Origin of the sequence: Bradyrhizobium sp. 157 (assembly GCF_023073815.1) — a bacterium.
Lineage (GTDB): Bacteria > Pseudomonadota > Alphaproteobacteria > Rhizobiales > Xanthobacteraceae > Bradyrhizobium.
In genome coordinates this window covers 1-56,277 of sequence record NZ_JADPKF010000032.1, presented here as the reverse complement: position 1 = coordinate 56,277, position 56,277 = coordinate 1, and the positions used below count along the sequence as shown (strand labels likewise).

At 63.1% G+C, this 56,277-nt stretch carries 50 protein-coding genes, 1 tRNA gene and 1 pseudogene; 31 read left to right on the top strand and 21 right to left on the bottom strand.

Annotated elements, in window-relative coordinates; genetic code table 11:
• Nucleotides 1-453: 453 nt before the first annotated feature.
• A complete protein-coding gene (locus IVA95_RS07005; RefSeq protein ID WP_247509843.1) occupies nt 454-2,271 on the top strand; it encodes a carbamoyltransferase C-terminal domain-containing protein in 1,818 nt (605 codons plus the stop codon).
• A gap of 29 nt (nt 2,272-2,300) precedes the next feature.
• Here the strand turns inward: IVA95_RS07005 and IVA95_RS07000 are convergent, their stop codons facing one another.
• Nucleotides 2,301-3,446 (bottom strand): OpgC domain-containing protein, encoded by a 1,146-nt coding sequence (locus tag IVA95_RS07000; RefSeq protein ID WP_247509842.1) that lies wholly within the window; start codon nt 3,444-3,446, stop codon nt 2,301-2,303.
• Nucleotides 3,447-3,668: 222 nt separating this feature from the next.
• On the opposite strand from IVA95_RS07000, the gene IVA95_RS06995 reads away from it, so the two are divergent.
• Complete coding sequence (locus IVA95_RS06995; RefSeq protein WP_247509841.1) at nt 3,669-3,974, top strand: ETC complex I subunit; 306 nt, start codon at nt 3,669-3,671, stop codon at nt 3,972-3,974.
• 55 nt (nt 3,975-4,029) lie between these two features.
• Here the strand turns inward: IVA95_RS06995 and IVA95_RS06990 are convergent, their stop codons facing one another.
• Together IVA95_RS06990 and IVA95_RS06985 are read right to left on the bottom strand one after the other, a co-directional pair.
• A complete protein-coding gene (locus IVA95_RS06990) occupies nt 4,030-4,527 on the bottom strand; it encodes an Lrp/AsnC family transcriptional regulator (protein WP_247509840.1) in 498 nt (165 codons plus the stop codon).
• Nucleotides 4,528-4,537: 10 nt separating this feature from the next.
• A complete protein-coding gene (locus IVA95_RS06985) occupies nt 4,538-5,203 on the bottom strand; it encodes a TetR/AcrR family transcriptional regulator (protein WP_247509839.1) in 666 nt (221 codons plus the stop codon).
• Nucleotides 5,204-5,385: 182 nt separating this feature from the next.
• Here IVA95_RS06985 and IVA95_RS06980 point away from each other — a divergent pair, with 182 nt between their 5' ends.
• From IVA95_RS06980 to IVA95_RS06965, 4 genes are all read left to right on the top strand, one after another.
• Nucleotides 5,386-6,558 carry an isovaleryl-CoA dehydrogenase gene (locus tag IVA95_RS06980; RefSeq protein WP_247509838.1) on the top strand — a complete coding sequence of 391 codons (1,173 nt, stop codon included), beginning with the start codon at nt 5,386-5,388 and terminating at the stop codon, nt 6,556-6,558.
• Nucleotides 6,559-6,671: 113 nt separating this feature from the next.
• On the top strand, nt 6,672-8,276 hold the full coding sequence (locus IVA95_RS06975; protein ID WP_247509837.1) for a carboxyl transferase domain-containing protein: 1,605 nt from the start codon (nt 6,672-6,674) through the stop codon (nt 8,274-8,276).
• Nucleotides 8,277-8,278: 2 nt separating this feature from the next.
• A complete protein-coding gene (locus tag IVA95_RS06970; protein ID WP_247509836.1) occupies nt 8,279-10,288 on the top strand; it encodes an acetyl/propionyl/methylcrotonyl-CoA carboxylase subunit alpha in 2,010 nt (669 codons plus the stop codon).
• Nucleotides 10,285-11,193 carry a hydroxymethylglutaryl-CoA lyase gene (locus IVA95_RS06965; protein WP_247509835.1) on the top strand — a complete coding sequence of 303 codons (909 nt, stop codon included), beginning with the start codon at nt 10,285-10,287 and terminating at the stop codon, nt 11,191-11,193. The genes IVA95_RS06970 and IVA95_RS06965 overlap by 4 nt, the downstream gene beginning before the upstream one ends.
• A gap of 5 nt (nt 11,194-11,198) precedes the next feature.
• Here the strand turns inward: IVA95_RS06965 and IVA95_RS06960 are convergent, their stop codons facing one another.
• From IVA95_RS06960 to IVA95_RS06945, 4 genes are all read right to left on the bottom strand, one after another.
• Nucleotides 11,199-12,125 (bottom strand): dihydrodipicolinate synthase family protein, encoded by a 927-nt coding sequence (locus IVA95_RS06960; RefSeq protein WP_247509834.1) that lies wholly within the window; start codon nt 12,123-12,125, stop codon nt 11,199-11,201.
• 75 nt (nt 12,126-12,200) lie between these two features.
• Nucleotides 12,201-13,184 carry a TRAP transporter substrate-binding protein gene (locus IVA95_RS06955; RefSeq protein ID WP_247509833.1) on the bottom strand — a complete coding sequence of 328 codons (984 nt, stop codon included), beginning with the start codon at nt 13,182-13,184 and terminating at the stop codon, nt 12,201-12,203.
• Between the two features lie 25 nt (nt 13,185-13,209).
• On the bottom strand, nt 13,210-14,475 hold the full coding sequence (locus tag IVA95_RS06950; protein ID WP_247509832.1) for a TRAP transporter large permease: 1,266 nt from the start codon (nt 14,473-14,475) through the stop codon (nt 13,210-13,212).
• Nucleotides 14,475-15,074 (bottom strand): TRAP transporter small permease, encoded by a 600-nt coding sequence (locus IVA95_RS06945; protein ID WP_247509831.1) that lies wholly within the window; start codon nt 15,072-15,074, stop codon nt 14,475-14,477. Before IVA95_RS06945 ends, IVA95_RS06950 begins: the two co-directional genes overlap by 1 nt.
• 195 nt (nt 15,075-15,269) lie before the next feature.
• Here IVA95_RS06945 and IVA95_RS06940 point away from each other — a divergent pair, with 195 nt between their 5' ends.
• Nucleotides 15,270-15,950, top strand: coding sequence for a GntR family transcriptional regulator (locus IVA95_RS06940; RefSeq protein WP_247509830.1), 681 nt, complete (start codon nt 15,270-15,272; stop codon nt 15,948-15,950).
• Nucleotides 15,951-15,969: 19 nt separating this feature from the next.
• On the opposite strand, the gene dctP is transcribed toward IVA95_RS06940, so the two are convergent.
• Nucleotides 15,970-16,992, bottom strand: coding sequence for a TRAP transporter substrate-binding protein DctP (gene dctP / locus IVA95_RS06935; RefSeq protein WP_247509829.1), 1,023 nt, complete (start codon nt 16,990-16,992; stop codon nt 15,970-15,972).
• Nucleotides 16,993-17,200: 208 nt separating this feature from the next.
• Here dctP and IVA95_RS06930 point away from each other — a divergent pair, with 208 nt between their 5' ends.
• Entirely contained in the window at nt 17,201-17,428 is a 228-nt protein-coding gene (locus IVA95_RS06930) for a pentapeptide MXKDX repeat protein (RefSeq protein ID WP_247509870.1), read from the top strand.
• Nucleotides 17,429-17,606: 178 nt separating this feature from the next.
• On the opposite strand, the gene IVA95_RS06925 is transcribed toward IVA95_RS06930, so the two are convergent.
• Together IVA95_RS06925 and IVA95_RS06920 are read right to left on the bottom strand one after the other, a co-directional pair.
• A complete protein-coding gene (locus IVA95_RS06925; protein ID WP_247509828.1) occupies nt 17,607-17,960 on the bottom strand; it encodes a DUF6481 family protein in 354 nt (117 codons plus the stop codon).
• 341 nt (nt 17,961-18,301) lie between these two features.
• Nucleotides 18,302-18,517, bottom strand: a pseudogene (locus IVA95_RS06920) (hypothetical protein); the annotation flags it as partial.
• A gap of 196 nt (nt 18,518-18,713) precedes the next feature.
• Between IVA95_RS06920 and IVA95_RS06915 the strand changes: the two are divergent.
• From IVA95_RS06915 to IVA95_RS06905, 3 genes are all read left to right on the top strand, one after another.
• Nucleotides 18,714-18,962 carry a hypothetical protein gene (locus IVA95_RS06915; RefSeq protein ID WP_213247216.1) on the top strand — a complete coding sequence of 83 codons (249 nt, stop codon included), beginning with the start codon at nt 18,714-18,716 and terminating at the stop codon, nt 18,960-18,962.
• Nucleotides 18,963-19,007: 45 nt separating this feature from the next.
• The gene (locus IVA95_RS06910) at nt 19,008-19,310 is read left to right on the top strand and encodes a hypothetical protein (RefSeq protein WP_247509827.1); all 303 of its coding nucleotides are present in this window, start codon (nt 19,008-19,010) and stop codon (nt 19,308-19,310) included.
• A 1,328-nt stretch (nt 19,311-20,638) separates the two neighbouring features.
• Nucleotides 20,639-20,938, top strand: coding sequence for an H-NS histone family protein (locus IVA95_RS06905; protein WP_213247746.1), 300 nt, complete (start codon nt 20,639-20,641; stop codon nt 20,936-20,938).
• Nucleotides 20,939-21,137: 199 nt separating this feature from the next.
• Here the strand turns inward: IVA95_RS06905 and IVA95_RS06900 are convergent, their stop codons facing one another.
• Complete coding sequence (locus tag IVA95_RS06900) at nt 21,138-21,437, bottom strand: hypothetical protein (protein WP_247509826.1); 300 nt, start codon at nt 21,435-21,437, stop codon at nt 21,138-21,140.
• Nucleotides 21,438-21,765: 328 nt separating this feature from the next.
• On the opposite strand from IVA95_RS06900, the gene IVA95_RS06895 reads away from it, so the two are divergent.
• Nucleotides 21,766-22,101, top strand: a complete 336-nt coding sequence (locus IVA95_RS06895; protein ID WP_213247210.1) for a hypothetical protein — start codon at nt 21,766-21,768, stop codon at nt 22,099-22,101.
• A 175-nt stretch (nt 22,102-22,276) separates the two neighbouring features.
• On the top strand, nt 22,277-22,552 hold the full coding sequence (locus tag IVA95_RS06890; RefSeq protein ID WP_213247208.1) for a hypothetical protein: 276 nt from the start codon (nt 22,277-22,279) through the stop codon (nt 22,550-22,552).
• Nucleotides 22,553-22,620: 68 nt separating this feature from the next.
• Here the strand turns inward: IVA95_RS06890 and IVA95_RS06885 are convergent, their stop codons facing one another.
• The 3 genes from IVA95_RS06885 to IVA95_RS06875 form a co-directional block, all read right to left on the bottom strand.
• Complete coding sequence (locus IVA95_RS06885; RefSeq protein WP_247509825.1) at nt 22,621-22,905, bottom strand: DUF3551 domain-containing protein; 285 nt, start codon at nt 22,903-22,905, stop codon at nt 22,621-22,623.
• A gap of 249 nt (nt 22,906-23,154) precedes the next feature.
• Nucleotides 23,155-23,412, bottom strand: coding sequence for a hypothetical protein (locus IVA95_RS06880; RefSeq protein WP_065729471.1), 258 nt, complete (start codon nt 23,410-23,412; stop codon nt 23,155-23,157).
• A gap of 114 nt (nt 23,413-23,526) precedes the next feature.
• A tRNA-Arg gene (locus IVA95_RS06875) sits at nt 23,527-23,603 on the bottom strand.
• A 315-nt stretch (nt 23,604-23,918) separates the two neighbouring features.
• On the opposite strand from IVA95_RS06875, the gene IVA95_RS06870 reads away from it, so the two are divergent.
• The 6 genes from IVA95_RS06870 (at nt 23,919) to IVA95_RS06845 (ending at nt 35,213) form a co-directional block, all read left to right on the top strand.
• Entirely contained in the window at nt 23,919-29,132 is a 5,214-nt protein-coding gene (locus tag IVA95_RS06870; protein ID WP_247509824.1) for an alpha-2-macroglobulin, read from the top strand.
• 71 nt (nt 29,133-29,203) lie between these two features.
• On the top strand, nt 29,204-31,393 hold the full coding sequence (pbpC, locus tag IVA95_RS06865; RefSeq protein WP_247509869.1) for a penicillin-binding protein 1C: 2,190 nt from the start codon (nt 29,204-29,206) through the stop codon (nt 31,391-31,393).
• A 77-nt stretch (nt 31,394-31,470) separates the two neighbouring features.
• Nucleotides 31,471-33,213, top strand: coding sequence for a glycosyltransferase family 39 protein (locus IVA95_RS06860; protein WP_247509823.1), 1,743 nt, complete (start codon nt 31,471-31,473; stop codon nt 33,211-33,213).
• Between the two features lies 1 nt (nt 33,214).
• Nucleotides 33,215-34,060 (top strand): phosphatase PAP2 family protein, encoded by an 846-nt coding sequence (locus IVA95_RS06855; RefSeq protein ID WP_247509822.1) that lies wholly within the window; start codon nt 33,215-33,217, stop codon nt 34,058-34,060.
• A 74-nt stretch (nt 34,061-34,134) separates the two neighbouring features.
• Nucleotides 34,135-34,875 (top strand): glycosyltransferase family 2 protein, encoded by a 741-nt coding sequence (locus tag IVA95_RS06850; protein WP_247509868.1) that lies wholly within the window; start codon nt 34,135-34,137, stop codon nt 34,873-34,875.
• The gene (locus IVA95_RS06845; RefSeq protein WP_213247201.1) at nt 34,875-35,213 is read left to right on the top strand and encodes a lipid-A-disaccharide synthase N-terminal domain-containing protein; all 339 of its coding nucleotides are present in this window, start codon (nt 34,875-34,877) and stop codon (nt 35,211-35,213) included. Before IVA95_RS06850 ends, IVA95_RS06845 begins: the two co-directional genes overlap by 1 nt.
• Nucleotides 35,214-35,216: 3 nt before the next feature.
• On the opposite strand, the gene IVA95_RS06840 is transcribed toward IVA95_RS06845, so the two are convergent.
• Nucleotides 35,217-36,902, bottom strand: a complete 1,686-nt coding sequence (locus tag IVA95_RS06840; RefSeq protein ID WP_247509821.1) for a Na/Pi cotransporter family protein — start codon at nt 36,900-36,902, stop codon at nt 35,217-35,219.
• Between the two features lie 261 nt (nt 36,903-37,163).
• Here IVA95_RS06840 and IVA95_RS38980 point away from each other — a divergent pair, with 261 nt between their 5' ends.
• Together IVA95_RS38980 and IVA95_RS06835 are read left to right on the top strand one after the other, a co-directional pair.
• On the top strand, nt 37,164-37,409 hold the full coding sequence (locus tag IVA95_RS38980; protein ID WP_028346170.1) for a PilZ domain-containing protein: 246 nt from the start codon (nt 37,164-37,166) through the stop codon (nt 37,407-37,409).
• A gap of 167 nt (nt 37,410-37,576) precedes the next feature.
• Nucleotides 37,577-38,404 carry a tetratricopeptide repeat protein gene (locus IVA95_RS06835; protein WP_247509820.1) on the top strand — a complete coding sequence of 276 codons (828 nt, stop codon included), beginning with the start codon at nt 37,577-37,579 and terminating at the stop codon, nt 38,402-38,404.
• A 69-nt stretch (nt 38,405-38,473) separates the two neighbouring features.
• Here IVA95_RS06835 and IVA95_RS06830 read toward each other — a convergent pair whose 3' ends face one another.
• From IVA95_RS06830 to IVA95_RS06810, 5 genes are all read right to left on the bottom strand, one after another.
• Entirely contained in the window at nt 38,474-39,754 is a 1,281-nt protein-coding gene (locus tag IVA95_RS06830) for an AAA family ATPase (protein WP_247509819.1), read from the bottom strand.
• Nucleotides 39,751-40,491: a CpaD family pilus assembly protein gene (locus IVA95_RS06825; protein WP_247509818.1), complete on the bottom strand. Its 741-nt coding sequence runs from the start codon at nt 40,489-40,491 to the stop codon at nt 39,751-39,753. The genes IVA95_RS06830 and IVA95_RS06825 overlap by 4 nt, the downstream gene beginning before the upstream one ends.
• 39 nt (nt 40,492-40,530) lie before the next feature.
• Nucleotides 40,531-41,991, bottom strand: coding sequence for a type II and III secretion system protein family protein (locus IVA95_RS06820; protein ID WP_247509817.1), 1,461 nt, complete (start codon nt 41,989-41,991; stop codon nt 40,531-40,533).
• 17 nt (nt 41,992-42,008) lie between these two features.
• Entirely contained in the window at nt 42,009-42,806 is a 798-nt protein-coding gene (gene cpaB / locus IVA95_RS06815; RefSeq protein WP_247509816.1) for a Flp pilus assembly protein CpaB, read from the bottom strand.
• A 276-nt stretch (nt 42,807-43,082) separates the two neighbouring features.
• Nucleotides 43,083-43,745: a GntR family transcriptional regulator gene (locus tag IVA95_RS06810; RefSeq protein WP_247509815.1), complete on the bottom strand. Its 663-nt coding sequence runs from the start codon at nt 43,743-43,745 to the stop codon at nt 43,083-43,085.
• A gap of 123 nt (nt 43,746-43,868) precedes the next feature.
• On the opposite strand from IVA95_RS06810, the gene IVA95_RS06805 reads away from it, so the two are divergent.
• From IVA95_RS06805 to IVA95_RS06780, 6 genes are read left to right on the top strand one after another with little or no spacing between them, the layout of a single operon-like run.
• Nucleotides 43,869-44,669: an enoyl-CoA hydratase/isomerase family protein gene (locus IVA95_RS06805; RefSeq protein WP_247509814.1), complete on the top strand. Its 801-nt coding sequence runs from the start codon at nt 43,869-43,871 to the stop codon at nt 44,667-44,669.
• 8 nt (nt 44,670-44,677) lie between these two features.
• Complete coding sequence (locus IVA95_RS06800) at nt 44,678-45,931, top strand: CoA transferase (RefSeq protein WP_247509813.1); 1,254 nt, start codon at nt 44,678-44,680, stop codon at nt 45,929-45,931.
• 50 nt (nt 45,932-45,981) lie between these two features.
• Complete coding sequence (locus IVA95_RS06795; protein WP_247509812.1) at nt 45,982-46,974, top strand: tripartite tricarboxylate transporter substrate-binding protein; 993 nt, start codon at nt 45,982-45,984, stop codon at nt 46,972-46,974.
• A 10-nt stretch (nt 46,975-46,984) separates the two neighbouring features.
• A complete protein-coding gene (locus IVA95_RS06790; RefSeq protein ID WP_247509811.1) occupies nt 46,985-47,467 on the top strand; it encodes a tripartite tricarboxylate transporter TctB family protein in 483 nt (160 codons plus the stop codon).
• An 11-nt stretch (nt 47,468-47,478) separates the two neighbouring features.
• Nucleotides 47,479-49,005, top strand: a complete 1,527-nt coding sequence (locus IVA95_RS06785; protein ID WP_247509810.1) for a tripartite tricarboxylate transporter permease — start codon at nt 47,479-47,481, stop codon at nt 49,003-49,005.
• A complete protein-coding gene (locus IVA95_RS06780) occupies nt 49,002-50,033 on the top strand; it encodes a 4-hydroxythreonine-4-phosphate dehydrogenase PdxA (RefSeq protein WP_247509809.1) in 1,032 nt (343 codons plus the stop codon). Before IVA95_RS06785 ends, IVA95_RS06780 begins: the two co-directional genes overlap by 4 nt.
• A 9-nt stretch (nt 50,034-50,042) precedes the next feature.
• Here the strand turns inward: IVA95_RS06780 and metC are convergent, their stop codons facing one another.
• Nucleotides 50,043-51,236, bottom strand: coding sequence for a cystathionine beta-lyase (gene metC, locus IVA95_RS06775; protein WP_247509808.1), 1,194 nt, complete (start codon nt 51,234-51,236; stop codon nt 50,043-50,045).
• Between the two features lie 336 nt (nt 51,237-51,572).
• Between metC and IVA95_RS06770 the strand changes: the two genes are divergently transcribed.
• Genes IVA95_RS06770 through IVA95_RS06755 form a run of 4 tightly spaced genes read left to right on the top strand, consistent with a single transcriptional unit; the run spans nt 51,573 to nt 56,087 of the window.
• Nucleotides 51,573-52,589 carry an amino acid ABC transporter substrate-binding protein gene (locus IVA95_RS06770; RefSeq protein WP_247509807.1) on the top strand — a complete coding sequence of 339 codons (1,017 nt, stop codon included), beginning with the start codon at nt 51,573-51,575 and terminating at the stop codon, nt 52,587-52,589.
• Nucleotides 52,590-52,613: 24 nt separating this feature from the next.
• Nucleotides 52,614-53,819, top strand: a complete 1,206-nt coding sequence (locus tag IVA95_RS06765) for an amino acid ABC transporter permease (RefSeq protein ID WP_247509806.1) — start codon at nt 52,614-52,616, stop codon at nt 53,817-53,819.
• Nucleotides 53,816-55,333: an amino acid ABC transporter permease gene (locus tag IVA95_RS06760; protein WP_247509805.1), complete on the top strand. Its 1,518-nt coding sequence runs from the start codon at nt 53,816-53,818 to the stop codon at nt 55,331-55,333. The genes IVA95_RS06765 and IVA95_RS06760 overlap by 4 nt, the downstream gene beginning before the upstream one ends.
• A gap of 10 nt (nt 55,334-55,343) precedes the next feature.
• A complete protein-coding gene (locus IVA95_RS06755; RefSeq protein WP_247509804.1) occupies nt 55,344-56,087 on the top strand; it encodes an amino acid ABC transporter ATP-binding protein in 744 nt (247 codons plus the stop codon).
• The last annotated feature ends 190 nt before the right edge of the window (nt 56,088-56,277 follow it).

Here is a 56,277-nt window from a genome sequence, read left to right as displayed (position 1 = left end):
TGGGCCTGCGCGGACGTGGTTGTCCCGCCCACCAGAATGGCAGAGGTGCTGGCCACGTAGACGAACAACAAAGCCAGCGCTGCAAGGCAGCGGGTCAGGATATTGTAGCGTTTAGCCATTCGAGAATCTCCCGGTCACTTCCAAACATCTGGACTTCGGCACTATCTCACTTAGACGCGCGAGACAGTTCTCAGTTCAGATGCGCTAACACAATATTTTCACAAGGTTCTTTCGAGCTCTTGGGACTTTATTAAGAAGGACAGGTAAGGTCAAGTTACGGCCGGTCTGTCGAGGACTCTTGCGCCATTCATCTATCTGAATGCTGGATGAACACTTAAGATGGTGCACCGCAGAAGTTAGAATTGAAAAAAATCCGCAAGGCCACGCCAGCAACTTGATGTCGACACGATTTCCATTTCTCAGCGCAAGACGATCCCGCCTTCACGAGTACCCATGCCCAAAAAACACACTTATGTCCTTGGTCTGAATACCTACGACCATGATGTCAGCGCCTGCCTGTTGCGCGACGGCGCCATTGCGTTTGCGATCGCCAAGGAGCGGATCACGCGGGCCAAGCACGCCTCGGGCTTCTACAAAGAAGTGATCGATTATTGCCTCGAAGCCGAAGGCATTACGCTCGACGACGTCGATCTGGTGGTGCGCAATTGCTACATCCTGCCGGTCCCGGAAATGGAAGAGCGACTGGTCTATTTCGACGCGCCGGGCTTCCTGCCGGAGTTCGAGCGCGACGAGGCGGCCAAGCATCCGCTGTATCTGAAGCATTCGGACAAGGTGGTCACGATCTCCCATCACCTCGCGCACGCCTACAGCGCGTTCGCGGTGTCGCCGTTCGAGGATGGCGTCGTGATGATCGTCGACGGCGTCGGCAGCTACCGCGCCGACGTCATGGAATCGTTTCCGGCGAGCGATGTCGCCACGCCGCTCGCGCGCGAATCGGAGAGTTACTACAAGTTCAGCGGCACGACACTGGAATGCGTGAAAAAGGTCTGGATGGAGCCGGACCGCGGCTTCCTCAGCGACGAATTCTACACCATGCCCGGGCTCGGCGCGCTCTACAGCCGCGCCTCGACCTACATCTTCGGCGATTGGAATAAGTGCGGCGAGCTGATGGGACTGGCGCCTTATGGCCGCCGCGATCAGGTCAAGCATCTGCTCGAACTCACCGACGACGGCAAGCTGCAGGTGCCGCACTGGACCGCTGCCGACTTCAAGCAACCTTATGTCTTCGACGTCGCTAGCAACTGGGAAAAACACCCGGCGATGCGGCACTGGGAAGACCTGGCCTGGCGCACGCAGGACGACACCGAGAACGTGCTGCTGGCCCGCGCCCGCTGGTTGCGCGAAACCACCGGCGCGAAGAACCTCTGTATGGCCGGCGGCGTTGCACTGAACTGCGTGGCGAACGGCCGGCTTGCCCGCGAAGCCGGCTTCGAGAACGTCTGGATCCAGCCGGCGGCCGGCGATGACGGCATTGCAATCGGCTGCGCCTATTACGGCTGGCTCGAAATCCTGAAGCAACGCCGCAGCTTCGTCATGGATCACGCCTATGTCGGCAGGCGCTACAGCGACCAGGATGCCGCCAAGGAGTTGCAGAAATTTCTGGTGCGGATCCAGGTCGACGCCGTCAGGAGCGACAATGTCTGCCGCGACACCGCCAAACTGCTCGCCGACCAGAAGGTGATCGGCTGGTTTCAGGACCGCTCCGAATTCGGGCCGCGCGCGCTCGGCAACCGCAGCCTGCTGGCCGATCCACGCAAGCCCGAGATGAAGGACATCCTCAACAGCCGCGTGAAGCACCGGCAGGCGTTCCGGCCGTTCGCGCCGATCGTGCTGGCCGAGCGCATGAAGGAAATTTTTGAAGGCGAGGAGGACTCGCCCTTCATGCTGATCGCCAAGCCGGTTCGCCCTGAATGGCGCGACAAGATCCCTGCGATCGTGCATGTCGATGGCACCGCACGCGTCCAGACCGTGCGCGAAGAAACCAATCCGATGCTCTACCGCCTGCTGAAGGAATTCGAGGCCTTGACCGGCGTTCCTGTGCTGATCAACACCTCATTCAACATCAAGGGCGAGCCCATCGTGGAAACGCCGCAGGATGCCGTGAACTGCTTTCTGACCACCGGCGTCGATCATCTCGTCATTCACGACACCATCGTATCGAAGAACGCGATGCACAAGGTGGTCGCGCCGGCGGTCAATATCTACACCGACGTGCGGATGCTGGTGGCATCGACCGCGCAACCGGCCTGAACCGGTGCCGCGGTTCAGCCGAAAGCCGCTCAGGCGGCTTTCGGCGCTGCCGGCTTGAGCGGCTTGTCCTGCCGCTTCGACCAGGAAATGTAATAGGCTACGATGGTCATGATCGCGATGCCGGTCACGCTGACGAAGATCTGCGCGAACAGCGAGCCTGAGCTCATCGACAGTTCGAAGTGCCCGACGAATGACAGGAACACGCCGACGCAGAAAACCGCCAACGACTGCTGACCACAGACGACGAGCGGATCGAAAATCTTCCACTCCAGCCCCGGCCATTCCTTCGGCACGAAGCGGATCACCAGGATCACGATCGCCACGAAGTGCAGGAAGCGGTAGGGCGCGAGGTTGGTCTTGTCGTTGGGATTGAAGGTCGAATACAGCCACTGCGGGAACATGTCGCCGAAAGCCGGAAACTTGCCGGCCATGGTCATGACCAGCGCCAGGATCAGATAGGCCACGCACACATACAGCGTGATCGGCGAGTTGATGATGTGCATGTTCTTGCGGGCGCCACCGAGTGCGCACCACGCGCCGAACACGAACAGCACCTGCCAGGCGAACGGATTGAAGTACCAGGTGCCGACCGGATAGGCGGACAGGTTCCATCCTGTCTGCCGCGACACCAGCCACAGCACGATGGCGGCCGCCAAGGTCCAATTGGGCTGCCGCAGCATGATCCACAAAACCGGCGGGAACAGCCCCATCAGCACGATGTAGAGCGGCAGCACGTCGAGATTGACCGGCTTGAACTTCAGGAACAAGCCCTGTCGCAGCGTTTCGGTCGCATTGTCGACCAGGACGGCGACGTTGAAATCGTTGACCAGCTCCGAGTCGCCAAAGCGCAAGGCGAGGTAGCTGATCGAGGCGATATAGATCACGAACAGGATGATATGGGCGACATAGAGCTGCCAGACCCGCTTGGTCAGCCGCGTAGCGCCGACAATGAATCCGCGTTCGAGCATCATCCGCGCATAGACAAACGAGGCGGTATAGCCGGAAATGAAGACGAACAGGTCGGCGGCGTCGCTAAACCCGTAATTGCGGACGGTGATCCAGTTTACGACGTTATCCGGGATATGATCCAGATAGATCCACCAGTTCGCGACCCCGCGAAACAGGTCGAGCCGGAGGTCGCGTCCTTTGTCTGGCAGCGTAGCGTTGATTTTCATGGGTGCCGCTTCGTGATGCTTTCGGGAAGATCGCGCCGCAAGACCGGGTCCCGGGCGCCGGATAGCCCTGGATTGTCACAGTACGGCATAATGACTATACCGGCACGGAAATGGTACATCCGGGGGTCCGGAATCACCGATCAAATTCCTGAAAGGTGTCTCTATACTATCCCGGCCGTTTCCACCAAACGCTTCCATACCGCTTGAGGACCCGACCATCCAATGACCGCCCGCATTTTCAAGCCTGCCAAGAACGCGATGCAATCGGGAAGGGCCAAGCCCCAGGAATGGCAGCTCGATTACGAGCCCGAGCAGCCGCGGGCGATCGAGCCGCTGATGGGCTGGACCTCGTCCTCCGACATGAAGCAGCAGCTCACCTTGCGCTTCGACACCAAGGAAGACGCGATCGCCTATTGCGAGCGCAAGGGCATCGCCTACCAGGTGATCGAGCCCAAGGATTCGGTTCGCCGGCCCGCCGCTTACGCCGACAATTTCGCCTTCAAGCGCGTCGAGCCCTGGACCCACTAGCGGTCTGGTAGGCCCGCTTTGCAGCCCCCGCGTCGCGAGGCGTTGCCGGCGAGGGCTATTGTGCCGGGTCAGATGCTACCGGATTTGGGAATATGGGCAGTGGCGCATCCTTGGCGACGCCAAGCACCGGGAAGGTTCTGATGTTGCGGACCTCGGGCATCGCTGAAAATTGCAGAAGCTGCTGGTGCATGCCCTCGACGTTTCGCGCCACGCATTTGAGCAGATAATCGGCGTCGCCCGAAATGCGCCAGCTCTGCTGGACCAGCGGTATTGCCGCGATCGATTTTTCGAACGCCTGCAACGTCGCCTGAGCCTGGCTCTGCAACTGAATCAATACGTAGGAAATAACCTCGTAACCAAGGAGCTTTTCGTCAAGCGTGGCTCTGATGGCACTGACATAGCCGCGCTCGCGCAAGGACCGAACGCGCCGCCGGCATGGAGGCTCCGAGAGGCCGACCCTCTCAGCCAACTCATTGTTGCGGATGCGTCCGTCCTTCTGCAACTCGGACAGGATTTTCAGGTCGAATTCGTCGAGGGGCTGACGTTCGGGCATCGGCACCTCGTCAGCTCTCCGGCCTGCCGCGAGCCGTGACATCAGGGGAGGGTGCGCGATTGGTTCGCGCCCGCTCGGACGTCGCGCTGGGAGAGACGCCCGATAGCACCAGCTTCTCATGGGCGGCGACGATCGCCTCCTTGGTGAGCCGGCCGCCGGGCCGGTACCAGGCAGTGAGGCCGGTCAGGAGCGACAGGATCGCAAACGTCGCCACCTGGATGTCAACGACCTCGAACTCGCCTTCCGCGACACCCTCGGTGAGAATTTCTGCAAGCCGCCGCTCATAGGCACCGCGCAGCGCCACGATCTCCTCGTAGTTCTTCGGTTCCAGGCTGCGCAGCTCGGAATTGGCGATGAAGACCTCGCGCTTCCTGGTCATGTGATAGCTGACATGGAACGCGACGAAGGCGCGGAGCTTGTCGATCGGCTGTTGCTTCCCCTGCAGGGCTCGATCGAGCTGGCGCAGCAGCTCGTTGATGTGGTCCCGTACCAGCACGAACAGCAATTCCTGCTTGGTCGAGATGTGATTGTAGAGCGAGCCCGACTGGATCCCGACTTCGGCCGCAAGCTGGCGCAGGCTCATGGCGGCGTAGCCGTGCTCGAAGATCAGGCGCAGCCCGGCTTTGCGGATCGCCTCCATCGTCCTGGGGCCGTGTGAGCCGATCGTCCGCGCCATTGAGCCTCTGAGGGTGGAGAGCGTTCGCCGCCTGGAAACGAGCAAGCAGCCGTATAATACTGGCACGAAAAGATAGTAATTTCAATTGGCTGCAGGGTTCGCTTGAGCCTAAGCAGGCCTCACTTGCGAGGATAGTAAAAAAACGTATGATCGTTTAATTCTAGGACATTCGGGGGAAACCAATGGCCTCAAACAGGGCACTGCTTCTCAACTTCGACCTCGGCGAGACCGCGGACGCGATCCGCGAGACCGTGCATGCGTTTTCGCAGAACGAAATCGCCCCGCGCGCCGCCGAGATCGACCGCAGCAATCAGTTCCCGCGCGATCTTTGGCCCAAGATCGGCGCGCTCGGCCTGCACGGCATCACGGTGGAGGAGGAATATGGCGGCGCCGGCCTCGGTTATCTCGAGCACTGCATCGCGGTGGAGGAGATATCGCGCGCGTCAGCCTCCGTCGGGCTGTCCTACGGCGCGCATTCCAACCTCTGCGTCAACCAGATCCGCCGCAACGGCAACGAGGCGCAGAAACGGAAGTATCTGCCGAAATTGATCTCGGGCGAACATGTCGGCTCGCTCGCGATGTCGGAGCCGGGCGCGGGCTCGGACGTGGTCTCGATGAAGACCCGCGCCGAAAAAAAGGGCGACCGCTTTGTGCTGAACGGCAACAAGATGTGGATCACCAACGGCCCCGTCGCCGATACGCTCGTGGTCTATGCCAAGACCGACGCTACTGCCGGGCCCCGTGGCATCACCGCCTTCCTCATCGAAAAGGGCATGAAGGGATTTTCCACCGCGCAAAAGCTCGACAAGCTCGGCATGCGCGGCTCCGATACCTGCGAGCTGCTGTTCGAGGATTGCGAAGTGCCCGAGGAGAACGTGCTGAGCGAAGTCGGCCGCGGCGTCAACGTGTTGATGTCCGGCCTCGACTATGAGCGCGCGGTGCTGGCGGCCGGCCCGATCGGCATCATGCAGGCCTGCATGGACGTGGTGCTGCCTTACGTGCACGAACGCAAGCAGTTCGGCGAGCCGATCGGCAGCTTCCAGCTCGTGCAGGGCAAGATCGCCGACATGTACACCACGATGAATGCCTCGCGCGCCTATGTCTACGCGGTGGCCAAAGCCTGCGACCGCGGCGAGACCACGCGCGAGGACGCGGCCGGCGCCATCCTCTACGCCGCCGAGAAGGCGACGCAATGCGCGCTCGACGCCATCCAGCTCCTCGGCGGCAACGGCTACATCAACGACTACCCGACCGGACGGCTGTTGCGCGACGCCAAACTCTACGAGATCGGCGCCGGCACCAGCGAAATCCGCCGCATGCTGATCGGACGGGAGCTGTTCGAGAAGACGGCTTGAACTTCACATCGAGGCAAAGATGATACAGGCTGTTATATCTTCCTCGAACGTTACGGTCCGACTGTCCTGAAGCCATTCCAACGGCTCCCTCGCATCCAAAGAAAACGCCGACCATGCCGCTTCATTCCACCATCGATCCGACATCCCAAGAGTTTGCCCGCAATGCCGACGTGATGCGGGGTCTCGTGGCCGAACTGCGCGAGAAGCTCAAGGTAGTCGCCGGCGGGGGCGGCGAGGTGTCGCGCAAGCGGCATACCGCGCGCGGCAAGATGCTGGCACGCGAGCGCGTCGACCTGCTGGTTGATCCCGGCACTGCCTTTCTGGAACTATCGCCGCTCGCCGCGCATGGGCTCTATGGCGGCGATGTCCATTCCGCCAGCATCATCACCGGGGTGGGGCGCATTTCGGGCCGCGAATGCGTGATCGTCGCCAACGACGCCACTATCAAGGGCGGCACCTATTATCCGATGACGGTGAAGAAGCATCTGCGCGCGCAGGATATCGCGCGCCAGAACAATCTGCCCTGCGTCTACATGGTCGATTCCGGCGGCGCCTTCCTGCCGATGCAGGACGAGATCTTTCCGGACGAGCGGCATTTCGGCCGCATCTTCTACAACCAGGCGCAGATGTCCTCGCAGAGCATTCCGCAGATCGCGATCGTAATGGGCTCCTGCACGGCCGGCGGCGCCTATGTGCCGGCGATGTCGGACGAGAGCATCATCGTGCGCAACCAGGGCACCATCTTCCTCGGCGGCCCGCCGCTGGTGAAGGCCGCAACCGGCGAGGTGGTTTCCGCCGAAGAGCTCGGCGGCGCCGATGTGCATTCCCGCCACTCCGGTGTCACCGATCACTACGCCCAGAACGATGCGCATGCGATCGGGATTGCTCGGCGTATCGTCGCCACGCTAAAGCCGCCGACGCGCGCAGTGCTGAACATGCGCGAGCCGCGGGAGCCGCTGTTTTCCGCCGAGGAAATCTATGGCGTGGTCTCCGCCGACGGCAGAAAGCCGTTCGACGTGCACGATATCATTGCGCGGATCGTCGACGGCTCGGAGTTCGACGAATTCAAGAAGCTATACGGCGCGACGCTGATTTGCGGCTTTGCCCATATCTGGGGCTATCCGGTCGGCATCATTGCCAACAATGGCATCCTGTTCAGCGAGAGTTCGCTGAAGGGCGCGCACTTCATCGAATTGTGCTGCCAGCGCAATATTCCGCTGGTGTTTTTGCAGAACATCACCGGCTTCATGGTCGGCAAGAAATACGAGGCCGGTGGCATCGCGCGCGACGGCGCCAAGCTGGTGACGGCGGTGGCGACCGCCGGCGTGCCGAAATTCACTGTCGTGATCGGCGGCTCCTATGGTGCCGGAAATTACGGCATGTCTGGCCGCGCCTACTCTCCGCGCTTCCTCTGGATGTGGCCAAATGCTCGCATCTCCGTCATGGGCGGCGAGCAGGCCTCCATGGTGCTGAGCCAGGTTCGCCGCGACAATATCGAGGCGAAGGGCGAAAGCTGGTCGGCCGACGAAGAGGATAAGTTCCGCGCGCCGATCCGCGCGCAGTATGAAAGCCAGGGCAATCCGTATTACGCCACCGCCCGGCTGTGGGATGACGGCGTGATCGATCCCGCCGACACCCGTCTGGTGTTGGGCCTTGGTCTATCAGCCGCGGCCAACGCGCCGATTGAACCCACGAAGTTTGGCTTGTTCAGGATGTGATGATGGACCGCTCGAAACTTTACCGGCGTTTTCGTACCCTCGTGATCGCCAACCGCGGCGAGATTGCCTGCCGTGTGATCCGCTCCGCGCGTGCCATGGGTCTGCGCACCGTCGCCGTCTATTCCGAGGCCGATCGTGATGCCATGCATGTCGCCATGGCCGACGAGGCCGTGCTGCTGGGGCCGGCGCGGGCGCGCGACAGCTATCTCAGCATGGAACGCGTGATCGAAGCCGCGCGCCAGACCGGCGCCGAGGCGGTGCATCCCGGCTACGGTTTTCTGTCTGAAAATGCCGAATTCGCGCAGGCGTGTCTGAACGCCGGGCTGGTGTTCGTCGGTCCTACCGCCGAGATGATGACGGCGATGGGCTCGAAGTCCGGCTCGAAAGCGCTGATGGAGAAGGCCGGCGTGCCATTGGTGCCCGGCTATCACGGCGAGGCGCAGGACGAGGCGACGCTCACGAAGGCTGCCGAGAAGATCGGCTTCCCGGTGCTGGTGAAGGCTTCGGCCGGCGGCGGCGGGCGCGGCATGCGCGTCGTCAATTCGGCCGGCGAGCTTGCGGCGGCGATCGTCAGCGCCAAGCGCGAAGCCAAGGCGGCGTTCGGCGACGATCGCATGCTGATCGAAAAGTTCGTGCAGAACCCGAGGCATATCGAGGTGCAGATCATCGGCGACAGCCATGGCAATCTGCTCTCGCTCTGGGAGCGCGAATGCACGCTGCAGCGGCGGCACCAGAAGGTGATCGAGGAGGCGCCGTCGCCGACGCTGGACACCAAGCAACGCGAAGCGGTCTGCGCGGCTGCGCGCAAGGCGGCTGCCGCGGTCAATTATGTCGGCGCCGGCACCATCGAATTCGTCTCCGACGGCAAGGAGGTGTTCTTCATCGAAATGAACACCCGCCTGCAGGTCGAGCATCCCGTGACCGAGCTCATCACCGGCGTCGATCTCGTCGAATGGCAGTTGCGGGTGGCGTTCGGCGAAAAGCTGCCGTTGGCGCAGGATGAGATTAAGCTGAAGGGCCACGCCATCGAGGCGCGGGTTTATGCCGAAAATCCGCAGAAGAATTTTATGCCATCAGTCGGTCGGATCAGGACCTGGCGCACGCCCGACGCGGTCGATGGTTTGCGCATCGACGCCGGTTATCGCAGCGGTGATGCAGTGTCGCCTTACTACGACGCCATGCTTGCCAAGGTCATTGCATGGGCTCCGACGCGCCAAGCCGCCATCGAGCGGCTGAACCGCGGGCTGGAAGAGACCGACGTCCGCGGCATCGTCACCAATATTCCGTTCCTGTCCGCGCTGGTGACGCACCCGCAGGTGCGCGCCAATACCATCGACACCGGCTTCATCGAGCGCGAGTTGAAGAAGCTGACGGACTCGACGGGGACGGCAGGGGACCTCGAGCTTTGTGCCGCGGTAGCGGCAATCACTGTCGATGAGCAAAACGCCGCGCGCAAGGAAGCGCGTTCGCCCTGGCAGACGTTTGGCTGGATGCCGGTCGGCCAGCGCAAGCGGGTGTTCTCGTTCCGTCAGGGGCAGGGCGCCGAACACAAGGTGACGCTGCACTATGGCAATAGTCCGTCGAAGCTGACCATCGGCAAGCACGAGTTCGTATTCGCGACCTCGTCTGCTGATGGCGGCAGTTTTGACCTGACGATCGAGGGCATGAAATCGCGTGTCACGGCCGTGATCGAAGGCCACGAGCTTTACCTCCGCACCCGGAACGGCCGCTTCGACCTGCACTGGGTCGATCCGTTCGGCGGCGAGACCGAGGAGTTGGTCGGCGAGGACAAGATCGTGGCGCCGCTGCCGGGGACCGTGGTGGCGCTGCTGGCCGAGGAAGGCGCGACGCTGGAGAAGGGCGCGGCGATCCTGACGCTGGAAGTCATGAAAATGGAGCAGACCCTACGTGCGCCCTTTGCGGGCGTGTTGAAGAAAATCAGGTGCAAGGTCGGCGATATCGTCGGCGAAGGCGTCGAACTCGCCGAAGTCGAACCGGCGGTGGCGTCATGAGCGATGGCGTTCACATTGTCGAGGTCGGCCCGCGCGACGGGCTGCAGAACGAGAAGACCCCGATCAGCGTCGCCGACCGGATCGCCTTCATTGAGGCGTTGATCGGCGCCGGGCTCAAGGCGGTGGAAGTCGGCGCGTTCGTATCATCCAAGGCGATCCCGCAGATGGTCGGCTCGGCCGAGGTGTTGCGCGGCGTCAGCCATCACACGAATTGCGAACTGCCGGTACTGGTGCCGAACGAGAAGGGCTACGAGGCTTCTCAGGCCGGCGGCGCCAAGCTGATCGCGGTATTCGCTGCAGCGTCGGAAAGCTTTTCCCACGCAAATATCAATTGTTCGATCGCGGAGTCGATCGAGCGCTTCAAGCCGGTGCTGGCCCGCGCCAAGGCTGACGGCGTCCGGGTTCGCGGCTATATCTCCACCGTGCTCGGTTGCCCCTACGAGGGCGAGATCAAGCCGCAGGCGGTGGTCGATCTCGCAAAAGTATTGTGGGATCTCGGCTGCTACGAAGTCTCACTCGGCGATACCATCGGCGTCGGCACGCCGCTGAAAGCGCGACAGCTATTGCGGGCGGTCGCCGGCCATGTTCCGATAGCCAATCTGGCGATGCATTTCCACGACACCTACGGCCAGGCACTTGCCAATCTCTACGCCGGGATGGAAGAGGGCTGCCGCGTGATCGATTCCGCCGCCGGCGGGCTCGGCGGCTGTCCCTATGCCCCCGGCGCGACGGGTAACGTCGCGACGGAGGATGTGGTCTACATGCTCGAAGGCATGGGGATTGCGACCGGCGTCGACATGGAAAAGCTGGTGGCGGCAACCAATGTTGTGAGCGGGCTGATCGGCCGGCCGCCGGTCAGCCGCGTCGCGGCGGCGTTGAATGCGAAGAGGCAGGCCGCGAAGTAGCCCGCTTACGCGGCCTTCAGCCCGACATTAGGCAGCACCGGCCGGTTCTTCAGCGCTTTCGCCATCATCGCTTCGACCTCGGCTTTCTCGTGCGGCAGCAGCGCCAGCCGCGGCGGACGGGTCAGCGCGGTGCCGCGGCCCATGATGTGCTCGCAAAGCTTGATGCACTGGACAAGGTCCGGACGGGCATCGAGGTGCAAGAGCGGCATGAACCATTCGTAGAGCGGCATCGCCTCGGCATAACGTCCCGCCTTGGCGAGGCGGAACAAAGTCTCGCCCTCACGCGGGAAGGCGTTCGACATGCCGGAGACCCAGCCAACCGCGCCCATGGCCACGCTCTCGACGATGACGTCGTCGAGGCCGGCAAACAGGACGAAACGGTCACCAACCATGTTGCGGGTGTCGATGAAGCGCCGTGTGTCGCCGGAAGAGTCCTTGAAGCAGACGACGGTCTCGACGTCGGCAAGCGAGGCCAGAATGTCCGGCGTGACGTCGTTCTTGTAGATCGGCGGATTGTTGTAGAGCATGACCGGTAGATCGGTCGCGCTGGCGACCGCGCGGAAATGTGCGGCAGTCTCGTGCGGCTTGGACGAATAGACCAGCGCGGGCATCACCATCACGCCATCGATGCCGACGCGTGCGGCTTCCTTGGCGGTTTCGACCGCAAAGGCCGTCGTGAACTCAGCGATGCCGCACAGCACGGGGACACGGCCGGCGGCGACGGATTTTGCTGCCTCCATGATCGCGACCTTCTCCTTGCGCTCCAGCGAGGTGTTCTCGCCGACGGAACCGCAAACGATCAATCCGGAAACGCCGTCGCGGATGAGGCCGTCCATGACCTTGGCCGTCGCGTCGATATTGAGCGACAGATCATCATTGAATTGCGTGGTGACGGCCGGGAAGACGCCTTCCCAGGAAATGCGTGGGCTCATTGTTTGGCTCCATTGGGGAATTGTGCCGGCGGATTCTTTCGATCCGCCGGGCTTTGGCTTGAACGATGTGTGGGATCAGAGCGTCGCGCCGACTTTGCGCAGCTCGGCAAGGATAGGTGCTTTGGGCAGCCAGATCTTGTCGAACTCGGCAATGACGGCTTCGGTATCGCCCGCCGGGACCTGCCGGATCGGGATCGGCGCGTTCTTGAAGTTCTCGATCAGCTTTGGCTCATTGCCGGCCAATTCATCGATCTGCGCGTCGAGCGTGGACTTGACGGTCTTTGTGATCAGCTCCCGGTCGGCTGCCGGCAGCGATTGCCAGACGCGGCCGGAGACGACCGCTGCCATCGGCATGAAGACAGCATTCATCTGCAGGATGACTTTTGATACCTTGTCGAAGCGCTGGTTCCAGGAGAACTCCAGGTCCGCCTCGAGGCCGTCGACCTGACCGTTCGCCATGGCATCGAACACCTGGGGCGTCGGTATCGGCGTCGGCGCCGCGCCGAGCGACGAATAGAAATCGCGATATACCGGCGTCGGGTTGATGCGCAGCTTCATGCCCTTGATATCGGCGAGCGAGGTCAGGTCCTTCGACGAGAAGATGGCGCGCATGCCGGTGATGCCCCAGCCGAGGCCGATCGTTCCGGTTTCCTGCGGCAGCACTTCGAACAGCTTGATCGCGGCCGGATGACGGACGAATTTGGCGACCGACGGCGTCGAGCGGACGATGTAGGGCGCGTTGATCGCTGCAATATGCGGCACGCGCGAGCCGAGCTCGGCGGCCTGGATGAAGCCCATGTCGAGCGCGCCGGACTGCAATTGCTGCATCATCGCCGGCTCGTTGCCGAGCTGGCCGGAGTGAAACACCGTCATCGTCAGGCGGCCGTTGGTGGCCGCCTTGAGGTCGTCGCCGAGTTTTAGCGCCGCCTTGTTCCAGGAATGGCCATTGGGCGTGATCAGGCCGAGGCGGAATTCCTTGGCTTGCGCCAGCGCCAACGACGGCGCGAACAGCGGCACGGCCGCGCTGGCGGCAAGGAAGCGGCGACGGGAAAGCGACATGACAATGCTCCTGAGGGGTTTGAACCTACTTGATGAGGACGAGGGAGAGGGAGGGATAGAGCGAGAGCAGCACCAGCAGGATGCAGGAGATGCCGAACAGCGGCAGCGTCACCATGAACATCTTGCCGGGCTTGGCGCCGGTGACGGCGGCGGCAACGAAAAAGCAAAGACCGACCGGGGGCGATAGCAATCCAAGCACCAGGTTGATCACCACGACGACGCCGAACTGGCGCGGATCGATGTGATAGATCTCGGTCGCGACCGGCAGCAGGATCGGCACCGTCATGATCAGGCCGGGAATGCCGTCGATGACCGTACCGATCACCAGCAGGATCACGTTGCAAAGCAGCATGAAGCTGACGGGATCCTTGGCGACCGATTGGATCCATGCGGCGGTCTCCTGCGGCACCTTGCCGAACACCAGCACCCAGGAGAACACGGCCGCTGCCGCGACCAGGAACAGCACGATGGCCGAGTAGATCCCCGCGCGCAGCATCATCTGCGGAAGCTGCGAAAACCTGAACTCCTTGGTCAAGAATCTTCCGACGAGAGCGGCGGCTACCGCGCCGACGGCCGCGGACTCCGTTGCGTTGGCGAGTCCGCCGAGAATGCTGCCGACGATGACGACAGGAATTAGCAGCGTCGGCGATGTCCGCAGGATCGTCGCGATCCGCTGCCTCGGCGTCTGATAATCGGCCTTGGGATAGTTGTAGACGTATCCCATCAGTGCGATGACGATGCAGAACATCGCCGTCAGGATCACGCCCGGCACGATGCCGGCAATCAGCATGTCGCTGACCGAGACCTGCGCTAGCACGCTGTAGACGACGAACATCACCGAGGGCGGAATGATCGGCCCGAGCATGCCGCCATAGGCGGTCAACCCGGCCGCGAAGGTCTTGTCATAGCCCTTCTTTTCCATCTCCGGCACCATGATCTGCGCCATGATCGCGACCTGCGCCGTCGCAGATCCCAGGATGGAGGAGATGAACATGTTGGCGAGGATGTTGACGTAGGCGAGCCCGCCCTTCAGCGAGCCGACAAAAGCCATCGCCATGTCGACGATACGCCGTGTAATGCCGCCGCCATTCATGATTTCGCCGATCAGGATGAAGAGCGGGATGGCGATCAGGCCGTAGCTGTCGACGCCGCCGAAGAGCTGCAGCGGGTACGACTGAAACAGAACCGGATTGCCTGACGCGATGATGTAGACGAACCCGGCCAGGCAGAGGCAAAGGCCGATCGGTACCCCGACCAGCATGATCGCGATGAAGGCGGCTGACGTGATCACTAGTTGACCCCGTCGAGTTCGGAGAGCTGAAAGCCTTTTGGTGGCGTCCGTGGCACCAGTTCGAGATCTTCGAGCAGGTTTGCCAGGCCATGAATGGTCATGGAGAGCGCGAAGATCGGCAGCGTCAGATAGAGTACCCAGGTCGGCCAGTTCAGCGTCTGCGTCCGCTCGGTGTAGAGGAAGTTGAATGTCTCGGCGGCGAGCTTTCGCGCGTCGAAGCCGGCGCGGGCAAGCCCGATCGGATCCATCCAGAGGAAGCAGGTGATGATCAGCGCCAAGCCGAACACGACGACCATGCCCGTGGCGATGACCTTTGCGAACTTCTGATGTCGCGACGACAGGCGCTCGGTCATCATGGTGACTGCGAAGTCCAGCCGCAGTCGGGTCATGGCGGAGGCGCCGATGAAGGTCAGCCAAACCACGCAATAGACCGCCGATTCATCGATCCAGTAGATCGGGAAGTGCGAATAGCGGGTGACGACGTTCACCAGGATCAGAGCCGTCAGCAGATACATCAGCCCCATCAAGGCGATGCGCTCGAAAGCGAGCAGGAGACTCGAAGCCCTGACAACGATTGCCCGGGCGCTGAACGCTGGCATATCCGCAATCGCCTGCTCGATCATAAGGAGCCCCGCTGCCCGTCAAGATTTCTCGTGCCATTCGAAGTTGTATAATTTATACAATCTTGTCAAACGGAGATTGTGGGCGCCTCACCTCGCTGTGGCGGGACCATTTCAACGTGCGAAACCGGGCCGCCTCGATCGGAAAGGCCAGCGATGACGACGGAAGATCAAATGAAGGTCCCTCTGAAGCACCGGACGCTGTCGGCTGCGATCGTCGACCAGCTCAGGCAGTCCATTCTCGACGGGACTTATCCGGCCGGCTCCCAACTGCGGCAGGATGCCCTGGGCGAGGCATACGGCGTCAGCCGCATTCCCGTGCGGGAAGCGCTGTTTCAGCTCGAGGCGGAGGGGCTGGTGCGCATCGTCCCGCAAAAAGGCGCGATCGTCTCGGAACTGTCGCTGGACGAAATCAACGATGTGTTCGATCTTCGCGGAATCATGGAGCCGCGGCTTTTGGCGCAGTCGGCGCCGCACTTTGCGGAACAAGACTTTGCCGCGCTGGACGACATCCAGAAACGCTTCGAGAAAGCGATCAAGGCACGCAATGTCAGCGAATGGGGGCAGCTCAACGCTGACTTCCATATGGCGCTATACGTTCACGCCCGGCAGCCGCGTACCAAGGCGATCGTCGTGGCGCTGTTGCAGACCAGCGACCGCTACACGCGTCTGCAGCTCTCCAATACCAAGGCGATGGGCACGGCCGAAAAGGAGCACGCTCACCTGATCGAGCTGTGCCGGGCGAAACAAATCGACCAGGCCTGTCGGTTTCTGGAGCAGCATATCGAGGCGGTGCGAACCGACCTGTTGCAGGTGTTGCGCGGCGGCTCGATCGCAGCTCGCGCGGGGCGTTGATCCGGAAGCGGACCATGCATCATGCGGGGACGTCGCTGGCGAGCTTCAGCAGATTAGCCGACATCGCCGACTTGGCGCTGTAGTCCTTCCAGGCGGTATCGCGCGCGATGTCGCGCCACTTGCTGACGGTCGCCACATCGAGCATGCTGACCTTGGCGCCGGCCTTCTCATAGACGTTGGCGACCTCGATATCGTCGTCCTGTGCGCCCTTGCGGCCGAACGCTTCCAGCTCGCTGCCGACCGCCAGGATGATGTCCTGTTGCTTCTTGGGCAATTTGTCGAAGATTGCCTTCGACATCATCAATGGCTCCAGCATGAACCAATAGGAGGCGCCGGCGCCCGAGGTCAGCGACTTCGCGACCTGCTCGAGGCGAAACGAGATCAGGCTGGTCGAGGAGGTGATGCCGGCGTCACAGGCGCCGGTCTGCATCGCGGCGTAGATTTCGTTCGACGGCATCGACAGCACAGCGGCTCCGGCTGTCTGCAGCACCATGTCCATTTCGCGCGAGCCGCCGCGCACTTTCAGGCCCTTGGCGTCTTCAGGCGCGACGATCGGTCGGGAGCGGCTGGCGACACCGCCGGCCTGCCAGACCCATGTGAGAAGGATAATGCCCCTTTCGGCGAGGAAGTCGGTCAGCGCCTTGCCGACCGGAGCCTTCTTCCAGCGCAGACCCTGGTCGTAGGTTGCGACCAGGCCCGGCATCAGGCCGATATTGGTCTCCGGCAGTTCGCCGCCGGCGTACGGCATCGGATAAAGGCTGATATCGAGCGCGCCCCTGCGCATTGCAGAGAATTGCGCGTTGGTATTGATCAGCGAGGAGTTCGGATAGACTTCGGCTGCGATCTCGCCGCCGCTGCGTTTGGCAACTTCGGCGGCGAAGATGCGGCACAGCCGGTCGCGGAAGTCGCCCTTGTCGATGGTGCCGCCCGGGAACTGATGCGAGATCTTCAGCGTGGTCGCCGCATGGACGGTACCGGTGCCGAAACGAAGCACGGCGGGCCCGGCGAGTGCAGATGCGATGACATGGCGGCGCGTGAGCATGGTTTCTCCCTGCAAAACGGTAGGCTCCGTCAACAAGTCCGGCACTCGCGGAACGCGTTAGCTGCCTTGAGTTTATCCGCTTCAACTAACCGTGAGAATTGCAGAACCTTGGGGCGTGGCCGGTAACAAAACCGGTCGCGCCATCGTCGTTGGGGAAGCGGCAGACGTCGCTTTCGAGAAGCCAACCCAAACCAAGGACGACCATCCCATGAGCACCACCACGACCCGTATCGGTCTCAGCCTTTCTGCCGCGCTTGTTTCGCTCGGCCTCGCGTTCGCGCCGGCCGCCTTCGCTCAGGACAAAATGGGCAAGGGCGACGGCATGAAGAAGGAGTCCATGTCCAAGGACGGCATGAAGAAAGAGGACGGTATGATGAAGAAGGAAGGCATGAAGCACGAAGGCATGAAAAAAGACGACGGCATGAAGAAGAACTGAGTCTTAGACCAAGTCATTCCGGTATGGTGCGCTAGCACCATACCTCAGATGCGCAATTGCGCATCTGGGAATCTCGAGATTCTCCGATGTGGCACATCGTAGTTCGATGCTTGCGCATCGCCCGGAATGACGGGCAGGGCTGCATCCATCGCTCGGCGGGTCGCGGCCAGCAGCCTGCCTACTTCTTCTTGCCCTTGGTCTTGCGCGCGGCGTAACGCGCGTCGCGCTTGGCCTTTTGCTCGGCCTCCAGCGCCGCCAGCCTGGCGGCCTCTTCTTCCTTCTCGCGGGCGATTCTGGCGGCCTCGGCCGCGGCGGCCTCGGCCTCGCGACGTTTCTGTTCGGCCTTTTCGGCTTCCTTGGCCTCTTTCGCCTTGGCGCGAGCGGCGGCGATGGCCTCGCGCTCGGCCTGACGGCGCTTCACCTCGGGATCGTCGGGTCCCGGCTGGGTGCGAAACTTGTTCACGATGTTTTGCCGCGCCTGTTGCGCAGCCTTCTGACGGTCCGCGAAGCTCGGTTCCTTGAATCCACTCATAAAAGAGGCCTTGTCGCTTTCACTCTTGGGGTTGGGGGCGCGCCACGGGCACGGAATGGCGCTTAGGTAAGTGAACCCGGCGCAAAATACCAGCGTCGAAATGGGGCGGCAGAGCAGGGGAGACTTGCGTGAGCCGCAAATGGCCCAAACTGAGCGCTGATGGGCGGAATTACGTCAGCTTGGCTGCTTACGAGATGGCAACGGCGACCGAAGCCCCAGGCCGGGCGCTGGCGATCCCTTCAATATGGTCTTCTCGCCTGTGCGCTGATCGGCGCGCTGGCGATGCTCGCGTCGGAGAAGTGATCGCTCTGCTGGATGTTATCGCGACGGGCGCCGGGTCCAAGGACGCGTGCAACCGTCATCGCGGTCATAGCAACGCGGTCCGCGATCCGCTGCGCCTCCAGCCTGTCGCGGGCCTTTTCCCTGATCATAATCTCGATCAGCTTGAGCCGTTTGGCCTCGTCGACCGCTTCCGCCAGCAATTGCTTGTAGCGATGGTAGTCGTAGCTCGTTTCCTGCTTGCCGGACTCCTGTTTGCCCGCTTCCTGCTCGTCCATCGCACGCCCCGCACACGCGCTCGCCCCAAGCAGGCAGTGTCGATCAAGCGTTGCGCGCGCGCAACGGATTCGCGCGAGTTATACCCATTTCCTCGGCCATCGGGCTTGCGCACAAACCCGTGTAGTGTGAAGTCGTTCACAGGCGTCGCGGCGGGGGGATCCTATGCTCCGGGCTTTCGAAACAGGAGCGACCGCCATGCCGCACAATTGGTGGACCCGCAAGAACGTCGTTCTCGCCGTCGCTATCGTCTCGCTGGTCTGCGCCATCGTTTTCTTTGCGCCCGGCCTGTCCAGGCCGGAGCCGGTCTTGAGCGCAGCGCTTGGTCCGGACTGGCAGTGCAGCCGGCTCGCGTTCGTTTTCACGACCTGCAGCCGGGTCAAGCATAGCCGATCCACGCCCGTTCGCCTCGCCAAAATCCCGGTGTGCGGGCGGTTGCGGACGTAATAGGATCAGGCTGGAAACGGAGCAGGCCGGAACTGGAGTTTTTCCATGCAAAAGCCGTGTCGCCTTGTGCTGGCCGTGTCGGCGGCGGCTCTCGTGCTCCTGCCGGCCGTCGCGCTGGCGCAGGGCGCGCCGGGTGGCAGCACCGCCGCAACGGCAACGTCGTCCCCCGCCGCGCCGGAAGCTGCCGCGGCCGAAAAGGAGAAGGCGGCGCCGAAGAAAAAGAAACCGGCCAAGATGACCCGGCAGCAGGAGATCGATCGTTCGATCGACCGCGGCACGGTGCCCGCCCGTTACCGGAGCTCGGTGCCGAAAGAGTATCACCAGTATATTCCGTTCGATAAGCGGTAGAGGCAGGCGACTGCCTGCGCTTGTCGTAGCCCGCCACAGAATTACGGGACTGCTTTGCAGAGCCTGTCATCGGGCGCGCATTCGCGCGGCCCGCAATGACGGACGGAATGCGGTGATTGCCAGCCCGGATATCGTTCGCGATCCGCGCTACCGCGTCTGCTGATCAATTTGTCACACAGAACCGCGCGGCGCGCGCTCACCGTACTCGTACGGATTGGCTGAGTATGTAACCGCGATCTATAACGCCGTCGCTTGCAGCGGGGGCAGGGCGTTCGTCCATCACGACGAGCGCTACCACTGGAGGCCACGAGGCCCGGACTCCTAGGCACTCCGGGCCTCGTCTACTCCTGACCGCGAGCACTCGAGCCGCCGCTTACCTCGCACAGTGGCTCACTGACGCATCCGGACCTCCTAACCCAGCAGCCGGTAGATGATGCTGGTCGACGCACCGGCCAGGCAGAACGCCAGCGCCATACACACCAGCGCCTCCTCGCGATTGAATTCGGGTGGTGGCGGACTCAAGGGGTCCTCGCGCTCGGCCGTTCATCCACAAGCTAGGAGAAAACGTGTCGAGGACGTTACGTTTCCTCACGTCAGGCTATTCACGTCCCGTTTGCGGTCGTTTCGGTTCCACGGCAGGCCCGGTGTTGATACGTGCGATTTGCGTCCCCTACAAAATCCTTACAATTCAACGGCTTTTTAAAGTTCCCTTAAGTCATGAATGAGTTCCTGTTCAAGCTGCATCGCCGCGCGGCCCGAATAGCCGGGTGCCGCTCCATCACTTACCCCAGGGAGACGAGCGCTCGGCTATAATGGGCACCCGTCCAGCAGTTCAGGCCGACACGCAGAATGCCGTCGGTGATGTGCGACTTGTAATGACTGGTCAGAGAGCCGCCGCTCAATCCCGTACAGGCGTGACGAATGCACGCGATAGGTCACCGAGATCGACGAAGATATTTGAGCTTGGCGGTCCAGTTGCCGCTGACGACGCCCTCGACGCCGGCTCGATCGTCCGCAAAGCAATCGGTCGGAAGCAGTTGCGATTAGGGAACCGTCAACGAGTGACGGTTAGCTTCAAACCGCTACGGGCTCTGCGTCTGAATCAATCAAAAGTTGCAAAGTTCCAAAAGCAAACTTGGTGCAGCTTCTTAGTGCACCTTCAAGTGGATTCCCTTATGGTTGCGTTGCGTCACTATGCCAAAGGGGCGGAACTTTTCTGCCCGAAGGAGGTTCTGAATCGGCCTTATTCTACTCATGTTTTGCAACCAACGATGACAACCATCGAATCATGATTGGGGACGGTCGTGAACCGGAAAGACTTCAAATCAATGTCCACGGATGAGCTGTGGGCACTCCACGAGGAAGTAGCCGCCAGGCTTGCAACGACTCTGCTTGCAGAGAAACGCCTCCTCGAAGATCGCCTGAAGCAACTCAAGGGCGTCGTCGAAGCTGAGCGCACGAAATCATCGACAGGGCGGCGTTCATATCCGACAGTCGTTCCGAAATTCCGGAATCCTGATCGGCCGTCCGAGACGTGGGCAGGCCGAGGCAAGACACCTCGCTGGCTCCTTGCAAAATTGAAGTCCGGCAAGCGGATCGATGACTTCCGAATTAGGAACATAGCATAGGCAGGCTACAGCCATTCGGCGGCGGCGCATTGCACCTCGATCAATCCAAGAGTTGGTTTCTTGAGGGCTGCGGACGTCGTTCCGATCTACGCGTCGCCTGCGAGCGAGTTCTCGTTAGATTTGGAAATGCCCGGCTTGAAGCCTCTTCATGCTCTCCGGCACCATCTGCGTGACGCCGACCTGGGCTTAGACGCCGGCGTCACGGTATCCCTTCAGCTTTGCTTTCTTTCAGCTTGCCTTGGCGCGGATCCTGAGGCTCCGCATCGAGCGTCGTTTCAATACTCGTCTCCAAGGCTCTGACAATTCCGATGCGCGCGAACAGCATGGGTCCACGATCTTCGGCGGCATCAATAAGCATCTGGATGGCAAGCCGCCATTCCTGACGGTCGCGTTCGGGCTGAGGAAGGGTCCTGATGTAGTCGGCGGCGTCTCGAAGGGTTTGCGCTGGCGGCCCCTTCGGGAGCGGCACAGGCTGAGCGAACGGACGATCCCAGGACATGTTCGAACTCCTGTCACAAACTCCAAACGACCCGAGCGCAAACGATATGCGATGGCGGCTCGCCCGTCATTAATTTGCGTGCCGGTAGTTTTCGTGCCGATGGAACCGCAGCAGGGGGTCGACGCGGAGCCCCGCCGTTAGTTTCATTCTCCAAGACTGTTTTGTAAGACTGTTTTGTCTCCAAGGAGGCTGTTTTGCCCGCTGCGGTCCTGCCGACCGGGTTTCCGGGCTTTGCAGGATGCGCATCGATGGCGGCTTCGAGCGAGTTGGCGCTTGAGCCGCCCGCGTCGGCGACTGCGAGATGGCGCCTGGTCCAGATCGATCAGTTTTGAAACGCAACGCCGACGAAATCGCCTTGCCGCCAGATCACGCGGCATTCGCGAACGTTGTGAAAATTATCGAAGGTCAACTCGAAATTCAGGGGCAGCAGGTTGAGGTCGTGGAGCTCAATTCCGGCCCCGGAATTCGTGACATCCTGAACGCGGCAGGTGAAGACCCCGCGCTGCGCGTCAAAGAACAGCAGCGCGTTTTTCGAAATCGTCGTCCTTGCGACAGATCGGCGTTCGAATTCCATTCTCGGCCACCAACGGTTCACGCCAGGCCCTGGCAAGCAGAGGCTACCGGATTGTCCTTGGGCGGCAATCAGGTTCGGTCCTTTTCGTAAACAATCAATTTTAATGATCGCATAAAGTCGCGATCTACCAGCGGAATTGTCGTGCGTCAGGACTGCTGCAGTTGCGACTTCAACACAGTGCCGGCTGTTCCTCTTGCGGAACTCGCTATCGGGCTTGATGCGTCGGCAAAAGCCATGCCCACTCTCATGTGCAGAGGGGAATCACATGAGCTTACGTTGGATTTGCGTGCTGGCGCTGTGTCTGGGAACACCAAGCGCCGGATTTGCGGGTGACCAGTCCGGCGTTTTGCGTCGAATTTCGTGCCCGGTCGTACGCTACTACGTGGCGAAATACAGTGCGCCCGCCGCAGAGCACTGGGCACGGAGCAAGGGCGCAAGCGACGCCGAGATCGCGGCAGCGCGGCGCTGCCTGCAGTCCGACACGACGCGAACGGCCAAGGCACCATCAAGGCCGCTGGCGCTCGGCACTTACGGCTGGTGAGAAGCGAGGCGGGGCGGCGAGGTGGGCAGCCACCCCGAAGCCATGCTGTCGTCGAAGCGAACCGATTCTCAATAGGTCTGGTACCGCTTCTGGCGCTTGCCGCGCCCGGCATTCGGCCCGCCGTAGTATGGGTTAACGACGCATTGCGCGAAGCGGCCCGATGCCGACGCCTGGCACTGCGCCATCGTTCGATAGTGGCACTCGAAATAGTAGTCCACGAAGCCTTGGTAGACTTGCAGGCAAACGGGGTACCTGGGATCGTAGGTCTGGGCGCGCGCAGGTGTGGGCAGGGCGATTATCGTGGCCAAAATCGTCAGAGCTAGTGCCGTGGCAGATACGTGCGGCAGTTTCATTCCGAGTCCTCCCAGACTTCCCCGCAGAATTGTCTGTGGTCCTCTCCCCACGACAGAACACCAGCGCTCCGAGCTTGTTCCAACGCGGGTAGCAAGTTGCAAGCAGCCCGCACGAGCCAAGAGGTCGCGCGAATGTGCGCGCGCCCGATGACAGGCTCTGCGACATGCGGGGCAGAAATTCCAGCTTTCGCGGAGCCTATTATCAGGCGCGCATTGGCGCGACGGTTGCCTCAACGTCTGCCCTGCCGTTCAGACTTCCCAGTCCTGGAATCCGTACTCGCGATAGATGACGGCGCGATCGGCATGGGGGTTCAGCCGGCACTTGGCCTGGGCGAGATGCAGGTTGATGGTCCCAGGCTGGCAATTGGCCGCCAAGATTTTGCGGATGTCGTCCATCTGCTGGCGCGACTGCTGGGTCGGCTCGAGCTGCTCAAGCGCGACCAGCGCCGTCGCCAGCGCTTCCGTGACGACCCACTCGTCGTGGCCGGTGATTCCTTTTTTTGGCATGACGTCCGCATCCTTTGTCAGGGCAACGGAAGCAGTCCCAGGTTGGCATCGTAAGCCGCGAATCCAACCGAGACGAGAATGAAGTCGAAATTGCGGAAAAGCCCGAAATGGTAGTGGCGATCCCAGCAGGATTCGAACCTGCAACCCACGGAGTAGAAATCCGTTACTCTATCCAGTTGAGCTATGGGACCGTCCGGGCGGTATCCGCCTTGAGCCTTTCTAGCACTGCCAATATGAAAAATCCGCCTTCCCGCCAAGACGGTCGAACCGATTTCCTCAAGTTCGCGACAAAGGCAGACGGCGGGCTATCTCATATGGTCCGCCCCTGACACAATATACCTGATACCTGCTCACCGGCCGTCCGCCGCCGGGGCGGGTGGGACCGTTTGGACTGCCAACGCCATGCATGCGACCCTTTCGCAAGCCTTTGCCGCCGCCATCAGTCCGTCACCTTTTCGCGCATTTTTCGACGTTTCGCGGCTGATGTCCGCGGCAAGGAGCCCATCATGATCGGTTTGGTTCGCGCCACAGTGATTTGCGCCACGCTGGCGCTTGGCCTGACGACGGCGGGGGCCGCGGACAAGGCGTTCAAGCGCGACGAACTGGCCGATTCCGCCGTGAAGCTGGCGGCCCAGATCAAGAGCGAGGCGGGGCCGGTGGCGAAATCCTCCGCGACGCTGCGCAATGACGCCGACGCCGCCTTCAAGCGTTCTGACTTCCGCGTGGGTCTGCAGATCCTCGGCCAGATCGCTGCCACCTCGCCGGAAGACAGCGCCAACTGGCTGCGGCTTGCCAAGACCATCTTCCAGATCCGCGCCGCCAGTTCCAGCGAACAGACCTTCCTCTATGAGCGCGCCTCGACCGCGGCCTACATCGCCTATCAGCGCGCCGGCAACCAGGCCGAGGAGGCCGATGCGCTGGCCGTGCTCGGCCGTGCGATGTCCGAGCGCAAGCTGTGGCGCCCGGCGCTGGATGCGTTGCGGCTGTCGCTCGACATGCGGGAGGTCGCCGAGGTTCGCGGCCAGTATGAGAAGATGCGCGACCAGCACGGCTTCCGGCTGCTCGACTATACCGTGGATTCCGACGGCGCCTCGCCGCGGGCCTGTTTCCAGTTCTCCGAAGACCTCGCCAAGCGGGTCGATTTCGCGCCGTTTGTGGCGCTGGCCGGCACCGACAAGCCGGCGCTGACCAGTGAGGGCAAGCAGCTCTGCGTCGACGGGCTGAAGCATGGCGAGCGCTACAACATCAACTTGCGCGCCGGCCTGCCGTCCACGGTGAAGGAGAGTCTGCCCAAATCGGCCGAATTCAACATCTACGTCCGCGACCGCAAGCCGTTCGTGCGCTTTACCGGCCGCGCCTATGTGCTGCCGCGCACCGGCCAGCGCGGCATTCCGCTGGTCAGCGTCAATACGCCTTCGGTGAACGTCAACGTGTTCCGGATCGGCGACCGCAACCTGATCAACACCGTGGTCGACAGCGACTTCCAGAAGACGCTTTCCAGCTACCAGCTCTCCGAGCTCGGCAATGAGCGCGGCGTCAAGGTCTGGTCCGGCGAGCTCGCCACCTCCTCCACGCTGAACCAGGACGTGGTGACGGCTTTCCCGGTCGACCAGGCGCTCGGCGATTTGCAACCCGGCGTGTATGTGATGACGGCGGCGGCCAAGGGCCCTGGCAGCGGCGGCGACGATGACGGCTCGCTGGCGACGCAATGGTTCATCGTCTCCGACATGGGGCTAACAGCGTTTTCCGGCAATGACGGCATCCATGTCTTCGTCAATTCGCTGGCTTCGACCGAAGCCGTATCGAAGGCCGAGGTGCGCCTGGTCGCGCGCAACAACGAGATCCTGGCCACGCGCAAAACCGACGACGCCGGCCACGTGCTGTTCGAGGCAGGGCTTGCGCGCGGCGAGGGCGGGCTCTCGCCGGCGTTGCTGACTGTCATGAGCGAGAAGGCGGACTACGCTTTCCTGAGCCTGAAGACCAATGCCTTCGACCTCACCGACCGCGGCGTGTCAGGACGGATCGTGCCTCCTGGCGCCGACGCCTTCGTCTATGCCGAGCGCGGCGTCTACCGGTCGAACGAGACCGTCTATTTGACCGCTCTGCTGCGCGACGGGCAGGGTAACGCCATGACAGGCGGGCCGCTGACGCTGGTGATCGAGCGGCCCGACGGCGTCGAATTCCGCCGCGCCCAGCTCCCCGACCAGGGTGCGGGCGGCCGCTCTCTTGTCCTGCCGCTCAATTCTGCGGTCCCGACCGGGACCTGGCGGGTGCGCGCCTTTACCGATCCCAAGGGCGCGTCTGTGGGCGAGACCACCTTCATGGTCGAGGACTACATCCCCGAACGGATCGAATTCGATGTCTCCGCCAGGGAGAAGGTGATCAAGGCTGAGACTCCGGTAGAACTTAAGGTCGCCGGCAAATTCCTCTACGGCGCGCCCGCCTCGGGCCTGCAGCTCGAAGGCGACATGCTGGTCGCCCCCGCAGCCTCCGGTCGGCCGGGCTATCCCGGCTATCAGTTTGGCGTAGCGGACGAGGAAACCGCCTCCAACGAGCGGACCCCGATCGAGAACCTGCCTGAGGCCGACGCCAATGGCGTGGCGACTTTCCCGGTGTCGCTGGCGAAGGCGCCGACATCGACCCAGCCGCAGGAGGCGCAGATCTTCATCCGCATGGTGGAGACCGGCGGACGCGCGGTCGAGCGCAAGCTGGTGCTCCCCGTGGCGCCGACCGCGGCCCTGATCGGCATCAAGCCGCTGTTCGGCGACAAGAGCGTCGCCGAGGGCGACAAGGCCGAATTCGACGTCGTGTTCGTCAGCCCGGACGGCAAGCAATTGGCTCGCGACGGCCTGCGCTACGAACTGCTCAAGATGGAGTCGCGCTATCAGTGGTATCGCCAGAACTCGTCCTGGGAATATGAGCCGGTCAAATCCACCAAACGCGTTGCCGATGGCGACCTGACACTGCCATCAGACAAGGCGGCGCGGGTGTCGCTAGCGCCCGAGCCCGGCCGCTATCGCCTGGACGTCAAATCGAACGAGGCGGATGGCCCGGTCACCTCGGTGCAGTTCGACGTCGGCTGGTATTCCGACGGCAGCGCCGATACGCCTGATTTGCTGGAGACCTCGATCGACAAGCCGGAATACGCCTCCGGCGCCACCATGGTGGTGTCGGTCAATGCCCGCACCGCAGGTAAGCTGACCGTCAACGTGCTCGGCGACCGCCTGCTGACCACGCAAACCGTCGACGTCAAGGAAGGTACCCAGCAGGTCAAATTGACGGTCGGCAAGGATTGGGGCACCGGCGCCTATGTGCTGGCGACGCTGCGGCGACCGCTGGACGCGGCGGGGTTGCGGATGCCTGGACGGGCGATCGGCCTGAAGTGGTTTGGCATCGACAAGAAGGCCCGCACGCTGCAGGTCGCACTGTCGCCGCCGCCGCTGGTTCGGCCCGGCACCAGCTTAAAGATTCCCGTCAAACTGGGCGGCCTGAATCCGGGCGAGGACGCCAAGGTCGTGGTTGCCGCCGTCGATGTCGGCATTCTCAACCTGACCAATTACAAGCCGCCGGCACCCGATGACTATTATCTCGGCCAGCGCCGCCTGACGGCCGAAATCCGCGACCTCTATGGCCAGTTGATCGACGGCATGCAGGGCACGCGCGGCCAGATCAGGACCGGTGGCGATTCCGCCGGCGCCGAGCTGCAGGGCTCGCCGCCCACGCAAAAACCGCTGGCGCTCTATTCCGGCATCGTCACGGTCGGTGCCGACGGCATAGCCGAAATCAGTTTCGACATTCCGGAATTCGCCGGCACCGCGCGGGTAATGGCGGTGGCGTGGAATGCGACCAAGCTCGGCCGTGCCACCATCGATGTCACGGTGCGCGATCCGGTGGTGCTGACGGCGACGCTGCCGCGCTTCCTGCTCAATGGCGACAAGGGCACGATGAGCTTCGACCTCGACAATGTCGAGGGTGCTCCCGGTGACTACAGCATTAGTGTGAAGGCGTCGGGACCCGTTAAGGTGACGGGTAATCCGACCACGACGGTCAAACTCGCGGCCAAGCAGCGGACCTCGATGTCGCTCGCGCTCGACGCCGGCGGCGCGGGAACCGCCAATCTCGACGTCGACATCAAGGGCCCGAACGGCCTGACGCTGGCGCGGCATTACGCGCTAGATGTCAAGGCGGCGACGCAGGTGCTGGCGCGGCGCTCGATCCGGACGCTGGCCAAAGGCGAAAGCCTGACACTGACCCCGGACATGTTCTCCGACCTCGTGTCCGGCACTGGCAGCGTGTCGTTGTCGGTCAGCCTGTCCACCGCACTCGATGCGGCGACCATTTTGAAGGCGCTGGATCGTTATCCGCACGGCTGCTCCGAGCAGATCACCAGCCGCGCGATGCCGCTGCTCTATGTCAATGATCTCGCTGCCGGCGCGCATCTGGCGATGGATACCGCCGTCGATCAGCGCATCAAGGATGCCATCGAGCGGCTGTTGGCCCGTCAGGGCTCGAATGGTTCGTTCGGTCTGTGGTCGGCCGGCGGCGAAGACGCATGGCTAGATGCCTATGTGACGGACTTCCTGACGCGGGCCCGCGAAAAGGGCTTTGCGGTGCCGGATGTGCTGTTCAAGAACGCGCTCGACCGGATCAGGAACTCCGTGGTCAATGCCAACGAGCCGGAAAAGGACGGCGGCCGCGATCTGGCCTACGGCCTCTACGTGCTCGCCCGCAACGGCGCAGCGCCGATCGGCGATCTCCGCTATCTCGCCGACACCAAGCTGAGCAATCTCGCGACGCCAATTGCGAAATCGCAGCTCGCGGCGGCGCTGGCGCTGGTCGGCGACAAGACCCGGGCGGAGCGGGTCTATGCGGCAGCACTCGATGCGCTGGCGCCAAAACCGGTGCTCGAGTTCGGCCGCGTCGATTACGGTTCGGCGCTGCGCGATGCGGCAGCGCTGGTCTCGCTCGCCAGCGAAGGCAACGCGCCGCGGGCGACACTGACACAGGCCGTCCAGCGGGTCGAAGCGGCGCGGGGGCTTACGCCCTACACGTCCACGCAGGAGAATGCGTGGATGGTGCTGGCCGCGCGAGCGCTGTCGAAGGAAACGCTGGCGCTTGATATCGACGGATCGCCGGTCAAGGCCGCCGTCTTTCGCAGCTACAAGGCTGACGCGGTGGCCGGCAAGCCGGTCAAGATCACCAATACCGGCGATGCGCCGGTGCAGGCGGTGGTCTCGGTTTCGGGTTCGCCGGTTACGCCGGAGCCCGCGGCGTCCAACGGCTTCAAGATCGAGCGCAACTATTTCACGCTCGACGGCAAGCCCGCCGACGTCACCAAGGCCAAGCAGAACGATCGCTTCGCAGTGGTGCTGAAGATCACCGAGGCCAAGCCGGAACATGGGCACATCATGGTGGCCGACTATCTGCCGGCCGGCCTCGAGATCGACAACCCGCGGCTGGTGTCATCCGGTGACTCCGGCACGCTGGACTGGATCGAGGACGGGGAGGAGCCGGAGCATACCGAGTTCCGCGACGACCGCTTCACCGCGGCGATCGACCGCGCCAGCGACGACCAGTCGGTGTTCACGGTGGCCTACATCGTGCGCGCGGTCTCGCCCGGCAAATACGTGCTGCCACAGGCCTATGTCGAGGACATGTACAACCCCTCGCGCTACGGCCGCACCGGCACCGGATCGGTTGAGGTGCGTCCGGCGAAATGAGCGAGGATCCGCGCCAGCAACAGCCGCCGTCATGGTCGGGCAGAAGGCGCGAAGCGCCGTCTTCGCGCCAGATGTCCCGGCCATCCACGTCCTTTGCTTCGGCACAGGAAGACGTGGATGCCCGGGACCCGTCTACGCCAAGGCTTCGCCGAGCGCGCAAGCCCGGGCATGACGGTGGTGGTCGTGGTCAGTGGCGCTTTTTCCGAATCGCGGTGTCTCTCGCCTTCGCCCTCATCGTAGTCACCACCGCCTTCTCAGCGTGGGTCTTCTCACTCGGGCCGTTGCCGCTGGAAGAGGCGCGCAAAGCCTCCACCACCATCATCGACCGCAACGGCAAGCTATTGCGCGCCTATGCAATGGCTGACGGTCGCTGGCGGCTGACGGTCGATGCAAAGACCGCGGTCGATCCCGGCTATCTGAAGGTGCTACTCGCGTATGAAGACCGCCGGTTCTGGTCGCATGGCGGCGTCGATCCCTTGGCGCTGGGGCGGGCGGCGCTGCAGCTCGTCACGCGCGGCCACATCGTTTCCGGCGGCTCGACGATTACGATGCAGCTGGCGCGGCTGATGGAGCCCCGGCGCGAGCGCTCGGTTTATGCAAAGTTGCGCCAGATGGTGCGCGCGGTTCAGCTCGAACGTCAATTGAGCAAGGACGAAATTCTCGATCTCTATCTGGCGCTGGCGCCGTTCGGCGGCAATCTCGAAGGCATCCGCGCCGCTTCCATCGCCTATTTCGGCAAGGAGCCAAAGCGGCTCTCGCTCGCGGAAGCCGCACTGCTGGTCGCGCTGCCGCAATCGCCGGAACGCCGCCGGCTCGACCGTCATCCGGAACCCGCCCACGCCGCGCGGGACCGCGTGCTGGCGCGGATGGTCGAGGATGGCGTCGTTTCGCAAGAGGACGCGGCGCAGGCCAAGGCAGTGGCGGTGCCGCGGCTGCGCAAGCCGATGCCGATCCTGGCGCCGCATTCCTCCGATGCCGCGATGGCGACGGTGAAGGATACGCCGCTGATCAAGCTCACGCTGGATTCCAGCCTGCAAAAAACGCTGGAAGCCTTGGCGCGCGACCGTGCCGTGGCGCAGGGGCCGAATATTTCAGTCGCCATCATCGCGGTCGACAATGAAACGGGCGACGTGCTGGCCCGCGTCGGCTCATCGGATTATTTCGACGAACGCCGCGCCGGGCAGGTCGACATGACACGCGCGGTGCGCTCGCCGGGATCGACGCTGAAACCGTTCATCTACGGCCTCGCTTTCGAGGATGGCGTTGTGCATCCCGAGAGCCTGATCGACGATCGTCCGACCCGCTTCGGCTCCTATGCGCCGGAAAATTTCGACATGACGTTCCAGGGCACGGTGCCAGTGCGCAAGGCGCTGCAACTGTCGCTGAACGTGCCGGCAATCGCGCTGCTCGACCGCGTCGGCTCCAGCCGGCTATCGTCACGGCTGAAGCAGGCCGGCAGCAATCTCGTGCTGCCGAAGGACGAGACGCCGGGCCTGGCGATGGGTCTGGGCGGCGTCGGCGTCACCTTGCAGGATCTGGCGCAGCTCTATGCCGGATTGGCGCGGTTGGGCGCGGCACGGCCATTGCGCGAGATCATGCTCACCAAGGACGAGCGCGAGCCGCTGCGGCTGATGGACCAGGCAGCCGCCTGGCAGGTCGGCAACGTGCTGCTCGGAACGCCGCCGCCGGAGAACGGCGCGCACAACAGAATCGCGTTCAAGACCGGCACCAGCTACGGCTATCGCGATGCGTGGTCGGTCGGCTTCGACGGCCGCATTACCATCGGCGTGTGGGTCGGGCGTCCCGACGGTGCGCCGGTGCCGGGCCTGGTCGGCCGCACCACCGCCGCGCCGATCCTGTTCGACGCCTTTGCGCGCACCGGAAAAATCCCGGCGGCGCTGCCGAAGTCGCCGAAGGGGGTACTGATCGCCAGCAACGCCAAACTTCCACTACCGCTGCGGCGCTTCCGTCCGGTCGGCGAATTGATTCGAACCGGCAGCGATTCTGCGCCGCGCATCCAGTTTCCCCTGAACGGCTCGCGCATCGACGTTGACCGTTCGGGTGGTGGGCAGGCCGCCGCGATGCCGGTCAAGGTTGCCGGCGGCGTGCTGCCGCTCACCGTCATGATGAACGGCGCCTCGGTCGGCGAGATCGATAGTCGGCGCCAGCGCCTGGTCGACCCGCCGGGACCGGGGTTTGCACGGCTGACGGTGATAGATGCGACCGGCGCGGCCGATACCGTGGTCATCCGGGTACAGTAAGGAAAAACGCTCTGTTGACCGCGACTTAGGGGTTTTGCGGTGTTGTTTGCAGTGCAGTTTCATCGTATGCGAACAGCATGGTGGAAACCTTGCACCCCCCACGCTTTGGAGCGGGCCAACAGCCTGTAAAACCTGCGCATTCCGGCCGCAGGCTGGCCGTTGTGTTCGACTTCGCCACCGCGAACCATTTTCGCGCCGTCGTGTTCCTGGTGCTCTGCGGCATCGTGCTTTTCCTGCCCGGATTCTTCAACATTCCACCGATCGACCGCGACGAGGCGCGCTTTGCGCAGGCGACCAAGCAGATGGTCGAAAGCGGCGATTTCGTCGACATCCGCTTCCAGGATGACGTCCGCTACAAGAAGCCGGTCGGCATCTATTGGCTACAGGCGGCCGTGGTCGAAACCGCCTCATCGCTCGGCCTGCCGCGCGCGCAATTGCGCATCTGGCTTTACCGGATTCCCTCCCTGATCGGAGCTATCGGCGCGGTTCTCCTGACCTACTGGGCGGCGCTCGCCTTTGTCACGCGGCGCGGGGCCGCGCTGGCGGCACTGATGATGTGCAGTTCCGTCCTGCTCGGCGCCGAAGCCCGGCTGGCCAAAACGGATGCGATGCTGCTGTTGACCGTTGTCGCTGCGATGGGGGCAATGGCGCGGGTGTATCTGTCCTGGCAGCGTGGCGAGGATCCGGCGCGTCCGCCCTGGGCGCCGCCGGCGATCTTCTGGACGGCGCTGGCCGGCGGCATCCTGCTCAAAGGACCGCTGATCCTGATGTTCATCGGGCTGACCATCCTGGCGCTCGCGATCCTCGACCGCTCGGCGGCATGGCTTTGGCGGCTGCGCCCGGTCTGGGGGCTGATGTGGACGCTGGTGCTGGTATTGCCATGGTTCGTTGCGATCTTCTGGCGCGCGGGCGAGGCCTTCTTCTCCAATTCGCTCGGCGGCGACATGCTGAGCAAGCTCGGCGCGCAGGAATCCCACGGCGCGCCGCCTGGCCTCTATCTGCTGCTGTTCTGGGTCACGTTCTGGCCGGGCGCGGCGCTGGCGGGAATGGCGGCGCCAGCGGTATGGCGCGCGCGGCGCGAGCCTGGCGCGCAATATCTTTTGGCGTGGCTGGTTCCGTCATGGATCGCGTTCGAACTGGTGCTGACCAAGCTGCCGCATTACGTGCTGCCGCTCTATCCGGCGATTGCGATTCTCACCGCCGGCGCGCTGGAGCGCCGCGTGCTGTCGCGGTCCTGGCTGATGCGCGGTGCGGCCTGGTGGTTTGTCATTCCGGCCGGGGCGTCCGTGATCGCGGTCATCGGCGCCATCAAGCTGACGCATTACCCGGCATTTCCGGCCTGGCCCTTTCTGGCGGCGGCGATGATCTTCGGCCTGATCGCGTGGTGGATGTTCGAGGACAGCCGCGCCGAGCGCTCGCTGTTGAATGCCGTGGTCGCGGCGATGTTTCTGGCGGTCGGAATCTACGGCATTGTCATGCCGTCGCTGACTGCCATGTTTCCAAGCGCCGAGATCGCGCGGGCGCTTCGCAACGTGGTCTGCGTCGGGCCAAAGGCGGCTGCTGCGGGCTTTCACGAGCCGAGCCTCGTATTCATGACCGGCACCGGCACGCTGCTGACCGACGGATCGGGCGCGGCCGATTTCCTCGGGCAGGGCAGTTGTCGCTTCGCGCTGGTTGAATCGCGCACGGAGCGCGCCTTCGTGCAGCGCGCTGAAGCGATCGGGCTGCGCTACAATGTAGCGAAGCGGATCGAGGGCTATAACATTTCGCAGGGCAAGGCGATCTCGATCGCCATCTTCCGCTCGGAAGGCACGGAGTAAGATGGCTGCGAGCCCTGCTGTCGACGATTCCAAAAGCTATCTTGCGCGTTTCGCCATGCTGGCGTGGTTGTCATTGGCGCAGCTCGTGCGGTCGCCGTCGCATTCGCGGCGGGCGGAAGCCGCTCGCCGCGCGGCGCGGCACGTCTTGTGGCTGTCGGCAGGTTTCGGCGCCGCGATCATCGTGCTGATGTACGCGATCGACGCGTGGGAAATCGCCCAGATGCCAAAGCGCGGTACGCCCTCGCTGTGGTGGGTCCGCATTCTCACCGACTTCGGCAAGGACGAATATGTGTTGGCGGTGCTGGGAGGATTGCTGATCGCGGTCGCGATTGCCGCACCGGCCCTGCATGGCATCAGGCGCTCATTGCTGCTCGGTATCGGAACGCGGCTGCAGTTCATATTCTGCGCCGTTGCCGTGTCCAGTCTGGTCACCGAAGTGCTTAAATTTAGCATCGGGCGCGGACGGCCATTTGTCGGCGGCGAGCCCAATGCTTTCAACTTTTCGCACTTCGCAGGCAATCCGGCCTATTACAGCTTTCCTTCCGGCCACGCCACGACCGCCTTTGCGCTCGCGTTCGCCGTGTCAGTCGTTTGGCCCAAGGCTCGCCTTGCCATGGCCGTCTACGCGCTGATTATTGCGGCGACCCGCCTGGTGCTGCTGGCCCATCATCCGAGCGACGTCGTGGCCGGCGCCCTGGTCGGCATCATCGGCGCAATGTTCGTGCGATACTGGTTTGCGGCCCGCCGGCTCGGATTTGCGATCCAGCGCGACGGCAGCATCGTGTCCCTTGTCGGACCCTCGTCCGGGCGCCTCAAAAGGGTTGCCCGGGGCGCTTTCGCCCCATAAAAGCGGACGCCGCCAGACGGCCCGATACGCCCGGTTCCGGGTCCTTCCAAACCAACCAGACGAGTGCCGATTTGATACCTGCCGACAGAGATGCGGTCGCCGTTTCAATCGTTGTGCCGGTGCGCAACGAGGCGGACAACGTCGCGCCGCTGATTGCAGAAATCGTCAGCGCGCTCGGCAGCCGCTGGGCCTACGAGATCATCTATGTCAATGACGGTTCGACCGATGCGACCGCCGAGCGGCTGGCGGCGATGAGGAAACAGTATCCGCAGCTTCGGCACCTGAAGCACGCCGCGTCTTCCGGGCAATCGGCAGCGGTACGCAGCGGCGTGCGGGCCGCCCGCGGCGCCATCGTGGCGACTCTCGACGGCGACGGACAAAACAATCCGGTGTTCCTGCCGGATCTGATCGCGGCCGTCGAAAAAGGCGGCGGCCGCGTCGGCCTCGCGGCCGGTCAGCGGGTCGGGCGCAAGGACACCGGCTTCAAGAAACTGCAGTCGCGGATCGCCAACGGCGTGCGCAATGCGATCCTGCGCGACGGTACCCGCGACACCGGCTGCGGGCTGAAGGCGTTCCCACGCGAGGTGTTCCTCTCGATGCCCTATTTCGACGGGCTGCATCGGTTCCTGCCGGCGCTGGTACGCCGCGAAGGTTTCGACATCGCTTACGTCGACGTGATCGACCGCCCGCGCCATTCCGGCGTGTCCAATTACGGCTTCTTTGACCGGTTATGGATCGGGATCATGGATCTCGCCGGAGTGTGGTGGTTGATCCGACGCAAGAAGTCGACGCCCGTTGCGATCGAGGTTCGCTGATGCTGATTCAATACGGCCAGGCGCTCGGCGACTATCTCTACGACGTCTTCGTCGCCAAGTTCGATTTCTGGCTGGCGTTCGGGCTGATCGCACAATTGCTGTTCACCGCGCGTTTCCTGGTGCAGTGGATCTCGAGCGAGCGGGCGGGACAGAGCGTGGTGCCGATGGCGTTCTGGTTCTTCTCGATGGGAGGCGGCATGATGACGCTGATCTACGGCATCGCCAAGCGCGAGCCCGTGATCATCATCGGCCAGTCGCTGGCCACGATCATCTACATCAGAAACATCATGCTGATCGTGAAGAACCGTGCCACCGCCTCGAAGACGCTCGATCGCTGACGGTCATCGGCTCGGCGCCACCGTGGGCAGTGCGGGCAATTCGCTTTCGGTGCTGCGATAGGCGGCGAGTTCGCCGGCGGCATCGAGCACGGGGTAGGCGACCGAGCAGATGTGCGAGTGAATGCGCCGGAGGTCGCGCAACACGTCGAGATGAAGCGAGGTGGTCTCGATGGTTTCGGGCCGGCCTTCACGCAGGCGGTCGAGGTGCCGCTCGGTGGCAGCGAGCTCGGCATTGCGCAGTGCGGCCTTCTCGGCCAGCAATTTTCGCGCTTCGTTGAGGTCACCCGACATGAAGACCCCGAACGCGATCCGGAGCGAATCCATCGTGCGCTTGTGGAAAGCCGAAAGCTCCTCCGCACCCTCGGCCGAGAACTGGAAGCGGCGCTTGATCTTCTTGGTTGCCAGTTCGCTCAAATTCTTGTCGATGATGTCGCCGATATGCTCGAGGTTGATGGCGAAGGAGACGATCTCCATCGCCCGGTGTCCCTCGCGCTCGTCGAGACTGCCGCGGGTGAGTTTCGTGACATAGAGCTTGATTGCCTCGTCGAGGCTGTCGACGCTGTTGTCCATCCGCGAGACTTCGTCAACCAGCGCGCGGTCGTTGGTCATCATCGCCGCCATCACCTTGCGCAGCATGATCTCGACCTGATCGCCCATACGCAGGGTCTCGCGGGCGGCATCCGCCAGCGCGAGGGAAGGGGTCTCAAGTGCGCTCTCGTCGAGATAGCGAGGACCTTTCGGGTCGGCCTCCTTGACGCGCTCGGGCAGCAATCTCTTCAACAGCCGCGCCATGCCGTCGAGCAGGCCAATGAACAGAGCTGCGGTCGCAACGTTGAAGGCGATGTGGAACAGAGCGGTTGCCTTGGCTACATCCGGTTGCCACGCAATCAGAAGCTCGGCGATCGGTTGCAGGAACGGCGCCACCAGCAGGACGCCGACAAGCCGGTTGACGAGGTTGCCGAGCGGAAGCCGATAGCTCGCGGGATTGCCGCGGCGCGCACCCTCGAGGATCGGATTGATGGCGCTGCCGAGATTGGCGCCGAGCACGAGCGCCAGCGCCGCATAGGGGGTGATGAAATGCGCATAGGCCAGCGACATCACCAGCAGCACGCTGGCAACAGAGGAATGCACAAGCCAGGTCACGAGCGCAGCGAACAGGATGCAGAGCACGGGATCGCCGGTGATAGCGTTCATGAATACGCGCACGCCCGGCGCGTTCTCCGCCGGCGCCAGCGTGTTGAGCAGGATGTGCAGCGCCAGCAGCATCAGGCCGAGCCCGATGAATACGCGGCCGATGTCCTTGATGCGCGAGCGCGGCCCGGTGCGGAAGGCGACCAGGCCAATTAGGAACAGCACGGGCGAGACGGCGGCGATGTTGAACGACAGGATCTGCACGATCAGCGTGGTGCCGACATTGGCGCCGAGCATGATGGCGAGTGCAGGCACCAGGCTGACGAGCCCGTCCGACGTAAACGAACTCGTGATCAGCGCCGTCGCGGTGCTGCTTTGCAGCAGCGCGGTCAGACCGAGGCCGGCAGCGAAGGAAGAGAAGCGGTTGCTCAGGGCCTTTGCCAGCAACTGGCGCAGGTTCGGCCCGAACGCGCGCAGGATCCCGCTGTGGACCATGTGCAGGCCCCACAGCAGCAATGCCACGCCGCCCATCAGGTCGAGAAGGACGAGGCTTCCCATGCGCGTCAGTTTCCGCCAAATCAAGTCGAGGGGTCAGGCTATCGCCTAACGAGGGGCGATCAACCCTTTAATTCGCCGAAAACGGGCGAGCTCGAGCGTGGCCTGCCGGTGTTCGAAGGTGTTGCCGGCTCCGGGTTCGGTAAACGGAATTCGAACGTAACCGTTACATTGCGAGCCGTCGCGCTAGGTCAATTCCAACAATTCTTCGGTAAAAGCTGAGGGCACCTTCGGGTGAATCACTCCAGCAGGGCCAGGGTAGACATGTTAGCGAATCGCCGCAGAAGCGAACGACGTGCGTGCAGAAACTTTGCGAAAATACAGTTTGCGACCGGCGGATTGCCGCGCGACTGCATGATTACAGACATGTCGGATGGCGGCGTGAAGATCATAGCCGAATATCCCGAAATTCCTCCCGAGTTCACGGTGATCTTTTCGGAGGGAAGGCCGCGTCAGTGCAAGCTGGCTTGGCGGATCGGCTGCGAACTCGGCGCGCAATTCCTCGACTAGGCCGCCCAGCAGCGGCGGCACGGCCGGTTCGGGGCAGGGCGCCATGCCGCGGCTGGCCACGAGGACCCGCGAAGGTCGCCAACTACCGTAAAGGCGGGCGAGCTTAACCTGAATTTAGGGTTAAGCTGTGAACACTTCTGGACAGGTGCCGCAGTGAGTCCCGCTAGATGTTCCAGAAGTTATCCCACCCGCCCCGCGTCGCGCGGCTTGTTGCGTGCACATCGGCCCTGATTCTGGCGATGGGGCTTGGCGGCTGCCAGACCTCGGGACTAGCAGACGTTACCGGTTCGATCGACGAGAAGGCCGACACCGGCCGCGCCACTGATCCGCGCCGCGATGTCCAACTTCACCAGGAACGCTATCGCGCCAATCCGAAGGATGCCGACGCGGCGCTGAAATACGGTAGGGCGCTTCGCGCGGCGGGGCAGCGGCCGCAGGCGGTTGCGGTGCTTGAACAGGCCTCCATCGCCCATCCGGGCAATAAGCTGCTGCTCGCAGCCTACGGCCGCGCGCTGGCGGATAACGGCAATTTCCAGCAGGCCTTCGACGTGCTCGGCCGCGCCCACAGCCCCGATGATCCCGATTGGCGGCTGCTGTCGGCGCAGGGAGCAACACTGGATCAACTCGGCCGATACGAGGAGGCGCGGCAATACTATGCGAGCGCGCTGAAAATCGTGCCCGACCATCCGTCGGTGCTGTCCAATCTCGGACTGTCCTATGTGCTTTCGAAGGATCTGCCCAGGGCGGAGGAGACGCTGCGCCGCGCCCACAGCCTGGCCGGAACCGATCCGCGCGTGCGCGCCAATCTTGCACTGGCGGTCGGCCTGCAGGGCCATTTTGCCGAGGCAGAAAAGATCGTGAAGGCCGACCTGCCACCCGCCGAGGCGGCAGCCAACGTCGCGCAATTGAAGCGGATGCTGGCGCGAAAGGACAAGGAGAACGCGCGGGCCGAGGTCGACAAGATGCCGATCGCCGCGGCCCGACGCGCCGACTAGGCTTAATCCACTTCGCTCGACAATGCGATCAGCGTCAGCGGCCAACGCCGCTGCACTGTTATGCCTTGCTCAAGCCCTGCGGGCCGTGGTGCCCTGCAGCTTCTTGATGAGCGGCATCAGGAACGAAGTCCGCGACCGCTTAGTCACGGCATGGCCTGTCAGGCGCTGCGCCATCTGCAGGAACATCTGGGTGGTGCGATGCTTGGCGGCGATCTGCGCGATCATCTGGCCGTTGTTGGCGGCGGTGCCGAACATCTTCGAATCGAACGGAATGGCCGCGATCGGCTGGCTCTCGATTGCCTTGGCGAATTCGCGCGTGGAGATCTCCGGGCGCTTGTGCATGCCGACCTGGTTGAGGCAATAAAGCGGCGGGCGGTCATTGGGCCGCGCCGCCTTCAGCACGTTCAGCATGTTCTTGGTGTTGCGCATATTGGCGAGGTCGGGCTCGGCGACGATCAGAATGTCGTCTGCGCCGACCAGCGTGCGCTTGGTCCATGCCGACCATTGGTGGGGAACGTCGAGCACGATGCAGGGGGTCGTCATGCGCATCGTATCGAAGATCGCGTCGAATGCGTCGGCGCCGAAATCGTAGACCTGGTCCAATGTCGCCGGCGCCGCCAAGAGGTTGAGGCGGTCGGTGCATTTCGCCAGCAGACGCTCCATGAATGCAGAGTCCGGCCGTTCCTGCTGGAAGACGGCATTGGCAATGCCCTGAACCGGATCCTGATTGTAATCGAGGCCGGCGGTACCGAAGGCAAGGTCGAGATCGATCACGACGGAATCGAGCGCAAGATCGCGCGCAATCGTCCAGGCCACGTTATGTGCGACGGTGGATGCACCGACGCCGCCCTTGGCGCCGACGACGGCGACGATGCGGCCGACGGCCACGGCCTCGGATGCCGCATAGAGACCGCATATCGCGCGCACGACGTCGATGGGTTCGATCGGTCCGGTAACGTAGTCGCTGACGCCGCGCCGCACCAGTTCGCGATAGGGCGTGACATCATTGGCACTGCCGATCACGACGACGCGCGTTCCCGCGTCGCAGACGGTCGCGAGTTCATCGAGCCCTTCGAGGATATCGCTGCCGGGTTCGGTCTCCAGCAAGATGACGTTCGGCGTCGGCGCCGTGTGGTAGGCCTCGATGGCGGCCGCAATGCCGCCCATGTGAACCGAAAGATGGGCTTTGCCGAGACGTCGGTCTTCGCTCGCCGCGCGCACCGCGGTTGCGATCGCCACGCTCGCGCAAAAGGCCTGTACCGATACACGGGGCGCCGGCGAGATGTATTCCTCGGGCGCCGGCGTGTCGTCCAGTTGATCGTCGGAGTTTTGAAAGACGCGGCTGATCATTTGCCTGTATCGCTGAGTTTGGCCTTGTCGGCTTCGGGGTAGGTGGTCTCGGTCGCAACGCCCTTGCGATATTTGTCAAAGGCGATACTGCGCCGCGGCGTGTAGGCGGCCGTCTCTGGACGCGGCTGCACGAGGTCCGCCGGATTGTCGACCACCGCCGCGAGGTTGCGTTGGGTCGCGCAGCCAAAATTATGGTACTGGCGGTTTTCGTTGTAGCCGCTGTTGTCGATGTTCGGGCCGAGGTCTTCCGGCCACAGGCCGCAGGGACCGGCCACCGCCGAGATCTTCGGATAGCTCAGCCTTATCGTCGGCAAGGTGCGAGGATCGTCCGGATGATAGTGTCGCATCGTAATGGCGCGAGAGGGCACGCCGCCCGCCATCAGCAGGGATCGGATTTCCCGGAACGAGGCTGCGGCCGCGCGTGCATTTGGCGTGTCGACCGGCACGTCGGCGACGATCGCTCCGGTGCCTTCGCGAACCCAGGTATGCGCCAGACCCATGATATCGGTGCGCTGTGGGGCGGAAAGACCGCCGCGGGCCTGGCCGACGAACACGACGATCGAGCGGTTGGCTTCTGTCACGGCGATCGGGTGACGCTGGCGGTAATCATTGGAAGGTACGCTCGCCGTCACGATCTCGGTGGTCTGCGTACAGGCTCCAAGCGCAGCCGAAAGGCCGACGAGGGCGCCGACGAGGCGCAGCGTGCGTGGGCGATCCAGCGGTGTTCTATTCGTCATCTTGTTGTCCCCGTCCCCGATCAATGGAGCGCTTCCATCTCAGTCAATGATGAAACCAAAATTGCCCTGATCGGCCCCGACCGTATCGGTGCGGGCGGCAACGCCGTAAGTCCGGTTGATGCGAGCGAGCAGCGACGACTGTGAATCGGATGCAGGCGAAAATCCGTCGTCGGGACGCGACAGCTCTTTCTGGGAAACCGCCCGGACGATGACGGGCGTCACAATCACCATGAGTTCGGTCTCGTTGTTGACGAAGTCCTGGCTCCTGAAGAGCTGGCCCAAAATGGGGATTTGGTCCACGCCAGGCATCCCGTTGATCGCCTGCTTGGTCCGCTCCTGGATCAGGCCGGCCATCGCCATCGAGCCGCCGGATGGGATTTCCAGCGTCGTCTCGGCACGCCGCGTCTTGATCGAGGGAATCGTCGTTCCACCGGCACCACCCGTCAGAGAGTTCTCGGTCGAGACTTCCGACACCTCCGTCATCACCCGCAGGCTGATCCTTCCCTCGGACAATACGACCGGCGTGAAGTTGAGCGAGATGCCAAACTTCTTGAAGGTGACTGTCTGCACGCACCCTCCGATGACACCAGTCGCTGATGTTTGGCAGGTCACGCCGGTCGGAATGGGAAATTCGCCGCCGGAGATAAAGGTCGCGGACTCGCCGGAGATGGCTGTCAGATTGGGTTCGGCGAGCGTGCGCACAACGCCGGCGCTTTCCATCGCGCGAAGCACCGCCTGGACCGACGGCGCTGAGCCGAATTGCGTGAGAAGGCCATTGCCGGGGACGAGCGCCGCGTTGTTCGCAGTGAAGGGATTGGTATTGTTGAATCTCACGATCGTGTTGCCAACGTTCATGCTGGCGCTGAGATCGATGCCCATCTGTTTGACGATGTCCCGCCGGACTTCCGCGACGGAGACCTTAAGCATCACCTGGTCGCGGCCGCGAACGACGATCGAGTTGACGACCCGCTCGGGACCGCCCACCAGCCGCGCGGCGATCTCGCCGGCCTGCTGGGCTTCGACCGGGCTCGATACCGTGCCGGTCAGCAGCACGCTGTCGCCGACGCCCTCGATATGAATTCCCGGTATCGACTGGCGCAGCGCGGTGCGCACGCCGTTGAGATCACGCTTGACTGCGATGTCGTAGGAGGCGATCTGCTGGCCGTCGCCGTCGAAAAACACCACGTTGGTCTGGCCGACGGCGCCGCCGATGATATAGGCGCGTTGCGGGGAGCGAATGACGGCATTTGCGATCTTCGGGTCGGCGACCAGCACGTCCTTTACGTCACGCGGCAGGTCGACCACCACCGACTTGCCGATGCCCAGCGACAGGAAGCGCATCTTGACCGGGCCGATGGCAGACGTCGTCACCGGCTCCTTCTCGGACTCGGCTGCGACCACGGGCAGCAGCGGCCCGAGCGTCAGCGCGGCAACGGCCGACAATAACAGGGTGCGCACCGCCACGGTTCGCATCGCTGACTGATTTTCCCCAAACTTCATATCGGGCGTCCTTTCGGTCACTTCTGTGCCGTCGTTTGATTGGCGACCCCGTAGCGAACCACGTTGACGCTCTCGTTTCGTTTTTGAGCCTGTTCCTCGGAACGGCCTTCGGCCGCGTTGACGTCGGTGATGCTGCGCAGCGCGAGCGATAGCGAGCCGCTCTGGCGCGCGCGCGCCAGCGTCTCGGCCTGCTCGGGCTTCAGTTCGAGCGTGGCGGTGCGGCCGACGAGGGCGTTGCTGCCCTCTTTTTCTTTCGGCGCCTGATCGATCGCCAACACGCGGATGTTGGAGAGAATGATTTCCGACTGAACGATGTCGGGCCCCTTGCCGTCCGGATTCTTTTCACGCTTGGAGAGGATGACGTCGACACGGTCGTTGGGCAGGATGAAGCCGCCGGCCCCGGTTTCGGGCGAGATCTCGGTCGAGAGCGCCCGCAAGCCGGTCGGCAGGATGGCTGCCATGAAGCCGGAGCCATTGGCCTTGACCAGTTTCTGTTCGCGGATCGGCTCGCCAGCGAAGAACGGGCTGCGCGCGATCGAGCCGGCGATTTCCTTGATGGCCTCGGCCTGGCTGGCGCGATTGATCAGATTGCTGCCGGCGGTCGCGGCCGGCCAGGCCTGCCATTGCAGGTCCTCGGGCTTGACCGGCTGGCCGAGCCCGATGTCGGACTTCGCAACCAGGATCTCCACCGTCGGCAACTGTGCGACCGGTTCGGCCGCCGGGCGGGATTGCTCTTCGGTACCACGGGCGAGATAGGCGGCAACACCGCCGGCACTCAATGCGATGGTCAGAACGACGACACGTGCGATGTTCATACGCTTTACTACTCTTACGCAGGGACACCCATTGCACGGCAATGACAGCCATCCCCGGAGGTATGACTAGGCATCAAAGGTATAAGGGAACTTGAGGGTTGAATTATTTGGTCGATCGCACGGCGGCATTCGCCGTCATGGTGAACGGGTGGTTATCGTGTTGGCAAAACCGCTCCGCAAAAACCCGGAGTCGTCTCGGCATGGCATAGCAACGGCCGAATGCGGGTAGAGATGGACGGGCGCTTCGGATGCGAATCAGCGTCAGGCTAGACGCTGCTATGATGCGCGAGCCTCATCTTGCGGCTCGGTCTCCGCGAAGCCGGCCTGCAAGACTTCCTCGCGCTTGTGGCGCAGATGCGCGCGCAGGATGTGCGACAACCCCACGCCGTCGCGGCGTTGGAGCGCATTGAGGATCGCTTCGTGCTCTTGCACCGCCAGCGCCCAGCGCCGTGGTGTCATCGGCGTGACGTAGCGCGCCCGCCGAATGCGGGCCGTGACGGATTCATAGAGGCCTGACAGCACCGGGTTGCCGGCTGCCGCGATGATCGCCTCGTGGATGGTGCGGTTGCAGCGGTAGTACTGGAGAAGGTCGCGATCGCCGTAGTGCCGCACCATCGCGGCGTGGGCGGCGGCGACCTCGGCGATCTCGGCATCCGTGATGCGTTCGCAGGCGAGCTCGCCGGCCAGCGCTTCGAGTCCCTGGCACACCTCGAACAGGTCGCGCATGTCCTTGTCGGTCAGCCTGGCCGCGCGCGAGCCGCGGTTCGGCAGCAATTGAACCAGGCCCTCGGCGGCGAGCACCTTGAGGGCTTCGCGCAGCGGCGTGCGCGAGATCTGCAGCTTTTCACAGAGGTCGCGCTCGGGAATCCGCGCGCCCGGCGGGATCTCGCCATCGAGCAACATGGCGCGGACGCGGCCTACGACTTCCTCATGAAGCATCGCCGTAAAGATCCAATTTGAATGCAAAAATGGCTATATCATTGGATCGCTGGTAGTTCCAGCTTGATAAATCGTGTTTTTGCATTCAGAATTGATTAACAACGATTAAGAAAGGCCGGCGGGATGGATCAGGACGCAGCGGTACGGGAGGATGACCTCCTGTTTGCCCTCGATGACGGTATCGGCCGGATAACCTTCAACCGGCCGCAGGCGCGCAACGCCTTCACCTTCGCGATGTACGAACGGCTGGCTGCGATCTGCGAGCGCGCCAACCGCGACCATGCGATCAAGGTGCTGCTGCTGCGGGGCGCCGGCGACAAAGCGTTTGCCGCGGGCACCGACATCAATCAGTTCCGGGCCTTCAAGACGCCGCAGGACGGGCTCGACTACGAGAACCGCATCGACCGCGTGCTCGGCATTCTCGAAACATGCCGGGTGCCGACCATTGCCGCCATCAATGGCGCCTGCACCGGCGGCGGGGCGGGCATCGCGGCCTGCTGCGACCTCCGCATCGGCACCCGGAGCACGCGGATGGGTTTTCCGATCGCGCGCACGCTCGGCAATTGCCTGTCGATGTCTAATGTCAGCCGCATCACCGCGTTGATCGGCCCGGCGCGCGTCAAGGATCTGATCTTTACGGCACGGCTTGTCGAAGCCGAGGAGGCGGCCTCGGTGGGTCTGCTCACGGAAGTCGTCGATGATCTCGCCGCGCTCGACAGGCGCGCCGACGAGATCGCAAGGCTCGTTGCCGGCCACGCGCCGCTGACGCTGAGCGCGACCAAGCAGGCGGTCGCTCGGCTGCAGCAACGGCTGACGCGCGAGGAGGGCGAGGACCTCATCCTGATGTGTTACACCAGCCAGGATTTCCGTGAAGGGCTCGACGCGTTTCTTACCAAGCGCGCGCCGCAATGGCGCGGCCAATAGGAGCCCGCATGTCCCTTCAAAACGACACGACGCCGCGCTCGGGGCCGCTTGCCGGCCTCAAAGTCATCGATCTCACCCATGTGATGGCGGGACCGACCTGCACGCTCATGCTCGCCGACATGGGCGCTGACGTCATCAAGATCGAGAAATGGCCAAATGGCGACGACACGCGGCACTCGGTGCCACCGAAGATCGGTGACGAGGCGGCCTCCTTCCTGATGATGAACCGCAATAAGCGGGGCATTGTGCTCGACCTCAAGACCGCAGGCGGCAAGCAAGTGCTGCGGCGGTTGATCGCCGGCGCCGACGTGCTGGTCGAGAATTTTGCGCCGGGCGCGATGGAGCGACTCGGTTTCGGTTATGAGGAGCTGCATAGGGATTTTCCGGCGCTGATCTATTGCTCGCTCTCCGGTTTCGGCCGAACCGGCCCGTACAAGCATCGCCGCGGCTTCGATCTGGTCGCCCAGGCGATGAGCGGCATCATGAGTTTCACGGGCGAACGGCCGGATGGCCCGCCGGTGAAATGCGGTCCGCCGCTGTCCGACATCACGGCCGGACTCCTCGCCAGCATGGGGATCCTTGCGGCCTATTCGCACCGGCTCAAGACCGGTGAAGGGCAATGGGTAGAGACCTCGCTCTACGAGGCGGCGCTGGTTCAGACCTATTGGCAGTCGACCATTGCGCTCGCCAGCAACGTGGCGCCGCGCGCCATGGGCTCGGCCCATCCGCTCAACGCGCCATATCAGGCGTTCGAGGCATCCGATGGCTGGCTCGTGGTAGGCGGCGCCAACAAGAAGCACTGGTTATTGATGCTGGAAGCGCTTGGCGCGCTGGAACTGGCTTCCGACCCGCGCTTCGTCAACGGCTCCGACCGCATGGCGAATCTGAAGGAGCTTGAAGCCGAATTGAGCGGGCGTTTCCGCAAACAGACGCGGGCGCATTGGCTGGCGGCACTTGACGAGAAGGGCGTGCCCTGCGGCCCCGTGCACGACATGCTGGAAGCGTTGAGCGATCCGCAGACGCTCGCGCGCGAGATGGTGGTTGAGGTCGAACATTCGACGCTCGGACCGGTGAAGACGATCGGGCTCCCGGTCAAATTCTCGGCGACGCCCGGGAAGGTACGTTCGGGCGCGCCTGTTTATGGCGAGCATACGCGCCAGGTGCTGCGCGAACATGGCTTTGATCAGGCGCAGATCGACGCGCTCGAGCGGGAGGGTGCGATCGTTGCCGCCTCGGCCGGCCGCAAGGAGCAGGTCGCCTGACGAGAAAACGAAAATACGACGCTACAAAAAATGCCTACGGGGAGGAAACCATGAAGATCACGTCAAAACTGCTGCTGTTCACGACGGCTTTCATGCTCGCGGGCGCGCTTTCGGCCAATGCGGCCTGGCAGCCGCAGAAGCCGATCGAGTTCGTCGCCACGGCGGGGCCGGGCGGCGGCACCGACAATCTCGCGCGCGCCGTCCAGAGCATCGTCACCAAATACAAGCTGACCGACCAGCCGATCGTGGTCGTCAACAAGGGCGGCGGCAGCGGGGCGGAAGGCTATGTCTACGGCAAGGCGTCCGCCAGCGATCCCCACAAGGTGATCTTCGGTACCTCGAACGCATGGCAGCAACCGCTCGTCTCCAAGGTCGCCTTCAACTACACCGATCTCACCCCGATCGCCGCCGTGGCGCAGGACGAGTTCCTGCTGTGGGTGAAACAGGACGCGCCCTACAAGACTGTGGGCGACTTTCTCAAGGCCGCGGCCGCGACCGAGTTCAAGATGGGCGGCGCACAGTCCAAGGACACCGATGAGGTGCTGACGCGGATGATCGAGAAGGCGGCGAAGGTCAAGTTCACCTACATACCCTTCAAGAGCGGCGCCGAGGCTGCCGTGCAACTGGCCGGCGGCCATATCGACGCGCACGTCAACAATCCCTCCGAGAGCCTTGGACAATGGCGCGGCAGCACCCAGCGTCCGCTCTGCGCATTCAGCCCGAAGCGGTTGCCGCAGGGGCCGAAGGTCACGGCGTCAGAAGGCTGGAGCGACGTGCCGACCTGTGTCGAGCAGGGGCTGGCGATATCGCAATACGAGCAACCGCGGACGGTGTGGCTGCCCGGCAAGGTCAGCCCGGAGCAGGCGGCGTTCTACGTCGATCTATTGAAGAAGGTGCAGGCGACGCCCGAGTGGAAAGATTACATCGAGAAGACCTCGCAGGTTGATACCTTCCTGACCGGCGCTGCGTTCGACAATTTCATCAAGCAGGATCTCGAACACGTAAAGCAGGTCGCGGGCGAACAGGGCTGGCTGGTGAAGTAGGGCCGGACCGATGATATCACGACGCGCGCTCGAGATAGCCGCCGCGGCGCTGACCGGAATCTTTGGCGTCGTTGTCATTGTTTCTAGCATCGACAACGGCATCGGCTGGTCGAGCGCCGGCGTCGACGCCGGCACGTTTCCATTCCTTACCGGCATCATCATCGTGCTCGGCAGCCTTTACAACATGGGGCAGGGCGCCATGGGGCGCGGCACCCTGGCAATTGTCAGGGTAGCCGTCACGCCGTCCGAGTTGCGCCGCCTGGCGGGGTTGTTCGTTCCAGCCGCGATTTTCGTCGCCGTCATTCCAACGGTTGGAATGTATCTCGCCTCGGCGGGCTATATTTTTGCGGTCCTGGCGTTGCCGAAACGGCAATCGGTCTTGCGCGCGCTTGTTATCGCCGCGGTTACGCCGCTGGCGCTTTACGTCGTGTTCGAGCGCATGTTCCAGGTCTCGCTGCCGCACGGCGCGCTCGCCACCGCGTTCGGTTTCTGAAGGGACGGGCGATGGAAAACCTTCAATCGCTGCTGCACGGTTTCACCATCGCGCTCACCGTTCCGCATCTGACGCTGATGGTGATCGGCGTTCTGCTCGGCATTCTCGTCGGCGTTCTGCCCGGCCTTGGTGCGCCAAACGGCGTGTCGCTATTGCTGCCGCTGACCTTCGGCATGCAGCCGGTATCGGCGATTATCCTGCTTTCGAGCATGTATTGGGGCGCGCTGTTTGGCGGCTCGGTGACGTCGATCCTGTTCAATATCCCGGGCGAACCTTCGTCGGTCGCCACCACGTTCGACGGCTATCCGATGGCGCGCGACGGCAGGCCGACGACGGCGCTGGCCACCGCCTTCGGCTCGGCGGCGTTCGGCGCGCTTGTCGGCGTGATCCTGATTACGTTTCTGGCTTCCTGGGTGGCACAGGTGGCGCTCGCCTTCGGACCGCCCGAATACTTCGCGGTCTATTTCCTCGCCTTCGCCAGTTTCGTCGGCATGGGCGGTGCGGCGCCGATCAAGACGGTGGTGGCACTCGCAATCGGTTTTGCCATCGCCGCGATCGGCATCGATACGGTCTCGGGCAGCGTGCGGCTCACCATGGGTATCGACGAACTGGTGAAGGGCGTCAGCTTCGTCGTTGCCGTGATGGGGTTGTTCGGCATCGGCGAGTTGCTGATTGCGGTGGAGGAGGAGTTTCAGGCCCGCGCGGTATCGTCAAGGGTGGATTGGAAGGAAGTCTTCCGGGCGCTGGGCCGTCTGCCGCTGCATGGCATTGCGTTGCTGCGCAGCGCCGCCATCGGCTGCTGGATGGGCATTACGCCGGGTGGTCCGACCGCGGCTTCCTTCATGAGCTATGGCATCGCCAAGCGCTTCTCGCGCAACGGCGCGCGTTTCGGCACCGGCGAGGCCGAGGGCGTCGTCGCGCCGGAAACCGCCGACCATGCCGCCGGCACCAGCGCGCTATTGCCGATGCTTTCGCTCGGCATTCCCGGCTCGGCCACGGCTGCTGTCATGATGGGCGGGCTGATGATCTGGGGATTGAATCCCGGACCGATGCTCTTCGTCGACCAGAAGGATTTCGTCTGGGGGCTGATCGCATCGATGTATGTCGGCAACATCGTCGCGGTTGCGCTCGTCCTGCTCACCGTTCCCGTGTTCGCCGCCTTGATGCGGATTCCGTTCGCCGTCATCGCACCCCTGATCGTCATCATCTGCGTCGTCGGCGCCTATTCCGTCTCGAATTCCTATCTCGATGTCGTCCTGATGCTTGGCTTCGGTGTCGTCGGCTATCTCTTCAAGAAGCTGCACTATCCGTTGGCCCCGTTGGTGCTTGCGATCGTGATCGGCGACAAGGCCGAGGACGCGTTCCGGCAGGCCATGCTGATGTCGAAGGGATCGCTCGGGATATTCTTTGCGAACCGGCTGGTGACGACCCTCGTTCTGGCCGGGATGGCGCTGTTGCTGCTTCCGCTTGCTCTGCAGATGGTGCGTCTGCTGCGAAAACCGGACGAAGCCGTTGATGAAAAGGTGAGAATCGTATGAAGCTGCATAGCCCCGGCAAGCCGGTGATCGCGCTGGCGATGGGAGACCCCGCCGGCATCAGCCCGGAGCTGACCGCAAAACTCGCCTGCCTCGACGAAATCCGTTCCCGTGCACGCCTGATCGTGATCGGAGACCGCCGCGTTTTCGACGAAGGCGCGCGCGTGGCCGGCGTCGCGGCGGACCTGCCAAATGTGCCGCCGTCCGCGGACCCGCGAACGATCGGCAGTGACGCCGCTTTTATGGACCTCGGCCATCTCGATCCCGCGACCGTCGAACGTGGTGTCGCGAGCCAGGCCGGCGGCGCGTTCGCGCTGGAGAATTATCGTCGCGCGCTCACGCTGGCGCGTGACGGGCAGGCCGACGCGGTCTGCTTCACGCCGTTCAACAAGAAGGCAATGCGGCTGGCGCGCGCGGAGTATGATGACGAGATCGCGTTCTCCGCCGAGGTCGCCGGCCTGAAAACGCCAGCCAGCGAATTCAACGTGCTCGACAGGCTGTGGAATGCCCGCGTCACCTCGCACATCGCGCTCAAGCACGTGGCCTCGCGTCTCTCAGTCGAACGTATTCATAGCGCGCTGAAACTGACCGATGCCTGCATGCGACGGGCCGGCTTTGCCGAGCCCCGTATCGCGGTGGCCGGGCTCAACCCGCATGCCGGTGACGGTGGCAATTTCGGACGCGAGGAGATCGATGTGATCGAGCCCGCCATCATGGCTGGGCGGGCGGAAGGAATAGCGGCGGAAGGGCCGTTTCCGGCTGATACGGTTTTCCTTCGCGCCAAGAACGGGGCCTTCGATGCGGTGCTGACGATGTACCACGACCAGGGCCAGATCGCGATGAAGCTGATGGGCTTCGATCGCGGGGTGACGCTTCTGGGCGGCTTCCCGTTTCCGATCTGCACGCCGGCGCATGGCACGGCCTATGACATTGCCGGCCAAGGCGTCGCCTCGGTTGGCGCCAGCCGCGCGGCCTTGTTGCTCGCGGCTGAGATGGCTGGCGCGGCCAGGGTGGGAAATCGGGCGGCCTGAGGTACCCGCTTAAACTGAGGCCCTCAACGCCGCAAAGCCGCGCTCGAGATCGGCCTTGAGGTCGTCGACATTCTCCAGGCCGATGTGGAGCCGCAGCGTCGGCCCGCCGGGGGACCATTTGGTCGCCGTGCGGTAGGGCTCGCAGTCGAACGGGATGATGAGGCTTTCGAAGCCGCCCCACGAATAGCCCATGCCGAACAGCGTGACGGCATCGAGCAGGGCATCGACCGCCTTCTGCGGCACCGGCTTCAGCACGATGCTGAACAAGCCGGAGGCGCCGGTGAAGTCGCGTTTCCAGATCGCGTGGCCGGGGTGGCTTTCAAGCGCCGGATGCAGGACTTGCAGGACTTCGGGACGGCCGGCGAGCCAGCGCGCCATTTCGAGGGCCGAGCGATAATGCTGCGCGAGCCGCACCGATAGCGTGCGGGTGCCGCGCAGCGCCAGGAATACGTCGTCGGGTCCTGCACAAACGCCGAGCAGGCGAATGCCCTCGGTGAGCAGCGGCCAGGCTTTCGCGTTGGCCGAAATTGTGCCGAACATGATATCGGAATGGCCGCCGATATATTTGGTGGCGGCCTGCATGCTGATGTCGACGCCCTGGTCAAGCGAGCGGTGAAACAGTGGCGTCGCCCAGGTGTTGTCGTCGATGACGAGCGCGCCCCTCGCATGCGCGACTTCGGCGATGGCGGGAATGTCGCTCATTTCAAACGACTGCGAGCCGGGCGCCTCGACCAGCACCGCTCTGGTGTTCGATTTAAACAGCTTCTCGATGCCGGCACCGACCAGCGGATCGAAATAGCCGACCTCGACGCCGTAGCGGGCCAGCATGCCGGTGCAGAAGTTGCGCGAGGGCCGGTAGACGTTGTCGGTCACCAGCACATGATCGCCGGCCTTCAAGACCGAGAGCAGGGCGGTGGTGATCGCGGCAAGTCCCGATGGCGCCAGGCCGACGCCCGCGCATTGCGGGCCCTCCAGCGACATCAGCACGTCCTGCAAGGCCTGCGTGGTCGGGCTGCCGTGACGCCCATATGAGAATTCGGCGCGGTGGGCGTGCAGGTCCTCCGCGGTCGGATAGAGCACGGTCGACCCGTGGTACACCGCCGGATTGACGAAACCCCTCTGTCCCTTGGTGTCGCGGCCGGCGGTGACCAGTCTGGTTTCGGGCTTCTGCGGGTTGGACGGTCCGTCGTTCGAAAAGCTCATGCGTTTGCATTATCCAAGACGTTATGCCGCAGCCACAACTTGGTCGCGAAAAACACCACCGGGCGGCGGCTCGGGGCCGGCGAGTTAATAACAAGAGACAGAAGACGGCAGTCAACCCCTTGACCCGGCACGCCAGTCGTTCTGTGATGTGTTTCAACTATCATCGCCGCAAGTTGAGGGGCCTGCTGCGATATCGGATCCACCGCCTGACCGGAATGGCACGCATAATGCACGGTCACGATGACGCTTTTCAGCGCGGGATCAGCGGGTTGGCCCCACAACGCGAGGCGTTGTCCAAAATGCGATCTCCAGACGACCCCTTGAAAGGCCCAGCCCATGAAACGCGTATCTCTGGTAGTTACCCTTGCCCTGGCCGCCGGTCTCTCGGCCCAGGCCGCCTCGGCGCAAACCCTCAAGACGGTCAAGGACCGCGGCATGCTGTCCTGTGGCGTCAGCCAGGGTCTACCGGGCTTCTCTACGCCGGACGACAAGGGTAACTGGACCGGGCTCGACGTCGATATCTGCCGGGCGATCGCGGCCGCCATTTTCAACGACGCGAGCAAGATCAAGTTCGTCCCGCTCTCGGCCAAGGATCGTTTCACCGCGCTGCAGTCGGGCGAGATCGACGTGCTGTCCCGCAATACGACCTGGACCTTGTCGCGCGACACCTCGCTGGGCGCCAACTTCACCGGCGTCACCTATTATGACGGCCAGGGCTTTCTGGTGAAGAAGTCGCTGAAGGTGAATTCGGCACTGGAGCTCAACAGTGCGTCGGTTTGCGTGCAGACCGGCACCACGACCGAGCAGAACCTTGCCGACTACTTCAAGGGCAACAACATGAAGTATGAGGTGATCGCGTTCGCGACCGCCGACGAAACCGTCAAGGCCTATGAATCCGGCCGCTGCGACGTCTTCACCTCCGACGTCTCCCAGCTCTACGCCGAGCGCCTCAAGGTCGCCAACCCGGCCGAGCACGTCGTCCTGCCTGAGGTGATCTCAAAGGAGCCGCTCGGACCGATGGTCCGCCATGGCGACGATCAGTGGTTCGACATCGTTAAATGGACGCTGTACGCGATGGTCGGCGCTGAAGAGCTTGGCATGACCCAGAAGAACGTGGACGAGATGGTCAAGTCCGACAAACCCGAGGTCAAGCGCGCCGTGGGCACCGACGGCAATCTGGGCGAGCAACTCGGCCTGACCAAGGACTGGATGGTGCGGATCGTGAAGGCAGTCGGCAACTACGGCGAATCTTTCGAGCGTAACGTCGGCTCCGGCTCCAAGCTCGCAATCGCCCGTGGCCTCAACAATCTTTGGAGCAAGGGCGGTATCCAGTACGCACCGCCGATCCGCTAAGCGCCAGCGAGAGGGGCTGCGGCGATGGCCATCGAACCCCGACAACCACCGTCGCAGCTACTTCCCAAGCTGCAGAGGGCCCTCGGCGGCCGGGCGGGCTGGAGCGGCTTCGTACTCCAGCTCCTGTTCGTCGCCGCGCTCGCCTGGATCTCCTACGAGATCGTCGCCAATGCCCGCGCTAACCTGCAGGCGCAGCGGATCACCGCGGGCTTCGGCTTTCTTGCCAACAATGCCGGCTTTGACGTCAGCCAGAGCCTGATCCCATATTCGGGGTCCGATCCCTACACGCGCGTCTTTGTGGTCGGCCTGCTCAATACGCTGCTGGTCTCGGTGATCGGCATCTTCTTCGCCACCCTGATCGGCTTCCTGGTCGCACTTGGCCGGCTGTCGCCGAACTGGCTGCTGGCGCGGATTTCGGGCGGCTACGTCGAACTGATCCGCAACCTGCCGCTCCTGTTCCAGATCCTGTTCTGGTATCTCGCGGTGCTCGCCGCTTTGCCCAATCCGCGGCAGAGCATTTCGGTTTTCGACAGCATCTTTCTCAGCAACCGCGGCCTGGTCATTCCGAAGCCCATCGGGGAGGCTGGCTTCGAGCCGTTCGTCGTCGCTCTGCTGGTTGCGATCGTTGCCGCGATCATATTGTGGCGTTACGCGCGCCGTCAGCTCTTTCAAAGCGGCAAGGTGATCAAGGTCTGGCCCTATGCGCTCGCCATGGTCATCGGCCTGCCGCTGCTGAGCGTGCTGATTTTCGGCGCACCTGTCACGTTCGAGGTGCCCGTGCTCAGGGGCTTCAACTTCGCCGGCGGTTCTCGGCTCATTCCCGAATTCGTCGCGTTGACGCTGGCGCTCTCGACCTACACGGCAGCGTTCATTGCCGAGATCGTACGCGCGGGCATTCTCTCCGTGCACAAGGGCCAGATGGAAGCTGGCTCCTCGCTCGGGCTGCAGCGCGGCTCGGTGCTGCGCCTGATCGTGATCCCGCAAGCGATGCGCGTGATCCTGCCGCCGCTTACCAACCAATATCTCAACCTGACCAAGAACTCCTCGCTGGCGGTCGCGATCGGCTATCCCGACCTGGTTTCGGTGTTCGCGGGAACGACGTTGAGCCAGACCGGGCAGGCGATTGAAATCATCGGCATCACCATGGGCGTCTATCTCCTGATCTCGCTGGTCACCAGCGCGATCATGAGTTTCTATGGATGGCGGATCAGCCGGAGCATGGGCGGATGAGCGACACGACCGCATCCAATTTCGTCCGTCGGGATCTCGTGCCGGAGCGGCCGGCGCCGGTGAAGACCACCGGCTTCATCGGTTTCCTGCGCACGCGGCTGTTCAATTCTCCGACCAATATCCTGCTCACGATCGTCAGCCTGTTGCTGCTGTGGGTCACAGTCGTTCCGGCCGTGAAGTTCGCGTTCGTCGACGCAGTCTGGATCGGCAAGGACCGCACCGCCTGCCTTCCGAAAAGTCCGAGCGATGTGGTTGGCGCCTGCTGGCCCTTCATTCAGGCCAAGTTCTCGCAGTTCATCTACGGATTCTATCCGGAGCCGGAACGCTGGCGGGTCAATTTGACCTTCATTCTTGCCGCGATCCTCTTGGTACCGTTGCTGATTCCGCGTTTGCCGGCCAAGGGCCCGAACGCCATCCTGTTCTTCCTGGCGCTTCCCGTCATAGGCTTCTTCCTGCTCGTCGGCGGTGGGCTGGGCGGCTTTGGCGTGACCTGGACCGCGGAGCTGCTGTCGGGCCTGACGAGTGGAATCAAGAATTCCGGTATCGCCGGAATCAATGCGAGTCATCCGATTTTTGGACCGTTTCTGTCTCTGCTGGGATGGCTTGGGTTCTCACTGGGCGTAGTTCTTTCATATCTCATATGGCCGCTGACCTGGTTGCGTGACCAGATCCAGGCCACGGGCAGCCCGGTCTGGGCTGATCTCATGGCGACCGCCGTGATCGTGTCGGCTGTGCTGTTCTGGCTGGGCGGCGGCGTGCGTTCCGGCTGGCGTCCGCTCGTCACCAGCCTGGCAATCTTTGCCGGCATCGGCATCGTGATCGCCGTCATGGGGCTCGATCGCGGCGGATTCCCTGTTGTGGATACAAGGCTCTGGGGCGGCCTTTTGGTGACGCTCGTGGTGTCCGTGACCGGCATCGTCGCCTCGATGCCGGTCGGCATTGCGCTCGCCCTCGGGCGGCGCTCGACCATTCCGCTGATCCGGATTTTCTCGATTGCCTTCATCGAATTCTGGCGCGGTGTTCCGCTGATTACCGTGCTGTTCTTCGCAACCTATATGCTGCCGCTGTTCGTCCCGACCGGCTTCACCATCGACGGGCTGATGCGTGCCCTGATCGGCATTGCGCTGTTCGCGGGCGCCTATCAGGCTGAAGTCATCAGAGGCGGCCTCGCGGCGATCCCGCGCGGGCAGGGCGAGGCGGCGAGCGCGCTTGGCCTGTCCTGGGCCAAGACCACGGCGCTGATCGTCATGCCGCAGGCGCTGCGCCACGTCATTCCCGGTCTCGTCAACAGCTTCATCGCGCTGTTCAAGGACACCTCGCTGGTCTCGATCGTCGCGCTGTTCGATCTCCTCGGGCAGCTCAGGGCTTCCTTCAGCGATCCGGTCTGGTCGACGCCGACGACGCTGTTCACCGGCTTTGCTTTTACCGGACTGATCTATTTCGTCTTCTGCTTCGGGATGTCGCGTTACTCGCTGTTCGTCGAGAACCGGCTGAACGCACATCGTCGCAACTGAGTACACCACCATGACCGCAAACTCGATCGTTGGCATCAACGGACTCAACAAATGGTTCGGCGATTTTCATGTCCTGCGCGACATCAACCTCGATGTCGCCAAGGGCGAGCGCATCGTGATCTGCGGCCCCTCGGGCTCGGGCAAGTCGACGCTGATCCGCTGCATCAACGCGCTGGAGGAATTCCAGGAAGGTCAGATCGTCGTCGAGGGCATCGAACTCGGTCCGAACCTGCGGCGGGTGGATGAAGTCCGCCGCGAGGTCGGCATGGTGTTCCAGAGCTTCAACCTGTTTCCGCATCTGACTGTGCTGGAGAACTGCACGCTGGCGCCGATCTGGGTGCGCAATATCCCGAAAAAGGATGCCGAAGCGACCGCGATGAAATTCCTGGAGCGGGTCAAGATCCCGCATCAGGCCAACAAATATCCCGGCCAGATGTCGGGCGGTCAGCAGCAGCGCGTCGCCATTGCCCGCGCGCTGACCATGAACCCGAAGGTAATGCTGTTCGACGAGCCGACCTCGGCGCTCGACCCGGAAATGGTCAAGGAAGTGCTCGACACCATGGTCGACCTCGCCAGGGAAGGCATGACCATGCTGGTGGTCACCCACGAAATGGGATTTGCCCGCGAAGTCGCCAACCGTGTCGTGTTCATGGACGCCGGCCAGGTGATCGAGTCAAACACGCCGCAGGAATTCTTCGCCAATCCGCAGCACGCGCGGACGAAGCTGTTCCTGAGCCAGATTCTAAGGCACTGATCGGGCGACGTAGATGGGGTAACGGGCCGGCCGATCGAGCCGCGCGCTCGCTACGGCGCGATTTGAAAGCGCGCTCGCGTGCGGCTTTGCCGGGAGGCGGTCGTCCCTCAAACTGATGGTGTCAAAAACCGGAGTCGGGCAAGCCCGCTCCAAGCATCATCGAGGGACGACCATGTACTACTATGCCGGA

Excerpts from the sequence above, each read along its gene's own strand:
- IVA95_RS06915 (WP_213247216.1), top strand. The coding sequence starts at position 18,714 with ATGCCGCACAATTGGTGGACCCGCAAGAACGTCGTTCTCGCCGTCGCT.
- IVA95_RS06780 (WP_247509809.1), top strand. The coding sequence starts at position 49,002 with ATGAAGCTGCATAGCCCCGGCAAGCCGGTGATCGCGCTGGCGATGGGA.
- IVA95_RS06755 (WP_247509804.1), top strand. The coding sequence starts at position 55,344 with ATGACCGCAAACTCGATCGTTGGCATCAACGGACTCAACAAATGGTTC.
- IVA95_RS06985 (WP_247509839.1), bottom strand. The coding sequence starts at position 5,203 with ATGGCGCGGACGATCGGCTCACACGGCCCCAGGACGATGGAGGCGATC.
- IVA95_RS06820 (WP_247509817.1), bottom strand. The coding sequence starts at position 41,991 with ATGAAGTTTGGGGAAAATCAGTCAGCGATGCGAACCGTGGCGGTGCGC.
- IVA95_RS06800 (WP_247509813.1), top strand. The coding sequence starts at position 44,678 with ATGTCCCTTCAAAACGACACGACGCCGCGCTCGGGGCCGCTTGCCGGC.
- IVA95_RS06965 (WP_247509835.1), top strand. The coding sequence starts at position 10,285 with ATGAGCGATGGCGTTCACATTGTCGAGGTCGGCCCGCGCGACGGGCTG.
- cpaB (WP_247509816.1), bottom strand. The coding sequence starts at position 42,806 with ATGAACATCGCACGTGTCGTCGTTCTGACCATCGCATTGAGTGCCGGC.
- IVA95_RS06890 (WP_213247208.1), top strand. The coding sequence starts at position 22,277 with ATGAGCTTACGTTGGATTTGCGTGCTGGCGCTGTGTCTGGGAACACCA.
- IVA95_RS06855 (WP_247509822.1), top strand. The coding sequence starts at position 33,215 with ATGGCTGCGAGCCCTGCTGTCGACGATTCCAAAAGCTATCTTGCGCGT.
- IVA95_RS06795 (WP_247509812.1), top strand. The coding sequence starts at position 45,982 with ATGAAGATCACGTCAAAACTGCTGCTGTTCACGACGGCTTTCATGCTC.
- IVA95_RS38980 (WP_028346170.1), top strand. The coding sequence starts at position 37,164 with ATGTTAGCGAATCGCCGCAGAAGCGAACGACGTGCGTGCAGAAACTTT.
- IVA95_RS06790 (WP_247509811.1), top strand. The coding sequence starts at position 46,985 with ATGATATCACGACGCGCGCTCGAGATAGCCGCCGCGGCGCTGACCGGA.
- metC (WP_247509808.1), bottom strand. The coding sequence starts at position 51,236 with ATGAGCTTTTCGAACGACGGACCGTCCAACCCGCAGAAGCCCGAAACC.
- IVA95_RS06830 (WP_247509819.1), bottom strand. The coding sequence starts at position 39,754 with ATGATCAGCCGCGTCTTTCAAAACTCCGACGATCAACTGGACGACACG.
- IVA95_RS06885 (WP_247509825.1), bottom strand. The coding sequence starts at position 22,905 with ATGAAACTGCCGCACGTATCTGCCACGGCACTAGCTCTGACGATTTTG.
- IVA95_RS07005 (WP_247509843.1), top strand. The coding sequence starts at position 454 with ATGCCCAAAAAACACACTTATGTCCTTGGTCTGAATACCTACGACCAT.
- IVA95_RS06770 (WP_247509807.1), top strand. The coding sequence starts at position 51,573 with ATGAAACGCGTATCTCTGGTAGTTACCCTTGCCCTGGCCGCCGGTCTC.
- IVA95_RS06975 (WP_247509837.1), top strand. The coding sequence starts at position 6,672 with ATGCCGCTTCATTCCACCATCGATCCGACATCCCAAGAGTTTGCCCGC.
- IVA95_RS06765 (WP_247509806.1), top strand. The coding sequence starts at position 52,614 with ATGGCCATCGAACCCCGACAACCACCGTCGCAGCTACTTCCCAAGCTG.
- IVA95_RS07000 (WP_247509842.1), bottom strand. The coding sequence starts at position 3,446 with ATGAAAATCAACGCTACGCTGCCAGACAAAGGACGCGACCTCCGGCTC.
- IVA95_RS06900 (WP_247509826.1), bottom strand. The coding sequence starts at position 21,437 with ATGTCCTGGGATCGTCCGTTCGCTCAGCCTGTGCCGCTCCCGAAGGGG.
- IVA95_RS06980 (WP_247509838.1), top strand. The coding sequence starts at position 5,386 with ATGGCCTCAAACAGGGCACTGCTTCTCAACTTCGACCTCGGCGAGACC.
- pbpC (WP_247509869.1), top strand. The coding sequence starts at position 29,204 with ATGTCCCGGCCATCCACGTCCTTTGCTTCGGCACAGGAAGACGTGGAT.
- IVA95_RS06805 (WP_247509814.1), top strand. The coding sequence starts at position 43,869 with ATGGATCAGGACGCAGCGGTACGGGAGGATGACCTCCTGTTTGCCCTC.
- IVA95_RS06910 (WP_247509827.1), top strand. The coding sequence starts at position 19,008 with ATGCAAAAGCCGTGTCGCCTTGTGCTGGCCGTGTCGGCGGCGGCTCTC.
- IVA95_RS06870 (WP_247509824.1), top strand. The coding sequence starts at position 23,919 with ATGATCGGTTTGGTTCGCGCCACAGTGATTTGCGCCACGCTGGCGCTT.
- IVA95_RS06940 (WP_247509830.1), top strand. The coding sequence starts at position 15,270 with ATGAAGGTCCCTCTGAAGCACCGGACGCTGTCGGCTGCGATCGTCGAC.
- IVA95_RS06760 (WP_247509805.1), top strand. The coding sequence starts at position 53,816 with ATGAGCGACACGACCGCATCCAATTTCGTCCGTCGGGATCTCGTGCCG.
- IVA95_RS06845 (WP_213247201.1), top strand. The coding sequence starts at position 34,875 with ATGCTGATTCAATACGGCCAGGCGCTCGGCGACTATCTCTACGACGTC.
- IVA95_RS06825 (WP_247509818.1), bottom strand. The coding sequence starts at position 40,491 with ATGACGAATAGAACACCGCTGGATCGCCCACGCACGCTGCGCCTCGTC.
- IVA95_RS06945 (WP_247509831.1), bottom strand. The coding sequence starts at position 15,074 with ATGCCAGCGTTCAGCGCCCGGGCAATCGTTGTCAGGGCTTCGAGTCTC.
- IVA95_RS06925 (WP_247509828.1), bottom strand. The coding sequence starts at position 17,960 with ATGAGTGGATTCAAGGAACCGAGCTTCGCGGACCGTCAGAAGGCTGCG.
- IVA95_RS06860 (WP_247509823.1), top strand. The coding sequence starts at position 31,471 with ATGGTGGAAACCTTGCACCCCCCACGCTTTGGAGCGGGCCAACAGCCT.
- IVA95_RS06880 (WP_065729471.1), bottom strand. The coding sequence starts at position 23,412 with ATGCCAAAAAAAGGAATCACCGGCCACGACGAGTGGGTCGTCACGGAA.
- IVA95_RS06905 (WP_213247746.1), top strand. The coding sequence starts at position 20,639 with ATGTCCACGGATGAGCTGTGGGCACTCCACGAGGAAGTAGCCGCCAGG.
- IVA95_RS06995 (WP_247509841.1), top strand. The coding sequence starts at position 3,669 with ATGACCGCCCGCATTTTCAAGCCTGCCAAGAACGCGATGCAATCGGGA.
- IVA95_RS06990 (WP_247509840.1), bottom strand. The coding sequence starts at position 4,527 with ATGCCCGAACGTCAGCCCCTCGACGAATTCGACCTGAAAATCCTGTCC.
- IVA95_RS06955 (WP_247509833.1), bottom strand. The coding sequence starts at position 13,184 with ATGTCGCTTTCCCGTCGCCGCTTCCTTGCCGCCAGCGCGGCCGTGCCG.
- IVA95_RS06835 (WP_247509820.1), top strand. The coding sequence starts at position 37,577 with ATGTTCCAGAAGTTATCCCACCCGCCCCGCGTCGCGCGGCTTGTTGCG.
- IVA95_RS06840 (WP_247509821.1), bottom strand. The coding sequence starts at position 36,902 with ATGGGAAGCCTCGTCCTTCTCGACCTGATGGGCGGCGTGGCATTGCTG.
- IVA95_RS06810 (WP_247509815.1), bottom strand. The coding sequence starts at position 43,745 with ATGCTTCATGAGGAAGTCGTAGGCCGCGTCCGCGCCATGTTGCTCGAT.
- IVA95_RS06970 (WP_247509836.1), top strand. The coding sequence starts at position 8,279 with ATGGACCGCTCGAAACTTTACCGGCGTTTTCGTACCCTCGTGATCGCC.
- IVA95_RS06930 (WP_247509870.1), top strand. The coding sequence starts at position 17,201 with ATGAGCACCACCACGACCCGTATCGGTCTCAGCCTTTCTGCCGCGCTT.
- IVA95_RS06960 (WP_247509834.1), bottom strand. The coding sequence starts at position 12,125 with ATGAGCCCACGCATTTCCTGGGAAGGCGTCTTCCCGGCCGTCACCACG.
- IVA95_RS06785 (WP_247509810.1), top strand. The coding sequence starts at position 47,479 with ATGGAAAACCTTCAATCGCTGCTGCACGGTTTCACCATCGCGCTCACC.
- dctP (WP_247509829.1), bottom strand. The coding sequence starts at position 16,992 with ATGCTCACGCGCCGCCATGTCATCGCATCTGCACTCGCCGGGCCCGCC.